Origin of the sequence: Borrelia persica No12 (genome assembly GCF_000500045.1) — a bacterium.
GTDB lineage: Bacteria > Spirochaetota > Spirochaetia > Borreliales > Borreliaceae > Borrelia > Borrelia persica.
The window spans coordinates 1-57,671 of the sequence record NZ_AYOT01000225.1 but is presented as its reverse complement, the minus strand read 5'-3'; the positions used below and the strand labels follow the sequence as shown (position 1 = coordinate 57,671).

Sequence of the window (57,671 nt, the reverse complement as noted above, 5' to 3'; positions counted from 1 at the left end):
ATAATTTCATTATAAATGCGTGAAACTTCTTCCCAATTTAATGCCTTAAAAAATGCATCAACATAGTCAGCTCTTCTATTTTGGTATTTAAGATAATAAGCATGTTCCCAAACATCAATACCTAAAATTGGCTTATAATCCTCCATTAAAGGACTGTCTTGATTAGGCTTTGATATTACCTGCAATTCTTTATTTGCATAAAGAACTAACCAAGCCCAACCACTTCCAAAAATACTAACAGCCAAATTTTTTAAGGCTACCTTAAGATTTTCAAGACTACCAAAAGTAGAAATTACATGTTCTTCAAAATTTTTCAAAATATTATCTTTATTTCCAGGTTTTAAAGTCCTAAAATATAAATTATGATTAACATATCCACCTGCATTATTTCTTACAATTTTTTGAAATTCAGCTGGAAATCGCTGAATATTTTTTAATATATTCTCAATATCATGAGAATAATTTATTTTTACTTGATCAAGCACAGAATTTAAATTTACTGTATAAGCATTATGATGTTTAGTATGATGAACTTCCATTGTCTTAGCATCAATATAAGGCTCTAAAGCATCATAAGTATAACCAAGTTCTGGTAATTTAAACATAACACACCCCCTTCTTTAATTTTTTCCATGACAATTTTTATATTTTTTTTCGCTACCACAATAACAAGGATCATTTCTTCCAATTTTAGGAGCACTTCTAACTATTTGAACTCTTGATGAATTATCACTACCTCTTTTCTCAGAAGCAATACCCATAAACTCTTTATGAGTAGCATGAACATCTTTAGGCTTTTTATTTTTATAATTACTAGAATCAACATCAACCTTAACCTGCAAAGTTCGTCTTAAAGTCTCAACCTTAATATCCTTAATAAGTTCACTAAAAATTGCAAAACCTTCTTCCTTATATTCAGTAATTGGATTTTTATTAGCATAAGATCTAAGATAAACCGACTCTCTTAAAGAATCAAGATTTGCAAGATGCTCTTGAAATTTAAAATCAATATTTTTCAAATACTCATACTTCAAAAATTCATTTAAAAGTTCAGACCCAATTAATTCTTCTTTTGAATCTAAACTAGCTCTAGCAACATCCATCAATTTATTCTTTAAATCAGCAATACTCATTTTATCAACAGAACCAACACTCTCCATCATATAAGCAAAAACTGAATTTATTTCATTTAGCACAGAACTTGTTACCACATCTCCTTTAACTTGATCAAATAAAAAATCAAGATATTCTCTTAAAGAGAGAAGAAGACGTTCTTTAACATTATTATCAGCAAGTATTGAATTCCTCTGAGAATAAATAAATTCCCTATGTTTTGTTATAACATCATCATACTCCAAAAGATGCTTTCTAATCTCAAAATTTCGATCTTCCACACGTCTTTGTGCATTAACTAAGGATTTAGTTAAAAGAGAATGTGCAATAGGCTCACCCGTAGCCATCCCAAGTTTTCCCATCAAAGATCTTAAGTTATCTCCTGCAAAAAGTCTCATCAAATCATCTTCAAGAGATACATAAAACCTTGATCTACCAGGATCTCCCTGCCTTCCCCCACGTCCTCTAAGTTGATTATCTATTCTTCTTGATTCATGACGCTCACTACCAATAACATAAAGTCCACCAAGAGACTTAACTTCTTCATAATCTTTAAGATAATGCTCTCTCTCACTCTGCATAGCCTTCTGAAAATCATCAAGACTCATTTCTGTACCAAATTTTTTACGAACTCTATGTTCAAGATTGCCTCCAAGCTTAATATCAGTACCACGACCAGCCATATTAGTTGCAATAGTAACAGAATATTTTGCTCCTGCTTCAGCAATAATTAATGCTTCACGAAAATGATTTTTTGCATTTAAAACTTCATGTTTAATGCCTCTATTTTTAAACATGTTCGATAAAATTTCAGATTTCTCAATAGAAACTGTTCCAACAAGAACAGGCTGTCCTCTTTTGTAGGCTTCATAAACCTCATCTGTAATTGCTTGAAACTTAAATTCTTCAGTATAATAGATAATATCATCTTCATCTATTCTTGCAACCAATTTATTAGTAGGAACTACTATAACATCAAGATTATATATTCTATGAAATTCTTTTGCCTCTGTATCTGCCGTACCAGTCATTCCAGAAATTTTCTTAAACATCCTAAACAAATTTTGAAATGTAATTGTTGCCATAGTCTTATTTTCACTTGCAACTCTAACACCTTCCTTAGCCTCAATAGCTTGATGTAATCCATCTGAATATCTGCGCCCTTTTAAAACACGACCCGTAAACTCATCAACAATTTCAACTCCAAGATCTCCAACAATATATTCTCTGTCCTTCAAAAAAAGTAAATGAGCTTTCAATGCTTGTGTCATATAATGAACATAATTAAAATTAGAATCAACATACATAGATCCTTGAATTATGCCCTTTGAAACTAAAATTTGTTCAAGATTATTTAAACCATTAACAGTAAAAGATACTCTCTTGCTCTTCTCATCAATTGTATAATCACCATCAAGATCATCTATTTCTAAAGGATAATCACCCGTTTTTGGATCTTTAGAACATTCTTTTAAAAGAGGAACAAGAGAATTAACCGTAAGGTAAGCACTAGTATCCCCTTCTGTTGAACCTGAAATAATTAAAGGTGTTCTAGCTTCATCAATTAAAATAGAATCAATCTCATCGATAATACAATAATTAAAATGTCGTAAAGATTTCTGAGACAAATCAAAGCACATATTATCTCTTAAATAATCAAATCCAAGCTCATTATTTGTAACATAGGTAATATCTTTGGCGTATTCTATCTTTCGCCTAGAAGAATCCATATTGGAAAGCACAACACCAACACTAACTCCCAAAAGCTCAAAAACGGGCTTCATCCAATTTGAGTCACGTTCTGCAAGATAATCATTAACTGTAACAATAATAACACCATCGCCCGTCAAACTATTAAGATAAGCAGCCTGCACAGAGGACAAAGTTTTACCTTCCCCTGTCTTCATTTCTATTATTTTGCCCTGATGGAGTGCAAGTCCAGCAATAAGTTGCACATCATAAGGTCTCTCTTTAAGTCGTCTTCTTGCAGCTTCCCTAGAGAGTGCAAACGCTCTCTCTAAAATATCTTCTAAAGTTTTACCATTCTTAAGTTCGTCTTTAAATTTCGCTGTTTCCTTTAAAAAATCCTCATCTAATAAAGATAGTGCCCAAGACTCAAGTTTATTAATATTCCTTAAAACAGGAAGATAATTCTTTAAATCTCTTTTACTCTTTGAACCAATAGTCGCTTCAAATATAGTTCTTAACATATTAGGTATCAATACTCCTAAAATAATTGACTTTCAACCATTTAAAATAATAACATCTAAAATATGAAAAAGTTGTATAAAATTCATTTAAGTATACTTTTCATGATTATATCATGTAACACTAAAACTTTAAACGAACTTGGAAAACAACAGTTTAAGATACCATTTGGGACATTGCCTGGAAAAATAACCCCACTTACAAACAAATTTACAAATTCAGCTTTTGACATTAAGACATATAACGGTCTTGTATATATTGTAGAGGCAAAAACAAACAAACTCATGATCTTTACCTCTTATGGAAAATTAATTCAAACTTACCAAAACAGCATATTTAAAACAAACGACAACCTTAAAATAAAAAAAGTAGATTTTGAAAATATTCAAGCTATTTATCCCTCAAAAGACTTTATTATAGTATCAGATAAAATAGACAATAAAAAATCTCAATTTGATGAGAAAGAAAATATAGCATACTCTACCCAAATATTCATTTTAAATAAAGACTCATCTGTAGCAATACTGGGACAAGAAGGACATAATGGAACACCATTCCCCGAAGTTTGTGACATCAATATTGATGATGGAAATAACATAGCAATAATAACCATATATAATGAAGGCTACATAATATATTCTTACAAGCAAGATCTCTCACCCCTGTATAAGATATATATAAATACAAACATATTACAAATACCAGAAGAAGAGAAAAAAAAATATAATATATCAATAGACAAAATATTTTTTGAAGTAAATAAAAAAATCATTTATGCAAAAACAACCCACTATGAAAACATTAGAACAAATGAAAATATTAACGATCTTGGAGTCAAAATCAAAAACCAATATTTTTATACAATGAGCTTAAATAAAAATAAAGAATTTGAAATAAAAAATAAAATTACATTACCTCAAAATTTATTAGACGATCAACAAGAAAGCTTTATAAATATCATTGGAATTCAAAAAGAAAAAATAATAGCATCTACTAATATGAAAAATTTGTCTAATACTTTAATATGGAAATTAGACAATAAGGGAAAAATAAAAGAACAAATGATACTCATTGAACCACCTAATCTTAAATTTCTTGCAGAAAGTCTATCTAAAGATGGAATACTTAGTATACTTTATGGAGAGAAAAACGGAGTTAGTGTTTATTGGTGGAACTTAAACACATTACTTAAATTATGAAATAATTTATAATCAATATTTATGAAAAATAATCATTGTAAATACATAATAGAAGACAAAAATAAAAAACTCCTTAAAAAAAAACTAATTCTTGGAATAATCTTTGTCCTTATACTAATTACTACTAAGGTTATAATAATTCCCAAATTACAAAATTTAGAAAACAAATATAAGCCTATAATTACAATAGAACATACAATCAAAAACAACAACCTATATCTTAAAATCAACATTCAAAACAATGACATAAAATATTTAGGTAAAGCCAATATAGAATTATATTTAGATAATAAACTTATTGAAAATAACATGATTTACATAGACAAGATTAATTATACATTATATACTAATGTTGCATATAAGAATGAAAGTTTACTAAATATCATGCTAATAACTCAAAGAGGATACAAGGCATATTTTAATAAAGGATTAAATCTTGGAGGATAAGAGATGTTACAAATATATTTTATATCTGTTTTACTTAATCTTTTAGGAGGAATAATACTAGCATTTCCAACTTTAAGAAACAAGCTTAAATGTTTAATGATCTTTGACGAATTTGTAAATATAATCAACAATAACAACGCTGTAAGAAGTATTTTGGGCACAATTTTTATAACAGCTAGCATATTTGAAATAATTATCCCTTATGATTTACCAATAATTGGCAATTTATTTCCTGCTATCACTTTATTTCTTATTGGTTTTATATTATTTTTAAATCAAAAAATGCCTATCACTCTCCAAAATAACAAAGAATACGGAAAATTTAAATCATTCATCGAAAACAATAAAACATTAATAGGAATACTGGCATTAATTATCGGAATAATTCATTTTTTGGCACCAAAGATTCCTTTTCTTTAAATCTAATAAGGTTTAATATGAAATGCTTCAATCATACAAATACTTTAAATAAGTAAATTCAAAAGCATAAGTATAAATTTTATAGGCATATAATATAATATACAAAATGACCAAACATAAAGAAATAATAATAAACCTCAAAAATCTAGAACATAATTTAATCACAATTAAAAGTTATGCTCATCAAAAAGAATTAGTTGCAACAATAAAAGCAGATGCTTACGGACATGGACTTATGCAAACATTTAAATTTTTAAAAGAAAAAGGAGTAAATTATTTTGGTCTCTTTGGAATAGATGATGCTTTAAAACTTAGAAAAATTGATAAAAACGCAAATATACTACTCTATATCAATAATACAAATAAAAATGCAATAAAAAAACTGGTAGAATTCGATATGATACCTTTTGTAGCTGACTCTCAATATCTATCACTGATAGAAGAAGAATGTAAGAGACAAAATAAAAAAACTAAAGTTCATTTAAAAGTTGATGTAGGAATGAACAGATATGGAATTAAAATAGAGAATGCTTTCAATCTAGCAACTAAAATCCAAAATTCAAAACTAGTAGAATTTGAAGGAATTTGTACACATTTGCCAACAACAGAAAACACAAAAATTACTCAAACACAAATCAAAAAATTTGACTATCTAATAAATAGACTTAAAAACAACAATATAAATCCAAAATTCATTCATGTCTCTAATTCAGAACACATAGCAAGCTATAAAATAAATGACAAATTCAACATGATAAGACCAGGCCTTATTTTATATGGATACCATCCAAATCCAAACAAACAAAACAATAATCTCAAACTTAAGCCTGTACTAAATTTGTATTCAAAAATCATATTCATCAAGAATATAAAAAAAGGAGACCAAGTGTCATACTCAGGACTATTTCAAGCAAAAGAAGATATGCAAATTGGACTCATACCAGTTGGATACTTTGATGGCATTCCACAAAATACATCTAAAAATTTCTACTGTATAATAAGAGATAAAAAATGTTTTATTAGAGGAAAAATATGTATGAACATTTCCATTATAGAAATACCTAAAAATCTAAAAATCAATATAGGAGAGAGAGTAGAAATAGTTTCTGAAAGATTAAGCCTAGATATACTTAGCAAAGAATCTGGAATAAGTACATATGAACTACTCTGTTCTATTGGAAAACACGAGAAAAAAAAATATTTATATTAAATTACCTAAAGAATCAAATTTTTGAAAATCAACTAAATTACCTTTACTATCATATACCCATTTACAAATTGAAATACCCCCAATATTATCTCGCAATCTTAAATCTGGCCCATGATTTGTTTTCTTTGAAATTTTACCAAATTTATTGTATTCATATTTATACATGCTAACACCATAAATATCATCTTGCAACTGACCTAGATTGCCAAAATTTTTCTGACTAATTAATCTATTCTGTTTATCATACTCATAAGCATATTCAAAAACAGCACTTCCATCTGCAACCAAGGTTCCATTTTTAGAATAATTACTCTTCAATATCATATTGCCATTAATATCATACGAAAACTTATACCTAAAAACACCCAAAATATCATTTATAGGATTATCAAAATCTCCATAATGTTCTTGGGATTCAAGAAGTCCATCTCCATTGTAAGCATATTTATAAATCATAACACCATTAGAATCACTGATCAAATTGAAATTTTTATCAAAAAAAAGTCTTTCTATTAAATACAATTTGTTATCATACTTATAACTATAAACTGCAATACCTTTAAAATCATCCATTATCTCATATTTTTCTTCATAATTAGCAGGAACGGCACTATTATAATTCTTATTTATTTTATTACTATAATTTATAACCCTCTTTTCATTATTTTGTATATAAAAAATGGTTTTCCTCATAGCATAACCATTTTGACCAACAGACAAATTATTATTAGCATCATAACTATATTCCCTATAAAAATAATCTTTTTCTTTGAAATTATAATCATATCTATATATTGCCACATTATTCTCATCAGGAGTTAAATTATTTTTAATATCATAATTTACAATTTCAATAAGCTTACCATTTGAATCATAACGATATGTCTTTACCGCAACGGAAAAAGGATTTGAAGATAAGGCAGATTCCTCATCTAAGTACTCTTCCTTTACAATATTATGCGTACTATCATAAGTCAATTTAAAACCATAAATCCCATTTTTAGCCTTTATATTATAGTTATTATCATCGTAATATAAAACTGTCTTTGTTTGATTAGAATTCTCATAAACAATCTTAGTATAATAAACATCATTTAAATCCTTAATTTGAAAACCAACCTCACTAAATCTATAAACATAAAAACTACTATCATCATTATAAACAAAATGATAATAAGCAACTCCATACTTATCCCTTATAATCTCATTAGATTTATTATAATTAAAAATACTCTTAGGCCTGCCATTTGACAAGTATTCTACCTGTTCAACGTAAACATTTTTTGAATTCTTAACAGCAAAACCTTTATTTAAAAACAATCTCCTTTCTATATCTTGAGAATGTTCTATTTTTACCTGATTTGCACCAAAAAAAGAAGGCATTAAAATGCTAAGCTTTCCAATATAATCAACAAATACAAGCTTGCTATCATCATATGTAAATTTATAACCACATTCCTCTTCAGCATCTTCCTTACTAATTTCATATTTTCCAATTATCTTATAATCAATATCATAATCAACAAATTTATAATAAATTTCTTTTGAAAAAAGGCTATAAACCACAAAAAACATTATCAAAAACATAACCATTCCTTGATAAATCAACTTTATTTTGATAAATTTATTATACAATAAACTAATAAAATGAGGAGTTAATATGGCAAAAATTTCCAAGAATGCTCAAAGAAGCGGATCTAAAGAATTGCTAAGCAGATGGGGTGGAAAAATTATCATGAAATCCAAATTTGAAAATGGAAAAATAAAACACTATGCAGAATGCCAAGCTTCAAAAAATACAGCAAGAAGACCTAAAGATTTATTTTAAATAATCATTTCTTATTCAATTTATCTTCAAATTTTAACCAAGCTTCATCTTGCTCACTTTTACTATAAATACGACCTGAAGGATGTCCTGTATTGGAAGTCCCTTTACCTTTTTTGGAATAGGAATTTCTGATCTGTTCTTTTCTCTCTTCTCTCTGTTTTCGTCTCTTACTTAGTTGCCTTTTTACTCTCTCGTTTGGATCAAAAAGACCTCCAACATGATTATTAATTATCACCTTTGAATTCAATCTAGACAAAGCTTCTTTATAACTTTGATATTTTCCCGTCAAAAACAACACAATCCTCCTTAACAAGGATAAATCTCTATAAGCAGAATCTAAAAGATTAGACAAGTTAATTTGATAAATCTTATAAAGTGGTAAGAGTGTGGTACTATTTTTAAAATATTTAGCAGCCTCATTTTTTATTACATCTTTAATCTGAACCTGAAGATTTTGCGTTTTAGAAACTCGTCTATAATGTGACACAATAAAATCAAGAAATGCAACTTTATTATTTAAGCAATAATCATTCAGATCATAATTGGTAATAAATTCAGACAATGTTTTCTCAAGACCCTCCTCAGTAAGAACAACAGAAGAATTTTTACCATTATTAAGCATTTTTGCAAAATCATTTCGCAATTTTTCTCCAATATCAATTACAATTTGAGCGAATTCTTTTAAAAACATAGAATAAGCACATGGCTTATATAAATACATACCATGTTTAATATTAAATATCCTTGGCAAAGAACCCTTAACATTGGATTCAAAAAAATATCCATTAGCTACAGTTAAAAAACTCTTAGCATCAGATAATTTAACAGCATGATCTTGAAGAATACTTTTAAAGTCTTCTATATTAATAAATCCTGGCTTAAATTCTATTGTCTTTTCAATTAATTTTAAAGTTTCATCAATCTTAATATTTTCTAAATTCTTAAGTTCTTCTAATTTTTTTTCATTAACAATATAAATATTTAATATCTCTAGAAAGACAAAATAATGTTTTGAAATATTAACACCTTTCTTACTTAAGATCTCCTCTTTATTTTCCAAAATTCCTAGAAGAAGATTATAAGCAACTCCAATACCATCTATACCCTCATCCAAAATTCGATCATACTCACTAAGCTTTAAATTTTTAGCTCTAATAAAAATGTCTTTAACTATTCTGTTAGAAGCAATTTTAAATAAAATTCTCTTCATAAACTCAACAAAATATAATGCTTGTCTTGAAGGAATTATCAAAAAATTGTACACAAATATCTTATTTAATGAAGAATATTCTTGGAAATATTTAAGATTGATCTCTTCGTTTGTAAGAATAACAAATTCTTTTTCAAAAGTTAACAAATTCTTATCTATATTTTTAATCGTAAGCAAAGTACTAAAAAGTTCTATTCCCAAATAATGCTTTAAGAACAAATCTTCGATAGCATAATAATAAAAATTACAACTATTTTCATCTGTTATTATTATTTTATCAGGTAACAATTCTCCATTAGATGTCACCTTATTAACAATGATTCCTCTCCTAACCTCATAAAGTTTGCGAAATAAAGACTCTAACTCTCCTTTAAGAGACCTTATCTTAACCGAATAATCTTCAACAAACTTAGCATAATCCATAACATTATTTTTACATTCCAAAATAATTCGCAAAATCATTTTTTGAGTATCTGAAGAAATTCCTATTTGAGAAATCAAAATATCCACTTCTTTATCATTTAGATAAAAAATTTCGGGTAACTTTTTCATTTTATACTTTTAATCTCCTCATATAAAAAACAATCAAAAGATAACTTATAATAACATATTGATAAATTTAATAAAATTAAGAAACATTAAATAAATACGCATTATATAAAACATACAAAAACAAAAATAGAATAGAAGGACCCCTATCAAAAACCCCTTTAAATTTAACGATCAATAACAAAATCAAAGTTACAACAAACATAATACCAAAATCAACAAGATAAATATCACTCATAAGTACTGGATTTATAAAACTACTACTAGATAAAATAAACCCAATATTAAATATGTTACTGCCAATAATATTACCAAGAGCAATATCTGATTCTTTTTTCATTATGGCAAAAAGAGAAACAACAATCTCTGGTATACTGGTTCCAAAAGCAACAAAAATAATTCCAATAACCTTTTCGCTAATATGAAAAATATTATGAGCAATGTATATTGAACTATCTATTAATAACTTCGAGCCTAAATATAAAAAATACATACTTAAAAACAACAATATAGAATTTAAAAATAAAAACTTAAATCCATAATCACAATCAAGACTGTCTACATCTTTTGTAATAGGATTATATTTTTTTTCTTCTCTATAAAATAAAAACAAATAAGATAAAAACACAAATAAAATTATCAATGAACTGATCCTATGATAAGATTTTTTAAAAAAAGCTAGAAAACCAAAATCAAAAGAAAGTAATAATAGAAGAAACATCAATACAAATAACACTATAAAAGAAAATTTCAGTCTATTAAAATCTGTTTTAATCTCTAAAAAACAACCTGTTAAAGAAAGTGCAAGCAATATGTTAATAATATTACTACCAATGATATTAGAAACAATAATTTCATTTTTTCCCTTAAGAGATGCTATCAAACTTGTAAAAAGTTCTGGAGCACTCGTTGATAGAGATACTATTACAACTCCTATTAAAAGGTTTGGCACTTTAAAATAGGCAGCAATATTAACAGAACTCTTTAAAAGACAGTTACCACCAAGATATAATAAAAATATGCCACATGTTACATAAAGAAAATGAATATATTCCAAATAAATCTCCTTACAAAAATGATATTAAGATAAACCTAAAAATTCGCTTAAATTATTTTTAACCATATAATAAATATTAGATGCATTCCATAAACTAAAACCATTTCCCAAAGATTCTTTAACACCTTTTAATTGATGAGAAAAATATTTTAAATAAATCTCCTCATTCACAAAACGTTCTGCACCAAGCAAAAAAGCTTGAACATAGGGCCTAATTATAACTTTACCTAAAGAAAACACAAAAGCCCTATTACTTCCTTCCTTATAAATTTTATAAGCCCTGGTAGTATAGTATAAATCATTCTTCAAAAAATCATTAGTATAATGAGAAGGATAAAACATGGGAGAAATAACATCAACATAATCTGATATCATAGAAATATTTTGACCAATACTATTAGCAATAAACCATCCATTATTCCCATAAATATCAATAGAAATAGGAATAGAAATTTCTTCTCTAGCCAAACTCAAAAAAGATTCAAGAGCATCAATTGCTCGCATTTTATATTTGTTAAATCTTGAGGTTATCAAAGACACAGGCCCATCTGTTGGAAACCTAATATAATCAAACTGAATCTCATCAACTCCAAGCAACTGAATTTCTTTTGCAATAGATAAATTATAATCCCACGTATTTTGCGAGAAAAGATCTACCCAATGCTCTTTCTGTACAAATTTAAAAGAACCACCATTCTTAACTTTTACAATATTTCCCCAAGGTCGATTGGTCTTTTTATTCCAAAGAGCATACTCACAATTATTATGTAAATAAAGTTTTGAATCTTTAAATACAACAACACGAGCAATAACATATATTCCAAATTCTTTTGCCTTCTTTAAAATATAAGGAACATCTATTAACTTTTTAACTGCCTTCATCTTATTGGGCAACTCTAATTGACTTGCATAAGTTAAAATACCACTATCATCTTTAAAATCAATAATAACAGCATTCATACCTAATCTCTTAATAAACTCAAATCTCTCATCAACAGCCACTTTATTTCTAAGAGTATAAGCCGTCAAATAAATGGCACCTCTATTAGAAGCAAGATTCATTCTATTTGCTTTTTGAAGATAATCATTCTCATAAACCGAAAATTGACTAGCAAAGCTCCACTTCCCATTAACATACAAATAAAAATGATTATCATAAGTTCCAACCAAAAGTTTTTCCATATTTTTATCAGATAAATCAATAATACGCACTATTTGTTTTTTAAATGGAAAATTTAATTTTTTAACAATTCCTGACATTGTATTAATTAAAATAATATCCCCATAAATTCCATAAGAACAATACAATTCATCTTCATTATTCAGTGAAAATTCTATTGAGCTAATCATATCATAATAACCAGCACCCAAATACGTCTTAGAAATCAAAGGATTTAGGCTTTTGAAATCCAAATTATTATTAATACTTATATAAAGTCCACTATTAGAAGTACCAACAGCAATACGCTTATATTCTCCTCGAGATAATGCACTTGATGTAATATAAGAATTTTTATTAAATTTTTCAGTATCACATAATTTTATAAAATCTTTAAAATAATTATGAGAAACATAAACAGAATCACTTGTTGTTACAAGAGAATTTGAAGAATAAAAATCCTCATAAAGAGAAGTTATTCTCTTAAGCACAGGATTCTTAAATGGATATATCCATCTAGTCTCTATTCCCTTAGGAGCAACTCTAAATATCGTATTATTATGCTTTTTATATAAAGAACCTTTATAAACAAAAAAGAAATTACCATTTTTTAAATACCACGACTCATTTAACGAATATAAACGGAAACACAAAAAAAAACAAGAAAACAGTAAATAAATTACATACAAAAACATTACGCATGAATTCAACCTCATATAAATAACATCCAACCTTCTTTTAAAACAGATTTAAAAACAAATATTATTTTAACAAATAATTAAAATTACTACCTAAATTCTTCCATAAAGTTTTGTAATATTACTAATTTTTTTGCTTAAATCGATGGTTAAATCAGAACTCAAAATCCTAAAATCGCTAACAATTGTCCCTGACATATTTATTTTAAGATCAATTACTTGCTCAAGATAATCTTCCATTGGAATTATTACATTATCTGCAACACTAGCCATTGCACCTCGTATCATATCCCAAACAACAGAATCCTCATTAGTATTAAGATAATCAAAAATATACTCTTTATGCTTATCATCAATAGAATTAACAAATTTACGAATAGTATCACTTTCATTAGTACTTGTATAGACAATACAATTTTTTACATAGTTATGTGGCAGACATAAATTTTTAGGATCAAAATCAAATGCAAACTGCATAACTATAGTTCCTGGAAAATTAAAATAATCTCTCAGCCTAAACACATCCCCACGAGCATTTACAAGGTCCCCAACCCAAATTTCCAAATCATCAATTTTATCTAAAACAGTTCCAAAAAAATCTTTACCGGGACATTTGACCCATTGTCCACTATTGCTATAAAGCAAAAATTCTTGAGCAGAAACTTCCCAAGTTGATACAAATCCTCTAAAATAATCAAATTTAATAATATCTACATATTTATGCATAAAATCAATACGATTAATCCACCATACATAATCATCCTTCCGTAAAGCCTTCCAATTATAAGCTGCATTGCCCCAAAGGTACTCTTGCCCAGATAAATGACCAGGAGGTACACCTGTTACCTTATCCTTACTTGCATCAAATTTCAATTTAAAATATTTTTGATGAGCCCAAACATCAGCAGAATCATAAGACATAAAAATAGGAATATCACTTATTATTTTAATACCAACACTATTAGCATACTTCTTTAAAGCCTGAAGTTGAGAAAAAAAGAAATATTGCAATACTTGTTGAATGTTGATCTCAAGACTAAGAGTTTCTCGAAATTTCATTAAAGCTTTAGTATCTCTTTTTAAGACCTCTCTACTAAATAAAAGATTAAAAGTTTGTGGCTCTTGAAATTTACAATAATATTCCTTAAAAGCAACAAAACTAGAAAAATCTAAAAGCCAATAAGCAGCAGATTTTTTAAATTTTTCAAACGTATACATCTCATCAATTGTTGCTCTACGCAAAAAATTCAAAGCAGCATTTCTTAAAACAACATTCTTGGCTTTTATCTTCTCATAATCAATACATCTATCTTCAAAACATCCAAAAGTATTTAAATCCATATCAATAAATCTATCAATGGCATTTAAATCAATATAACTTATATTACCAGCAAATGCAGAACAGCTTAAATAAGAAAACTCTTCACAATTAGAAAATGCATATGGTAATATTTGCCAATAACTTTGCGATGAGTCGACAAGAAAATCTATAAATTCATATGCCCCCCTCCCCAAATCGCCAATACCATACTTAGATGGCAAAGAACTAATACTTAGCAAAACTCCACTTTTTCTTTTCATTTTTTATACCTCAAAACAATTGACTATTTAATTAAAATCTTAAAACAACTATATACATACAATCATTATAACTAAAATATAAAACTCACAAAGCATTATTAAAAGATTTAACGAAATATTAAAAAAAAATACAATCCTATTATGATATAATTCGTTAGATGAATATTAAAATTATAATATTGCTATGCTTAATAAAAGTTATAACATTTGCATCTGAAATATTAGAATTTAAATATATTAAAGGAACTAAATTTAGAATAGAAACAACAGATCAGCAAGAAGTCTATCTTAATGGTATATTAAACTCAAAAACAAAAACCAATATTCAAGTATCAAGCGAAATAAAAGATGTAAAAAACAATTTTGCAGACATCAAATCTTATTTTAGAGTACTAAAAAGAGATGATGATAATGATGTTTACTTACTTAAAGAAGAAATTGAAGGAAATTTTAGCATAAACAAACAAGGTGAATACAAAATTAATCACAATCAAAAAAGACCTTCTGTTAGAGGTATTCCACAATTTCCAAAAAGACCAATAAAAGTAAATGAAACATGGACATATCCAGCAAAAGAATATATCCAAGCATCTGAAATTTCGAAAGGAATAAAAGACTTCATCACAAAATTTGATGTAAATTACACATATAAAGGTAAAGAAAAAATAGACGGCAAATATTATGACATCATTCATTCAAGCTACGAATCTAAATACAATGTAAAAAACATATTATTTTCTCAAAAAGTCAATCAAAAAATATACTTTGACTTAGAATTAGGGAACATATATAAATACCATGACACATATGAATTTCAAATGAAAAATGGTAAAAACAATATCAAAATGATTGGAAGCTCATCTGGAAAAACAATCTCTATTGAACTGCCAAATGACAATACAATAGAGAACGAGGTTAAAAAATATATTCAAAAAGAACAAATAGATTCTATTAAAATAGAAAAAAATCAAAATGGTATTAAATTAAGCTTAGACATTGAATTTCAACCTGATTCATTTCAAATCCTTAAAAAAGAACATCAAAAACTAAAGCACATAGCCAATTTACTCAAAAAATTCAAAGACAATAACATTCTAATAGAGGGACACACAGCAAAATTTGGAACAGAAGAAGAAATGCAAGAATTGTCTGAAAAAAGAGCTAGGGAAATTGGAAACTATTTATTAAAAATGAAAGTAAAAAACAAAAACCAAATATTTTTTAAAGGATGGGGTGCTAAAAAACCTAAGTATGTAAGCTCATCTCCTTTAGCATCAAAAAATCGAAGAGTAGAAATTACAATTCTAAACAATTAAACATTAAATTGATCGTCTGTTCTTTTTTTCCTTTTTAGTTTGACAAATTATACATAACACTGCATAAGGAATAGCCTCTAACCTTTCTTCTGCAATACTCTTATCACAAGCTAAACAATTACCATAAGTATTTTGAGAAATTCGATAAAGAGCCTGATTGATTAAATCAAGTTTCTTTTTTTCAACTGAACTTAAAGCCTCAAGATTATTGCCATCCATATTGTCAAATGCAATATCAACTATATCTTTTAGATGCATATCATTATTAATAATTTCTCTTTTACTATCTTCAACAGATTTTATAGAATTCAATATTTCTTTTTTTGATTCCAAAAGAAGAGTCCGCATCTTTTCAACAAATTCATGCTTAAAATTACTTTTCTGCATGATATTACCTCCCTATAATAAATTACAATTTTTAAAAAACTCCGTGTAATTATATAAACAATCCCATATAATGTAAACTAGTACATTAATTTTTAGTAAAAAATAATTGCAATGATATTCCTAATTGTGTACAATTTATTCTGTTACACAAAATAACAAGGAGGCATTTTGAATACAAAAGAAGAAGCTATTGAAACTGAAGGCATTGTTAAAGAATCTCTTCCCAATACAATGTTTAGAGTAGAACTTAAAAATGGACATTTAGTCTTAGCTCACCTGTCTGGCAAGATGAGAAAACATTTTATTAAAATAGTTCCTGGAGATAAAGTTAAAGTTGAGCTATCACCTTATGATCTGACAAAAGGAAGAATAGTATACAGAGAGAAATAATTTTTTATGTAAAAAACCTAAAACCAACAAATTCATCCTATTTTATATTAAATCATCCTTAACAGATGCAATAAAATTCTTATGAACCCATCCTTTAAGTCCATGACTTGTCTGAATCAGAATAAAGTCATCTTTCCTATCAAGAACATAAACACTTATATTTCCTTTTAAAAATCTCCAACTTCTAGAAAAATTATCAGGAACTTTATAAAGAGAAACTAAATCACCCCTAATAATGCCAATTTCAGCCTGTTGTTCAACATAAAAATAATATGTTTGAAACAATGTAAAACATGTCATAGATAAAAGCAAGAATAAAATAATTCTCTTTAAATTTTTAGCATAAAATTTATAAGAAGCAATTATAATTGAAATAGTGATTAAAACTAAACTAATGATAAAAAAAACATTGGAAAAAACAAAACTATTATTCCGAATATTATCATTAATTCCATTCTTAGTCTCAATAAAATCAACAACCTTGTAAAAACTATCATTACTTGGAGACGTAAAAAATGCCTTATAAGCCGAATAAATTGAATCAAAAGATCTCTCCATCTTACTTAAAATAAGAGCTCTATTTAACCAAAGTCCTGAATAATGTAAATTTTTCTTAATAATATTATCAATTTTATTAAGGGCTTCACCATAATTATTTGATCTATAATCATCTATTAAATCATTTATACTATCTTCTGATAGAGAACCATCATTGATAGCATTAAGACTAACAGCAAGAGTTAATATTAAAACAATTAACCCACAACCCGATGCAATAAAAAATTTCCTATGTCTAATAAACATAGCTAAAGAAAATAAAATTCCTGGCATGAGGATTAAATAATAAATGGGAACAAAAAATAAAAAAGTTTTATTTTTATGTTTTAAAATATCATGATATGATAGTAAATCAAAATCCGAAGATAACTCCTGATTAGAATCATTGTTATTTTTAAACTCTCCATAATATTCATACTTGAGTCGTTTACCACTGAGTCTATAAATTTTATCATCTTCAGGATCTAAATACGTAAAATCACCAATATTTACAAACAAATTACCCTTATTATCTGGCTTAATAGTATATACATTAGATATACTACCTCGATAACCATCTTTTGAAGGTTCAAAGTTATAATTTTTTTTATTATAAATCACTCTAGAATTATAAGTCTCAATTTCTGGAAAACGAATATGAGGAAGATTACCTTGCCCTGTAATTTTGATTAAAATAGCAAAGGTATCTTGATTGATAGAATTGGAATTGGGAAAATCATAATCAATTTTAAAAGTTCCAACAGCTAAAGATTTAACTTCATCAGGTATTGGTTTGATTTTTAACAAAATCTCAGGACTCATGCGCATAATATTTGCATCTATATTAAAAGAAACACTGGGAATAACAACAACTTTTGCCCCACTAAGAGGAGTTAAAATAAAATTATAAAGAGGAACATCCAAAATTTCTTTACTATTAAAAGTCTTATAATTAATGTTTTCAAATATAGGAGTTCTATCAATCATTGCATCTTTAACTGCATTAAAGAAACTGGCAATAGATTTAACATTATTATTTAAAAGCCAATTCGAACGCAAAACAAATCCAACACTTTGATATTCATAAATTTCTTTTTTATTAAAATCCCAGTATAACCCAACCGGCAAGCCTGAAGAGAGAAATTCATCTTTTCTTAAGATAGCCACTTCAAATTCTGAACTCAAGTAAATATCATCATGATAAATAACTTTTAATGAAGGAATTTTAACAAATCCTAATTTATCGAAAATATATTCAATCTTTATCTCTGTAACAACATTATTTCCATCTGGAACTCTAGATATTAAGGCAATCTTAGCATTATCACTTATATCCTTATTTATTTCAAACTTCAATGCTTTCTCATCAATATCCTGAGGCAAATTTAATCTAATAATATGAATAACCTTAGAATCTTTAAGAACCTTAGTAGATCTTAAATAATCAGTACCAGATAAAGCATAAACTTTAAAATTTATTAGAAATAAAACTACAAATATTACCAATCGTCTCGTGTTGACATAACTTGATCTTCTGCCTTCATTACCCATAAAACCCTCTCAAGATTTTCGATATACCTTAAAAAATTTTCATTATTCTCAATAAAACTTTGACTTTTATTAACATTCAAATTATCCAAATTCCCCGGTATAGTCCTTTTTTTAATTATTGCAAGTTCAAGATTATATTTAGCATTATAACTTGCAGGATTAATTTTTAAAGCTTCTTTAAATGCCATTTCTGCTTTTCGGTAAAGTCCCTGATTATAATATATTATCCCCTCATTATAACTTACATTAAAATTCAAGAAAAAATCACCATCTCTCCTTGCATACGAAAACATCCGAAGAGAGCTTTCATACTCTCCCAAAGAATAATACACAATCCCAAGATTATAATAACCCCATGCAGAACTCTTCTCATCATCTACAAGATTATAATAAGTAGAAATTGCACTCTGATAGTCACCTCTAATATATTTATAATTACCAATGGCCATAAGAGACATAGCTTTAATATTTGAACAAGATAAAAAAAACGTAAACACAAAACTTATCAATAAACAAATTAAAAAGTATCGTCCCATTTAATGACCTTAACAAATATATACAACATCATAAATAAAAAAGAAACAGCTAAAAAAAGCTTATATCTTAAAATGCCAATCAACACAATATTACTTGAACTCTTCTTTATTATACCATTCCTTATCTCATTAATAACATAATTAGCACCTTTCACATATAAATCATAATAAGAACCCTTAATAGAAGATGCTAAGAGATGTAAATTATCTTCATTAAGCACAAGATTTGCCGCACTACCATTTTGATCTCTCACACTCAAATTATTACCAAGAAAAGAAAATGGTTTCTTACTCCCAATTCCAACTACAAAGCTTGCAATATTACGTGCATCAATTAACTTAGAAAAAGTATAATAATTATTCTCACCCCATTCATCACCATCTGTTAAAACTATCAAAAAATTATAATAAGAATTGTCTTTGATCCCCTGTATAGCATTCAAAACACCATCACCTAAAAAACTACCAGACGAACTTATTAAATTAGGTTCAACATAATTTAACATCTTATATAAATTGGCCTTATCCTTAGAAAATGGCGATACTAATAAAGATCTGCCCTTAAAAACAGTAAGAGAATACTCAACATTCTCAAAATTATTTAAAATCAAACTAATAAAATTTTTAGCACTCTCAAGCCTATTAATAGATTTTCCCTCATCAAAGATTAACATGCTACGTGAAATATCACAGACAAAAGATATTCTTACATTTGTTCTCTCATCTTCAGTAGCTTTTTGTCCCCATGAGATATCCAAAATAGATACAATTAAAAAACCAAGACTTAAAACAAAAAAGAAAATCATCAGAATTTTCTTTATATAATAATTTTTAATATAAGAACTATTAAAATACATAATACTTAGGGCTTTAAAAAATGGAAGCGCTTTTCTAAAATTAGAGACATACACAAAAAAAACTAAAAATAAAACTATAAACAAGTAAAAAGCATAATAATTGCCTATACTCATAATACCTCTTTTAAGAAAATCTTAGAAAAAACAAAATAAAGAATTAATAAACAAAATACTACCAATAAAAACTCATTATAAACATCATCATTATCAACTGCTATTTTAACTTTTCTCTCTACATTTTCCTTTTTTGAAAAATCTTGAATTGCAAGTTTAAATGAAAAATCATCACCAACAGAATAAAAAAGTCCTCCTGTTTTATTTGAAATCTCAATAAGCATACTAGGATCGTATACTTCCTTTAAAACCCCCTGATAAAATTCACCAGATCTCAATTTAAAGCCAACATTAAGTTCTTCATTGCTACCAATGCCAACAGAATAAATTTTAACATTTAATCCTTGAGCAAGATTTATCACCTGATCTTTATAAACTTCATCTGAATTAACCACACCATCTGTTAAAACAATTACTGATTTTTTAGGAGCTTCAGAATGTTTTAAATGAGAAAGAGCAATAGAAATGCCAAGTCCCAAAGCAGATCCATTTCCAAGATCCATAATGTAAATATCATCTAACTTCTTAGAAAAAAAATCTCTATCAATTGTAAGTGGAACTATTAACGATGCTTCTTTTGCAAAAGCTACTAAACCAATATTGTCATTTTCTCGCTGATATACAAAATATTCAATCAATTCTTTTGCAAACTCAAGTCTATTTTTCATCAAAAATTCAATAGCTCCCATACTAGGAGATATATCTAATACAATAACAATATCAGCCCCACTACTAAGGTAAGTCATTTTCTTTTTTGAAATAGAAGGACCTGCTAAAGTTAAAATCATAACTGTTAATGCCAGATAAAAAAAAGTATAAGTAATAAAATACAAAAAATTTAATACATAATCTCTTAATTTTATAGAACCAAAATTTCCATAAATAGACATTGGGAATCTAATTTTTCCACCTCTACGCCTAAAAAAATGGCTAAAGTAAATTATTAATGGAAGTATTACAAGTAAAAATAAATACAAAGGTTCATTGAACGTTAACATTATCACCTCTATTAAATTCCTCAAAATTCAAAGCCGCCTTTCTTAAATCATCCAACACAAGAGATAAATTACTACCCGATAAATTAATTCCACTAAATTTACTAAAATCAGAAAGCCTAAGCATATTAACAAAAGTTGAACGAATTTCATGAGGAACATTAAGATTCTGTAAAATTTCAGAAATTTCAGTCGTAGTAATCGCATTAAAATCAAAACCCGTTTTTTTAGACAAATAAACTCTTAAAGATGAATTTAATAAATTATAAAAAACACTATGTTCTTCCCGATTTTTAACATAGTTAGATAAAATACCCAATTGTTTTTGAAATACTCTATAAGGTTTTTTCAAATTATGTCGCATTATTAAAAATGCTAATAATTGCTTTATAAGTTTCAAAAATTTAATAAAAAGAAAAGGGATTAATATAAAAGCCAAAATAAAAATAACAAAATACGTACTTGTACCAGGAAGAAACAGAACTCCTTCTATATCTTGGATCTTAAGAGAATCATCATCTGCAACTAATTTACTAGTATTGATTTTGATATTATTAAGAATTAATTTAAAAGTTTTATCATTTATAATGATATCTCCAATATAAATATGTGGCAGAGTATTACTTCCTATATAAAATGAAACAAAATATATTATTACCTCCCCGCTCTCAGGTCTGTACAAAATGGAACTAACCTCAACAAATTCATTTTTAATTGCTTCAAACTTAGTAGGAATAAATTTTTCATTATCACCAAGAATCAAAGAAAATTTAAACTCAACAGTATCTCCCACATAATAACGAGTAGGAATAAATATTTCATTTTTGATCTCATAGGCAAATAAATTAAAAGATAGAAACGAAATTAAAAGGAGAATTGTATTTTTCAAATACCATTCTCCTTTTTCAAAAGAACTTTCAATTTTCTAAAAACATCATCTTTTGTATCAATTTCTATAAAATTAATACCTCTTTTTATGCACTCTTTTCTCCATTTTATTTTATCTAATGTCCAATAATTTTTATAACTATTTAATATCCTCTTACTAAATCCAGAAACCAAAAAATCCTCACGTGTTTCAATATCTTCATAGGTCAAAACCCCATATTGAGGAAGATTTTCATCAAAAAAATCTGTAAGTCTTATCGCAATAATATTATGACGTTTACTAAGAACAGTTAAAGATTTAAAATAATCACTGGCTTTAAAATCTGAAATGATAATAATCAAAGACCTTTTTTTATAATACTCAGCCGTATTTTTAAACACATAGGTTAGATTACTGCCCCTATTCAATTGTCTATTAATTGTTTCATTTAAAATTAATCCTAAATGCGAATAGCCCTTTCTAGATGAAATAAATTTGTCTGTTTTACTAGAAAAAAAAGTCATACCTATTTTATCATTATTAAAAAATGCCATATGAGCAAAAATAGAAACTAATAAATCTTGAATCTCTTTTTTAGTAATCACACTTCCCAAATTCATGGAAAGAGAATTATCAACAAGCAAATGCAAATTCATGCCCTTATCTTCTCTAAAAACCTTTGAAAATATATTATCCGTTTTTGAGCTAACGTTCCAATCAATCAATTTAGCATCGTCTGTCTCTTCGTATGGCCTAAACTCATGAAATTCAAGACCAAGACCTTTAAAAATAGAACGATATCCGCCAAAATTAAATTCTAAGAGCATTTTCCTAGAAAAAAATTTTAAAGCTTTTATTTTAGTTTTAGTACTAGCACTCGACTCATTACTATATTGCATATCTAATTACATCCTAAGGAAGAGCTACTGCTGAGAGAAGTATCTTAATAATATCATCAGTATTCATCTCTTCAACTTCTGCCTCATAAGAAGGAGTAATTCTATGCCTTAACACATTATAAGCTACAGCCTTAACATCTTCAGGGAGAACAAACAATCGCCCCTCATAAAGAGCATTAACACGAGCACACTTAAGCAAACTAAGTGATGCTCTGGGAGATGCTCCAAATTCAATATACTTAGTAAATGGATAAGTTTTTTTGTCATTCTCACGAGAGGCCGCTATTAAGGTAACAATATAAAGCATTATTTTGTCATCCACCTTAACCTTACCAACTATTCGCTTAAGATCCGCTAAAGAATAAGCATTCATTATCTTTGCAACCTTAATATTCTCAAGTCCACCATCAACTGAAAATATTTTAAGAAGCTTAATTTCATCTTGAATAGATGGATATTTTACATTCACTTTCAACAAAAATCTGTCAAGTTGAGCTTCTGGCAAATTATAAGTTCCTTCTTGCTCAATTGGATTTTGTGTTGCAAGAACAAAAAACGGATCGGGCAACTTATGTGTCTCATCACCAAGAGTTACTTGACGTTCACTCATTGCCTCAAGAAGTGCCGATTGAACTTTTGCAGGAGCTCTGTTAATCTCATCTGCTAAGACAATATTGGAAAATATTGGTCCCTTTCTAACTTTAAAAGTTCCTGTGGTACTTTTATATATCATATTACCTGTCAGATCAGAAGGTAAAAGATCTGGAGTAAATTGTACTCTCTTAAATTCAAGATCAAGAACATCTGAAACTGTTTGAATAGTCAATGTTTTAGCAAGTCCCGGAACACCTTCAAGCAAAACATGACCTTCTGTCAAAATTCCCATCAAAATAGCATCTATCATTTCTCTTTGACCAAGAATTCGACTTGCAACTTCTCTTCTAAATTTATTTATTAAACCTAATGCATTCTCTACTTCAGAATCTATTTGAAAACTACTTTTCATACCACTCCTATCGTAATAAATTTTTTTACCAAAATAAAACATAAAGGATAAAATTTAAAAACATAATTACAAATAAATTAACATTTATAATTATAAAGTAAAAGAAAATACCTCTCCTTATCAGCACTAACTGCTGATGATTTTATTTCTACTTTATCAAATAAATTTTTAATATAATTAACTTCAAATTCAATCTTACTCAATTTTCCCTTATAAGCCATAATTAAACCATTCGCTTTTAAAATAGATTTTAAAATATTTGCATATTCCCTTATATCTCCAAAAGCCCTGATTGTAATAAACTCATATTTATTTTGTTCTTCAGCAATATCGCGCTCCAAAACTTCTACATTTTCTAAACCAAGTTCCAAACTAATCATTTTTAAAAAAGTAGCCTTTTTATTACTACGTTCAATAAGAATATATTTTCTACAATGATCAAAAATAGCCAAAACAATACCTGGAAATCCAGCTCCACTACCAACATCAAGTACTTGTTGCGGATTTTTATCTTTAACAATAGGCAATCCAGCCACAGAATCCAAGGCATGTAAAAGCAGCAAATCAAAGTTTCTAACATTATTTGACACCAAATTAAACCTACTACTAAATAACAAAATTTTCTCTAAATAAAATCTTAATTTATCAATATTTTTTGAAGTAAAATTCACTCCCAAATTTTTCAAAGCAAAATTAAAATCATTCATTATAAACCCAAATTAAGTACTACCCTATTTTTATTTTTAGGATTTGAAAAATATATAAGTAAAACTTGAATATCAGTATTTCTAATACCAGAAATTCTACTTGCTTGAGCAAGATTAGCTGGCTGAATTTTTACAAACTTTTCTCTAGCTTCTCTAGATAGACCATCAATCTCATAACTGAAATCAAGAGGCAATTTAATAAGCTCAAGATTATTCATTCTTCTAATTAAATCTTTCTGTCTATTAATGTACCCCTCATATTTAATATCTAATTCAACTTGTTCAAGAATCACTTTTGAAGCATTTAACTTAGGATCTATATTAATAAGATCGCTTAAATTAATATACGGATCTTTTACAATATGATAAAAATCTTTATTAACATGCTTTTTTAATTGCAAATTACTAGCTTCTTTTTCTTTAAGACGCCTATGTTTCAAAAGCTCTTTAATTTCTTCAACTTGCTTTTCCTTGAAAAAATATCTAGAATACTTTTCCTCACTAACCAGCCCAACCTCATATCCCCATTTAATCAATCTTTTATCACTAGTATCATGTCGTAAATTAAGTCTATGCTCAGCTCTTGAAGTAAACATTCTATAAGGCTCTTTAGTACCTTTAGTAACAAGATCATCAATCAAAACCCCAATATAAGAACTAGTCCTTGGCAATATCATTGGTTCTTTTTTTTGTAATTTAAGTGCCGCATTAATCCCAGCCATCAATCCTTGAGCTGCTGCTTCTTCATATCCAGACGACCCATTAGTTTGCCCTGCAACAAAAAGTCCCTCAACCCTTTTAGTCTCAAGACTTGCATATAATTCAATAGGATTAATATAATCATATTCAACAGCATATCCAGGTCTTGTAATGACTGCATCCTCAAGTCCATCAATACTATTAATTAATCTTTTTTGAACATCTTCAGGCAAAGACGAACTTAAACCATTAAGATACATCTCCTGAGTATTAATCCCTTCAGGTTCAATAAATATTTGATGTTTATCTTTATCTTTAAATTTCACAATTTTATCTTCAATAGAAGGACAATATCTTGGACCATTTCCAACAATTTCACCAGAATAAAGTGGAGAGAGATGCATATTTTCACTGATTATCTTATGAGTTTTTTGATTAGTATAAGTGATATAACAAGAGAGTTGAACTTTATCTATTTTGGTATTTGAAAAAGAAAAAGGAATAATATCAGAATCTCCAAATTGAATTTCTGTTTTTGCAAAATTAATACTTCTCCTATGAACCCTAGCAGGAGTACCCGTTTTAAGTCTACCCATTTCAAATCCAAGTTCAAGCAAAATTTTCTCAAGACCAAAAGCAGCTGGCTCAGAAATTCTTCCCATACAAGCCCTATATTCACCTATGAATATTTTACCTCTAAGAAAAGTGCCAGTTGTAAGAACCACAACACGAGATGTAAATTTATTACCCCTCTCTGTAACAACACCTTCAATTTTATTTCTCATCGAATTAAGCAAAAAATCACTAACAGTATCTTGAAAAAGCTCAAGATTATTTTGCATCTCTAATGTTTCTTTTGCCTTAACCTGATATACCAATTTATCAGCCTGAGCACGCGGTGCTTGCACAGCAGGTCCCTTACTTTTATTTAAGATGCGAAATTGGATCATACTAAAATCAATAAGACATCCCATTTCACCACCAAGAGCATCAATCTCCCGCACCATATTTCCCTTAGCAAGTCCACCAATAGCAGGATTACAAGAAAGTTTACCTATTGTATCCAAATTTTGAGTAATCAAAATTGTTTTAAAATTTAATCTTGCAAGAGCCAGAGATGCCTCAATACCAGCATGTCCTCCTCCAATCACAATAGCATCAAAATCCATATCTATTTTCCTAAACAAAAATTCTTAAACATATTATTAAGTACATCCTCACTAGTAACCTCACCCGTTATTTCCCCTAAAATATTAACCACCTCATAAGCATCAAATGCCAACATATCATAGCTTGTATTTTGTTCTATTTTATTTAACAACTCAATAATTAAAGTATATGACTTTCCTAAAAGCTCTGCCTGGCGACTTGATGATATAACAACATCACTATCATTACTATTAATATAATCAACACATATCAATGACCTTATCTTATCATAAAGGGAATCCATACCAAATAAAGTTTTAGTACTAATCTTTACTATATTTGATGAACTTATATCATTAGAATTCAAAAATTCAACTATATGACTATTTTGCTCCAAATCAACCTTATTTAAAATAAAAAGCACTCTAGAATCTTCCTTAAAAGCATCAATAAATTTTAAATCATCATCCGTTAATTCGGCACTTAAATCAATAACATAAAAAATTAAAGATGCTTCCTTAATTAAAGAATTACTCCTAACTATACCCAACTGCTCAACAAAATCACTAGTATCTCTAAGTCCTGCTGTATCAAATACATTAAATAAAATACCATCAAGTTCAAAGCTTGCTTGAATATAATCTCGTGTAGTACCAGCATAAGAAGACACTATAGCTCTATCTTCTTTTAACAATAAATTAAAAAGAGAAGATTTGCCAACATTAACAGAACCAGCCAAGACCAATGTAATACCATGTTCTAACTTTCTTGCAGTATCATAAGAATCAATCAGCTTTTTAAGTTCAGATTTACTTTTGGAAACAACTTCAACAGGAATAACAACTTCATTCTCATCTGTTTCATAATCAAGATAAACACTAATAGCTGAAAGAAAATTTAAAATATCCCTTTTAATTAAATCAATCTTATCAAATAAAGAACCTGAAAGTTTATTAACAGCAAGAGCATGAGTCTGTTTAGTCTTAGCAGATATCAATTCATTTATAGCCTCTGCTTTAGTCAAATCAAGTTTTCCTGCCAAAAAAGCACGAAGAGTAAACTCACCAGGATCAGCCATTCTAAATCCTACTTTTAAAAAAAAGTCTATAATTCTTCTTATACCAACAAGAGAACCATGAGCCATAACCTCTATTGAATCTTGACCTGTAAAACTTTTTGGAGCTCTATAGAGACAAACAACAACTTCGTCTAACTTTTCACAAGTTTCTTTATCTACAATATATCCATAATGAATAGTATGACCAGATGCCTCAAGCAATTTATTAGGATCTGAGAACATCTTGGAAAATCTCTCAATCGAAGAAACCCCACTACTACGAATTACACATAATGCACTACTAAAAAAAGGTGTAGCAAGTGCAACAATATCATCTTCTCTCTGAAAAAACCTGCTCATAGATTATCAAAATTATAACACAGCATAAATAGCAAAGCTCAAAAATAAAAGGAAAAATTTAAAAACACAAAATAATAAAAAAATAACAATATTCAATATCAATATCTTAAATTTGTAAATATTAAAAATTTCACTTATAATTTATTTTACAGAGATGAAAGCCAAATTAGAAGCTGAATTAAAAAATACACTAGAAGAAGAAACTTTGTTAATAGAAAATATATATGATATGTATCTAAATATAAAAAAATATCTTGATAAAAAAAATGAAATGATGTTTAAAGAATCAATAAATAAAACAAATATTTACTTGCAAGAATTTAAAGATATAGAACAAAAGAGAGATACAATTTGGAGAGAATTTACAAAAAATGAACAATTTGAATCAACTTACATGGCAATAGAAAAACTATGCCCAACTTATGCAAAAGAAATACATAACTACTTCCATAGATTAAGAATTGGAATACTTAATATTCAAAACTTAAATTACTTAATATCAAGTTATGTAGAGACATCCCTTGACATTCTGGACTTAATATTTAAAGATGCGCAAGAGAGTGTAGAGAATATAACTTATAAAAACCCTTATGGACCAAAAAACGGAACGCTAAATGAAGCATCTGTTTTAATAAACAAAAAACTTTAAATACGAAAGGAGTTTAAAATGGATTCAACATTTTCAGGAATAGAAATTGGGAAAAAAAGCTTATTTGCACACAAAGATGCTATGAACACAGTAGGACATAATTTAACTAATGCGGCAAAACCAGGATATTCAAGACAAAGAATTATAATGAAAACCGAAATGCCAATTTATGCTCCTCAATTAAACAGAACAAATAAAGCCGGTCAATTAGGACAAGGAATAATGGTTCAATCCATAGAAAGAATAAGAGACGAGTTGTTGGACATAAGAATAACTGAAGAATCACACCGCCTTGGATATTGGAACGTAAGAGACAAATTTATTTCTCTGATTGAAAATACATATAACGAACCAGAAGAACAATCAATTAGAAAAAGACTGAACGATTTTTGGGCAAGTTGGCAAGATCTATCTAAACAACCTCAAGGATCAGCAGAAAGAAATATCATAATAGAACGTGGACAATCTTTTGCAGAAGCCATAACAAACAGATTTCACTCTCTTAAACGAATATATACAATGGCAAATGACGAGATAAAAATTACTACCGAAGAGATCAATAATTATCTTAAAAACATAAGTGATCTCAATAAACAAATAGCGAAAGCAATTGCAATGAAAGATCACCCAAATGATTTAATGGATGAACGAGACTTCATAATTGACAAATTAAGCAAGTTAATCAGTATCTCCGTAGAAAATAAAAGCGATCCTAATGAATTTTTAATTCACCTAGAAGGAAAGCACCTAATTCAAGGCACAATAGCAAATGAATTTATATTAGAAGCAGCAAATGGCCCCATAAAAACAAAATGGGATGTTTTGTGGAATAATAAAGAAAATGCCAATATAAATACAGGAAAACTAGGAGCTCTTATCAATGTAAGAGATAATGAAATTAAAAATGAAATTAATGAGTTAGACAACATAACAATTAATATTGCAGAACTTGTAAACCAAATCCACATATCAGGATATGGACTTGATCAAAAAAATGGAAGAATCTTCTTTGAGCAAGAATATAAATTAACTGATGAGCGTGGACGATATGACAGTAATGGAGATGGTCAATTTGATTCTGTTCATATATTTAAAATAAATAGCACAAACGAAGTCTTTGCAAACGAAAAATTAGGATTTTCAGGAATACTCAGATTTCAAGCAATAAACAAAAATGATTTCATAGAAATACCATATAATGCAACAGATACTGTTCAAGATGTAATAAATAGAATAAACAATTCTGATGCACAAGTTACTGCAAGAATTAACGAAGAAGAAAAACTTGAAATCAAGGCAGTCAAAGAAGACGACAAAGATAATATCATCTTTAGAATTAAATATATCGAAGATTCTGGATTATTTTTAACAAATTATACGGGCATCTTAAATGCATCAGGAGGTGAAGGTGCCTATAACTATCAAGAAGTTAACACCACAGATCAACTAACAAATACAGCTAGATATTCACTATCTCCTCTCAAAAACCCATCAGCATGGATTAGAGTATCTAAAGTAATTGCAGAAGATTCCTCAAAAATTGCATCGGGTATCAAAACAGCAATAAACAATACTCCTATTGGTGACAACAAAGCAGCACTACGTATTGCATCTTTTGGAAATTCACAAATAATGGTGGGAAAAAACACAACACTCAATGATTATTTTGCAAATACAGCATCAAATATCGCAATAAAAGGACAAATAGCAGAAGTAACAAAAAATAGCCAAGAACAAATACTTAAAAATCTAACTGACTTGAGATTATCAATATCCGGCGTAAATAAAGACGAAGAATTATCAAACATGATAGAATTTCAACAATCATTTATTGCTGCAAGTAAATTCATCACTGTTTCTGCAGAATTAATAGACACAATCATAAACAAAATGGGGGTATAACACATGATTAACAGAGTAAGTCATCCTTTAACATATGATAATTTAAAATCATCTTCAACAGATAAAGAAGTAAAAATAACAAAACTTCTAGAAAGTTTATATCAAGGTGGCAAACGAATTACACACTTGAGAGATGATCCAACGGGTGTCACTCATGCAATAAGATTAGACAGCAACATATTTAAGCTCAATACCTATGCTCAGAATATCAACAATGCCAAAGGAAAATTAAGATATATAGAAGGATATTTGCAATCCCTAGCCAATATTTTAACTAGAGCAAAAGAAATAACTATTCAAGGATCAAATGGTACATACGGGGCTGATGACAAAAAAATAATAGCAAAAGAAATAAATGCAATACTTGAAGATGTTCTTGCAATAGCAAATGTAAAAGGAGCAGACGGGTATAGCATATTTGCAGGGACCAAAGTTGATGCTGAAGCATTTAAAATAACTAGAGCAAATAGAATCAACAAATTAACTCAAGATAGAGCAGAAACTCAAATAGTAAGAGTAGACTATAATGGAAATCAAGCAGAACAAACAACCGAAATCTGTGATGGAATTTATATCTCAACCAACTATCCTGGAAGTGAACTATTTTTTTCGCAAAACCAATATATAACATCGCAAAAAAATGTCAATGACTTTATTGTACAAGAAAACACAAAAATTTACATCGACAATGTTGAAATAAGATTAACAACAGGAGATACTGCCGCTGACATTATTGCTAAGATCAATGAATCATCTGCTCCTGTAGAAGCTTCTCTTGACAATATGTTAAATTCAATAACAATAAATACAACAACACCTCATCAAATATGGATCACAGAAGAAGAAGGATCAACAATCCTACAGGATCTTGGTATCCTTACTAAAAATAATGATTCCAAAGAACCTCCTTATAATATAGCAATCAATGCTGAGATTAGGAATAGAACAATCTTTGACAGTCTCATTGAACTGAGAGATAACTTGGCAGAAAATAGAGAAGAAATTACAGGAAGTAGAAGTTTAGCAGAAATTGATGAAAGTTTAAGTAAAATTTTCTCAACACTAGCTGATCTTGGAACTAAAGAAAACAGACTTGAGTTAAGTTATGCAAGACTCAACAAAGAAATAATAGATATGAAAGACGATATGGTAAAATACACCGATCTTGATGTCACAAAAGCAATCACAGAGCTTAACATGACAAGCTTAGCTTATCAAGTATCTTTAGGAGTTTCCGCAAGAATAATGCAAACAACGTTATTAGACTTCTTAAAATAAAATGAAAAACAAACTCAGTATCAAAGTTAAATTTCCTGAAGGAATATTGGGATTTGAGAATATTAAAGAATTTATAATTAAAGACTCTGAACATAAACCATTTTCTATAATGCAATCAACAAATGGAGAAATAAATTTTTTAGTAACATCACCATTTAACTTTTTAGAAAAATATATACCCAATATAGAAGACAAAGACTGGCTAGATATCCAAGCAAAAACCGAAGACGAAAAAATAATACTATGTATAATTAACATGCATGTAAATAATTATAAAGAAATAACTGCCAACCTCAAAGCTCCTATTATACTAAATAAAAAGAAACTAATTGGAAAACAAGCCATATCTACTCATGAAGAACATTATCTTAGATATAGAGTCTTTAAGGAATAAATATGCTAATACTATCAAGAAAAACAAACGAAAGCATCAAAATAGACTCTAATATCGAAATTTCAATATTAGAAATAAAAAAAGACAGTGTCAAAGTAGCCATCAAAGCTCCAGAAAACATTAAAATACTTAGATCTGAGATTTACGATATCATTAAAGAGGAAAATAAAAAATCAATATTACAAGATAAAAACAACATACATAAAATCAAAAAATTATTTGATTACTTCAGTAAATAAGAATTAATCTCAGCATCACTAAGTCTCACATAACAAGGTCCCGATAAAATATCATCACCATGCCTGCTCTCTAAATACTTCAATTTGCCAAGTTCAGTCAAAGCTGCACCAAAAGCATAAATATCATTAATACTTTTAAATTGACCTTTAAGTTTTTCATTAAGTTTTTCATAAATAAATTCAATGCCATTACCCACAACAACGAATTTAAAATCAAGTTTATCTAAATACTGAAATAACTCAGCTTCAGAAAAACAAATAATATTACCACATAATTTACAATCCCTATAATGTCCAATAAAATATCTACCTGCCGTAAAACTTAAAACCAACACATCCGACTTTACCTTAACTACTTTTACAAAAACATCAAAAGTAGGAACATTAACAAAAGGAATTTCAAGTCCTAAAGAGAGACCCTTAATAAAACTTAAACTAATTCTTAAACCTGTAAAAGAACCAGGACCAGAAGAATTAATAAGTAAATCAAGATCCAAAAGATTAATATTGTTATCTACTACAAAATCATTAAATAATTTTGGAATATTAAGAGCACGATTAACTTCATCTTTATTCTTAAAAAGAAAAAAAATCTCTTCATTAATTTTAAAATAAAACAATAAAGTTTTATATGAATATTCAATTGCAAAGGTATTCATTACTAAATTCTAAAATCCTACTATCATCTTTGATTTCAAATTTTATAAATTTCAATCTACTTTTTGGCAAAACATCAATAATCATCTCTGGCCACTCAATAGCTATGATAGATGACACATCTAACAAAAGTTCCATTCCACCAATAAGTTCAAACTCATCCAAAAGATTCAAACGATACAGATCAATATGATAAAATTTAAAATCTGTAAATTCATAGACATTAATAATATTATAAGTTGGACTTACAAAATGAGAAATACCAATACTTAAAGCCAAACCTTTCAAAAAAGTTGTCTTTCCTGCACCTATCTCACCACAAAGAGCAAAAATTTTGCCGATAGGCAAAGGATTGAAAAAAGACTTAGAGAAATTGATCATTTCATCTTCTGTTTTAAAAGATAATCTCAAGGAAGTTCGCCTTTTATATCAAGTTCAATGACATGTCTCTTGATTGAAACCATTAAACTTAAAACAGGATAATTTAAAGGCTCTAAAAAATCAATAGTAACATGTTTTTCACCCAAAGGTGTCATTTCTATTGCAAATTTCACCCGCTTAATTTCACTAGAACCCTTATATTCATAAAAAGCATCAGCAAAATACACACTTCTATAATATATATGACTATCTTGTTTTTTTATATTGTTAAGGGAAATAAATCTCACAACAACAGTCCTTTTAAAGAAATCCCGAGAAGCCAACATAGAAATATCTTACTTAGCGCTATTTTCCAAAATGGGATTTTCATTCTTAACTTTTAGTTTGCCTTAACAACTATCCATTAAAAAAATACTTAAATCCCCCAAATTTAATGAGATGTCGCAAAAAATAACTCTAATCCCTATAATTAAACTTCCCAGGAAATTTTTAATTTTTTATTTCATAAACAATCTTTTTAAAAATTTCAATATCTTCAATTGCTAAATTAGATAAAATCTTTCTATTAAGCTTAATATTAGATTTTCTTAAATTCTCAAGAAATCTTGAATAATTTATTCCCATACCCGTTAAAGCAGCAGAAATTCTTACAATCCATAAACTTCTTAAATCTCTTTTACGAGTCTTTCTATCTCTTGTAGCATACATCATACCCTTACGAAGAGTATCTTTAGCTTTTTTATAATTACTTTTTTTAGTACCCCAAAAGCCCTTTGTTTTCTTTAAAATTCGCTTTCGCCTTGCAAGGTGCACTATCCCGTTCTTCACTCTAGCCATATAATCTCCTCAAAACAACATTTAAGCATAAGGTAACAGGGTTTTAATCCTCTTAACTTCAACATTTGAAACCAAACCTGACTTACCTAATTTTCGCCTTCTCTTAGCAGACTTTTTTGTCAAAATATGCCTTAAATTTTGCTTCTTATATTTTACCTTACCCTTTGAAGTAAAAGCATATCTTTTCCTTGCACTTTTGCATGTCTTCATTTTTGACATTTATGTTACATCTCCTTATCACTTATTTCCTAGATTTAGGTGCAACGATTAAAAACATTGTCTTACCTTCCATCTTAGCTGGTGACTCTAAAATATAATTAGAATCACCTACGCGTTCAAGAATACTCTCTAAAATCCCATATCCTAAATGAGTATGAGCAAGTTCACGTCCTCTAAACCTTATAGTAACTTTTACCTTGTTTCCTTCTTTCAGGAATCCTAAAATATTTCTATACTTAAAATCAAGATCATGAGTATCTATTTTAGGCTGCATTCTGACTTCTTTAAGTTTAATCATTTTTTGATTTTTTCTTTGCTCTTTTTGACGTTTTTCCTGATGAAACTTATATTTTCCATAATCAATTATTTTACAAACAGGAGGCAATGCATTCGGCGAAACCTCAACCAAATCAAGCTCAACATCCTTAGCACATTTAATAGCATCTTCAATTGACATAACAGATTGAGTACCATCATCAAAAACAACTCTAACTTCACGAGCCTTAATTTTATGATTAATTCTCAATTCTTTATCATTCGATCTCGACCTATCCCTATCCTTACCGGAATTTCTATTTATCATCTAAAAATACGTACTCCTCAAACAATATTAATCAATAACTAATTTTAATATACCTTACTTAAAAAGTAAATTCGAACACAGATATCTTAAATACAATAACAAAAGAATTACCACAAAATTTAAAAAATACAAATTCAATTGATTAATGAATAATTTAAAAGTAAAATTTACTTGTCATGAACATATTTTTACTAGTAAGTTTACCTTTAACTTTGAAAATATATATGCAAATAAGACATCCTCAATTAAAGCTAATCAAACAAAACTATGCTTATGCAATGTCAATATTGCTTGCAATAACTATTTTTTCTTTACTATATTTAACAGAAGAATTCATACTATATAAAAACCTGCTAATCAATTATCAAACAAAATTTAGCTTAATGTATTCAATCTTCATTAAAGAACAAATGTATTACTATATCTTCCCATTGTTGATATTCACATTATTTTTCACATTAAATCCAAGTTCATTACTTAAAAACAATCCAATATTTTTAATATATTTTGCTTTTGGGATTATTTTTGCCAAAAATATCTCTCTAATTATAGCAAGCAATAAAGTTTTTAGTACATACGAATATATTCAAATACCACTGATACATATGTTAGAACTAATATTGACAGCAATTATATGCGAAAATGGAATGAGGTTACACATAACACAAAACATAAATGGATATCAAGCAATTTTCGTTCCTATCTTAATCTTAGAAATAATTATCACGCTTTTAAAAGCATGCATTTTAATTAACGAACAAATATACTCTCTAATTATATTAATAATATTATTAGGAATCACAATCTTAAGTAAAAAAACTATTGGAATTTTAAAATAATGTCACATACAATAAAAATTCTCATTGCAATAATTTTACTTTTATATCTTGGTTGTAAAAAAGATAAAATTACAGACAAAAGTTTTAGCTATGTCATAATTTTTTCAAATGCAACAGAATATTTTTTTAAAATAAAAAATACTCCATTTATACAAGAAGATACACTATTTATAAATGAAAAAGATATTGAAACTATCAAAACAAAACTAAACGACGTCAACAAGATTCTACTAACACATAAATCAAATAATGAAATACTAAATACAGAACAAATTAAAAAAAAAGTTTTTTATCTATCAAAAATTAAGTTTTCATTAAAAAAAGCAATTGATTTTATTTTTAATGATCCTTCAATTGATTTAACAACCTCATTGATAATGAAAGATAACACAATAAATCAAGAAGATTCTAAATATTTAGACAAAATTACACAAGATCACAATATAAACATTACCATTATAAATGAAAAGAACATTTCTCATCTAAAAAACTTACTCACACCAAAAATAAAAAAAGTAATCATATTTTCAATGAGAAACAATCACATTTTTTTAAAAAAATTATCAGAATCACCATTATTTAAAAAAATAGAATTCATATTTATTGGAAATATAAAACAAGATCTCAAAGAAATTAATGCACAATATATAATCAGCATTAATGAACTCAACTTAATTGAAATAATACAAAATATCAATGATAATTTCCAATATAAACTCAATATTTATAAAATAAATAAATAAACTTAATTACAAATTAACTAAAAATCAATGTAGACAATAATTACGAATTTAACAATAAAAGATCCATTAATAATAAAAGAAAATCATTCTTAAATCAAATCTTTAAATAAATCTTTAAAATTATTATAAAATGCAGATATGACATTACCTGTATCAAAATTTTTAATCTTAGCAATTTCAAGACACGTATATCCCAAAAAAAACGGAGTATTGATCTTACCTCTTAAAGGAACCGGTGCCAAAAACGGACTGTCTGTTTCAATTAAAATATCTTGAATATTTAATTTTTTTAAAACCGTCTTTAATAGATCGGAATTTTTGAAAGTTAAATTACCTGCAAAAGATATCTTAAATCCAAGATCAATAAATTTTTTAGCATGCTCATAAGTACCAGAATAACAGTGCAATATTCCTCTATGCATAAAATTAAATGACTTAACAATATTATAAATATCGTCATAAGCTTCTCTGACATGTAAAATAACAGGTTTTCGATATTTATTAGCCAAATCCAACTGAACTCCTAAAATCTCAATCTGTTCATCTTTATTACTTGCCTTGAAATAATCAAGCCCAATTTCTCCAACAGCAATAACATTTTCTGTTGTTAAAATCTTTTCAATCAATTCAAAATCACCACTTAAAGCTTTATTTAAAGGATGAATTCCAACTGTTAGTGCAATATTAGAATAAGTACTTAAAAGTTGTTTTCTTTCATAAAAATCACTAGGATGAAGTCCAACATCAATAAAATAAGAAAATCCATTTTTAAAACATTCACTAATAACATAATGAATATCTATAGACTTTTTCCTAAGTTCATTAAAGTGAACATGAGTATCTATTAGTTTTTCTAAAAAGATAGCTCTATTAAAATCAAATTTCATGCATCCATCTTCTTTTTAAGATTAGTAATATAGTCAATAATAGTAACATTCTTCATTCCAAGTTGCAAGAAACTTGATAAAATATCTATAGCGTCTTCAACCTGTCCTAAAGCCTCATAACACTCAGCAGCATTGACATACAATATCGAATTTTTAGGATTTGTTTTTATCAAATTCTTAATAGCCGTCAATGCTTCTTCATATTGCCCCTGTTCTTTTTGAAGTAATGCAAGACCAAGTATGGCAAACATATCAAAGTCAACATCAAGGGCTTTTTTATAATAAATTTGTGCATTTTCATAATCTTTCAAATATCGATACGTATCCCCCACTCTTGTTAAAACTAAATTATTCTTTGGATCTTTATCTATTATTGTAAGCCAATATTTCAAAGCCTCAGCATACTCTTTACTTCCTCTATAACAATCGGCAAGTCCAAAAATAGCATAAAAATTATTTGGAGAGGTGTCCAAAGCTCTTTTAAAAAAATAAATTCCCTTACCAAATTCCTTCAATTTTCTATAACAATTTCCAATTGAAGTTAAAACACGAACATCTATCTTAACTTGATTTATTTCATACATCTTAAGCCAATATTTTAAAGCTTCTTTATATTCCTTAAAATCATAATACAAATGTCCAATCCCAACAAGTGCATAATCATTATCAGGTACAAGCTCCAATACTCTTAAATATGATTGTCTTGATTTTTGAAAATTTTTTAATTTTCGATAAGAAGACGCAACCCTTGTAAGAACCGTAATGTTCTCAGGATCATATTTTAAATATTCTTCCCATATCTCTGTAGCCTTCTTATAATCTCCCAAGCTTCTATAACAATCTCCCAACCCAAAAAGAGCATAATTATTATTCGAATGCTTGGAAAGACATCTTTGATAATAAATTATAGCTTTATCGAAATTACGCTTTTTTCTTTCAATATCTCCAAGTCCAACAAGAGCATAATTATTATCATTATCCTTTTGTAAGATATCATCAAACAATGATTCTGCTTCAAAAAGTCGCTCTTCTTTGATTAACTGATAACCCCTTTTGGACTTTTCAGTAACATCAAGCAGCTCTTTATCAGAATTTTGCGAGATATCCTCAAAATCACCTAAAAGTTTATTGTCTAACATAAATAACCCCTTCTTAACTGGTTTATTAAAGACATAACATTTATCCATATATACCACTATTAAAAAAACATATAACTTATTTAATATATAAACATATCAAGACATTAATAAAATAAATCTTTAACATCCAATTTCAATAAACATATTATATAAAAAATTAAAAAAATATACTTAATTTTTTCCAGTTAAACTTATTTATTTAAACTGTATCTAAAGAACCTATTAGATAAAATTTATAAACAACTATACCAAAAAAATTAAAAATTAGGATAAAATATTTACTACCGGATTAGGAGAAATAAAATGTTTTTAGAAAAACTAAATCCAATTGAAAGCAAAATAAAAACACTTGAAGAGAAATTACACGACACAAATTTAATTAAAAATCAAAAAGAATATTCAAAAATCATAAAAGAATATAACTATTTAGAAAAAATCAAAGAAAAAAAAGATGAATACGAAAACGTGCTAAATCAAATTAACGAAAATCAAAAAATTTTATCCGAAGAAGACAATTTAGAAATGAAAGATTTAATTAAGCAAGAACTAGCTCACTTAAATTCAAAAAAAGATGAAGTTGAAAATATAATAAAAATATTACTACTCCATCAAGATGAAGATGATGATAAGAATGTTATCATTGAAATAAGAGCTGGAACAGGAGGAGAAGAAGCTGCTCTTTTTGCACAAAATCTCTATGGAATGTATACAAAATATTCTGAAAAGAAAAAATGGAAAACAGAACTCATTAATTTTAATGAAACAGAACTTGGTGGATTTAAAGAAGTAAGTTTTGAAATAAAAGGCAAAGACGTACTTAAAAATCTAAAACATGAAAGCGGCGTACATAGAGTTCAAAGAGTGCCTATAACAGAATCTAATGGCAAACTTCAAACTTCAGCAGCAACCGTTGCTGTATTACCTGAAGTTGAAGAAACCGATATCGAAATCAATGACAAAGATTTAAGAATAGATGTCTACAGATCTTCTGGTGCTGGAGGGCAACATGTAAATACAACAGATTCTGCTGTTAGAATTACACATTTACCTACGGGAATTGTAGTACAATGTCAAAATGAAAGAAGTCAGCATAAAAATAAGGATCAGGCTATGAAAATTTTAAGAGCAAGACTCTATAAATTTGAAAATTTAAAGAAACACGAACAACGTTCAAATGACAGAAAACAACAAGTAGGTTCGGGTGACAGATCTGAAAGAATTAGAACTTACAATTTTCCACAAAATAGAGTAACAGATCATCGGGCAAATATTAGTCTCTACAAACTAGAAGAAATTATGCAAGGAGAACTTGACTCACTGCTAAACACATTGGCACTCAAACTTCAAGAACAATCACTAAAAAACAAACAACTATAATTTTACTTTAATGACAATACAAGAAGCAATAAAACATTCAAAGCAATATAATTTAAACACCATTGAAATTTTATTACTACTCGAAAAAATTTTAAAGATTAGAAAAGAATTAATACTTGCAAAAATAAATCACAATTTAACAAAACAAGAAGAAGATAAATTATTCTCTCAAATAAACAAAATAAAATCAGGAACACCCATAAATTATATAATTGGCACAAAAGAATTCATGGGACTCAAATTCTATGTAAATAAAAATGTATTAATTCCTAGGGCAGATACAGAATGTTTAGTAGAAGAAGCCTTGATTCAAATTAAAGAATACAACTTAAGTAAAATCCTAGATTTATGTTGTGGAAGCGGATGCATCGGATTAACAATTGCATATTACCTTAAACAAAAAGTAACACTAGCAGATATTTCAGATAAAGCCTTAAAAGTATCACTTAAAAACACACAAAGACTAAATTTAACAAAATATATAGAAATACAATATTCAAATCTGTTAAAATACATAAATAAAAAGTTCGAGATAATAATAACTAATCCTCCTTATCTAAATAAAGACGAACTTAGAAAAAAAGAAAAATTAACAAAAGAACCAAGAATAGCTCTTTTAGGATTTGGAAAGGATGGACTTGAGATTTCAAAGAAGATAATAAAACAGGCAAAAGACAAGCTAACCAAAAATGGACTCTTAATATTAGAAATGGCTCCGTGGCAAACAAAATCTCTAAAAAAGTTTGCAATCCAAGAAGGTTTTAAACATTTAAAAACTATATACGATATTGAAAATAGAGAAAGGGCATTGCTTTTAAGGATCAAGAGATGATACAAGTCTACGAAATTGCATATTTACTTAAAATAAATGACATTGATAAATTAAAAAATGTTTTTAAAAAAACTGTCGATAGTACTTATCAAGACGATATTCAAAAAAAATTAATATTTAAAGCTCTTGAAATATCAGAACAATTACACTACGGACAATATAGAGAGAGTAAAGAACCATACGTAATTCACCCAATCATGGTTGCACTATTTCTCATAAAATTTCAGCTAGATTTTAAAACAATAATAGCTGGCCTATTACATGATGTTCTTGAAGACACAAGTGTTAAAAAGGAAGAAATAATTAAAGAATTTGATCAAGAAGTTTTTAGTCTAATTGATGGGGTAACTAAAATTCATGATTTGCACAATAAAACAAGAGCAATCAAAGAAGCAAATACCATTTCAAAAATGTTTTTTGCAATGACCCATGATATCAGAATAATAATAATCAAACTTGCAGACAAATTACACAACATGGCAACTCTTTCTCACTTGCCAAAAAATAGAAGGGAAAGAATTGCAAGAGATTGTCTTGCCACTTACGTGCCAATTGCAGAAAGACTTGGTATTTCTTCCCTTAAAATATACCTTGAAGATCTATCATTAAAATATCTTTATCCAAAAGAATATAAAGAAATAAAGAATTTTTTATCTGCAACAAAGATAGAAAGAGAAAAAAAATTATACAAAGGGAAATTAATAATAGAAAAAGAGCTTAAAAAAATTGGAATTGATGTCACAATCACAGTACGATCAAAACACTTTTACTCAATATTTAGAAAAATGAAAACAAGAAATAACAATATTTCCCAAATCTTTGATACTTTGGGAATAAGAATAATTTGCAAAAAACAAAAAGAATGTTACGAAATACTAGAAATCGTACATAAAGTTTGGAAACCAATACCTGGAAGACTTAAGGACTATATAGCAATTCCTAAGGAAAATAAATACCAATCTTTACATACAACTGTCAGAATACCTGAAGACAATCAATTAATTGAAATACAAATTAGAACAGAAGAAATGGATAGAATCGCCAAATATGGAGTTGCCGCTCACTGGCTTTATAAAGAACAAGTTGAATTAAAAGCTGATGACATATCATTTATTAATCGAATTAAAAAATGGCAACAAGAATCAGCAAATAAAAATCAATACTCAATACATGATATACACAAGGAGCTTCTAAATACATTCATATATGTATATACACCAGAAGGAGAAATAGTGGAACTTCCATTTGGTTCAAACTCAATTGACTTTGCATATGCAATACACACAGATATTGGGGATCAAGCACTTTATGCAAAAATCAATGGCAAAATTAGTGCATTAACCAAACCACTAAAAAATGAACAAATAGTTGAAATATTTACATCTGAGGAGGCAAAACCCGATGCAATTTGGCTCAATAGTGTTAGAACAAAAAAAGCACGTTCAAAAATTAGATCTTGGCTTAATAAAAATGACAATACAATATTTGTAGATAATAATATAATTGCATATCTTATAGGAGCAAACAAAGAACAAAAAAGACTATTTAGTTTATTTAAATCTCTAACAAAATCCAAAATCAAAAGTATTACAATAGCTTCTGACTGCAACCCATTAACAGGTGAAGATATTATAGGCATAATACAAAAAGATACAATAGTAGTTCACAAAGAACATTGTAGGGAAATTACATATCAGAAAAAAAACCATCTTGTAGAAGTAGAATGGGAAGCAACACCAACAAGAAAAGTTTATCATATCATAATATTTTTTAAAAATTTAAAAGACCTGTTTAATTACCTGGATAATCTTTTTACAACATTTGATGTTAGACTAATAAGTGAAAAAATAGAAGATTGCGGAAACGGACATGGAATAATAAATATTATCATATCATCAAACTATAAAAACGTATCAATGATTTTCAATTCACTTAAAGAAAATCCTAACGTACTTCAAATAATGCAAGTGGAAGAAGACATAAAAAATTATGACAATTAAGATATTTTTCTTAATTTTAATACACATATTCACTTCACATAAAACAATAAAAGCAGATAAAGGTGAACCATATAACGAACAAATAATAAAGCACATTACAGAAATCAATATGCTAAACAAATCCTTAGATAAAATAGAAAGAATAAAAAACACATATAATTATATAAAACAATACTTTATAGAAAATCAAATTCAATACAAAGAACACTCCCTCCAAGAAATTGGATTTATTGGATACTCACATAAAACAATTCATACAAAAATAAAAGGAATAGAACAAACTCTCTATAACATCATTATACCAATAGAAACCCAACAAAATTTAAAAAATAACTTAGCAATTGCAATTGCCATCACATTAATAAATAACTTCAAAAACAAAAACATTAAAAACGGCATAAACATCTATTTTATAGAAGATGATTCACACAAACAAATATCAAAAATAAACAGCAGACTACTATCCAATAATAGTATCCTTGAAAAGAATACAAACACAATTTATTTAATGTTAAATGAAGATAAAGAAAGTAACATAATAGAATTTAAAAATCAATCAAATATAATAATTTCAAAAACAAGTTTAGGTTTCTTAAAAAGTTTTATAAAAACATTTGAAAACAACAAAGTAAATTTTAACATATCAAAAATAACCGACAAAAATATTAATGAAATATATAATCTATACATAAAAGAAGAAATTCCAATTTTAATCATAAGTAACAATAAAAATTCACTTTTAAAATATATCAAGAAAAACAACATTCATGACATTTATAAATCAATAGAAGAGGCAATTACAACTGAAAACAACCTTCAAAAGGAAGACATACTACACTATATTATTATAAACACTTTACTTAAAAAATGGATAATCAATGAAAGTACACTTATCATAATCATATATGCCATTTATAATCTTATTATATTAATATGCATTATAAGGTTTAAAAAAACCAGCATCATACTTAGAAAGACAAAAAAAAATTACCATAAAATCATAAAACTATTTTATATATTATTCTTAAGCACCTATATTTCCATTATATTTACAAATAAAATATTATTCACATATGAATATTTAACAGATTATAATACTATAAATCCAATATATTTAATAAATTTCTTTCTAACATTATTTAATTTCAATTTAATATCTTACTTTACATACAATTACAAAATACATCTAAGTATTAGAGAACTTAAATATGTAGCAATATCAATTTCCATCATTGAGCTTGTTACAGTGTTATATATCAAAATAGAATTTATTTTAATTACTATTATAAAAAACATACTAATACTAATCATTCCTGACAAGATAAAAATCTTAAAGAAACTCATAATAATATTTATTTGGTTAATAAACCTTATGTTAATAACATCAATACAAACAACTTTAATGATATCAAAACCCATTGAACTAAGCTATTTCATATCAATATCGCTCTTCTCAGCAATACTTGTCAATATTGTAGAACATTTACACAATAAAACCACAATAATAAAACAGGAGTTTCAAAAATCAGAAAAGATCGAATTTATAATTCTTCTCTTAATAATTGCAATCATCATAATATCACACGACATAGACAAAATTTCAACAATAAAAATATCCCAAACAATAAGATTTCCAGAACAAACTAATGAAATCAATGTCAAATGCCTACAAGACAACAGAAATACAATTCAAATCTCAACACAAAATTTCAATTTAAAGTTAGATAAAAATCAAACACATATACAAAAGAAAAGCAAAATACAAGAAAAATTAATAAACTTATCTTTTGACAAAATAGACGCAGCAGAGAGAGGTATTTATAAAATCAAGATTACCACAAACAAAATGGCAAAACAAATACATTTATACCTAGAACATGCATCAAAACTTATCGTATATCAAAGTAACACACCATACAAAATAGTATCTAACAATATAATATTCACGGTAAACAATATAAAAAGCAATATAATAAACATAACTTTCACGCTTAAGTCCAGTGAAGACATCAGATATAATGCTTTTGCCTACTTTGATGTCAATGAAAAGCATGTAAAAATATACGATCAGCAAACTCAAAAAGAAATAAAAAACATTAATATAGATTACTCATACACAATCAAACATTCTGGAACATTCCCAAAATCTGCAAAACAAGAACTAAACCCCTTCTTCAAGCTCCAAGATGATAAAGAAATCGAAAAGTTAAAAAACTTAAAATCAACTAAGCTTCTAACCTCTTAAAATCAATCCTCTCTTTACGCTTTTCATAACTCTGAAATGCCAAAGATACTAATTTATCAATCAAAGCCTCATAATTAAGACCATCATACTCACACATCTTAGAAAACATAGAAATATCTGTAAATCCTGGAATTGTATTGACTTCATTAACATAAATTGAGTTGGTATCTTTTGCTATCAAAAAATCAATCCTTGCCATCCCTCTAAGTTCCAAATATTTATAAGTCAAAAATGCATATTCTTTAATATCCAATAAATATTTCGTATCAAGATGAGCCGGAATATTAAAAATAATTGAATTTCCAGGCATAGTAGAATATTTAGCATCATAATCATAAAATACAAAATCCTGCACAACAATTTCACCAGGTGTAAATATTTTAATTTGCTCATTTCCAACAACAGCACATTCAATTTCTCTCACCTTCATAAACTTTTCTACAACAACTGTCAGATCATATGCAAAAGCTTCTTCAATACATTTCTCAATCTGAGTAGAATTATATGCAACACTAATTCCAATTGAAGAGCCTAATCCAGCAGGTTTTACAATTACAGGATAATTTAAATTATTCTTTATATCCTCTTCAATTCCCTCTTTGTTTAAAATGTAATCATTTTTTCTAAAACCAATAAAAGGTACTAAAGGTATATTAAAACTTTTAAGCAAAAGCTTACAAAAATATTTATTCATAGAAATAGCACTTCCTAAAATACCGGAACCAACACAAGGAATATCCATCATTTTTACAAATCCCTGAATAGCACCATCTTCACCCGTTCTGCCATGAATAATAGGAAACACAACATCAATCTCAATAGCTTTATTATTCACAAATATTCCACAACCAGGAATTAAACTAATAATAGCAGCACTGTCTCTTTGAATTAATTCAGCACTACTGGGAACAGAATCCAATAAATACCAAATTCCAGTATCCCTATCAATAAAACTTGAAAAAATATTATACCTATCAAGTCTCATACAAGCTGAATAAATCCCATAAGCAGATCTAAGAGAAATTTCATGTTCAAAAGAAACTCCTCCAAATATTAACATAAGATTTTTCTTCATAAAACTAACCTCTATCCTTAGAATTTAAAACAATATCTTTAATGACCGCTTGTTCATCCCAAAAGATATTTTTATCCTTATATATTATTGAATTTTCATGACCCTTCCCAAGAGTAACAACCAAATCACCACTACACGCAATATTTATTGCTTTTTCAATTGCACATCTTCTATTAGAAATAAAAAATAAATCTTCATTTAATGTCTTTGTTACAATCCCCTCCGCAATATCTCTAATTATTTGCATACTATCCTCACCTCTTGGATCTTCATCACAAAGTATTATCACATCCGAATATTCATCTGCAATCTCTCCCTGCAACTTTCTCTTAAGAACATCTCTCTCACCAGCAGAACCAAAAACAGAAATCAAGCGCCTCTTTGCAAGCCTTCTAAATATAGGAAACATCTTAAGAAAAGCCCCTGGTGTATGCGCATAATCAATAATTAAAGAAAACTCCTGCCCAAAGTCAATACTTTGCATTCTTCCACAAAGACTCTTAATATTTAAAAGATTACTTACAATCTTTGAAATATCAACATTCATAAATTGACTAATAACAATCAAAGCTGCCATAACATTCTCAACATTAAAACTGCCCGTAAGATTTACTCTAGCATCATATTTAATATTATTATGATAAAACTCAAACTCAGTAAAACCCATTTGTTCATTAATCTTACTTACAAAAAAATCAGCTTCTGAATTTTTCAAACTATACGTATAAGCTCTTCTAATAGAACTTAAAAATGCAGAAAAATGATTATCATCCATATTAACAATACCAAAACCGCCATTATAATCCGCAGAAGAAAAAAGATTAAGCTTAGCATTCAAATAATTTTGCATGGTACCATGAAATTCAAGATGTTCATGGCTAATATTAGTCAAAACAGCAACAGAATATGCAATATCAAGAAGCCTTGATGTCCTACAATCAAGACCATGAGAAGTTGATTCAATAATAGCATATTCAACATCATTCTCTACCATTTTACTTAAAACTAAATGAATTTCTGTCGATTCTGGTGTAGATTGTCTATAGGGATTTTTTGCTAAAACGCCACTTCCATCTTCAAAGAACACTGTTGAAATAAATCCAACCTTAATACCCATAGACTTTAATAAAGTATAAATATAAAAACAAACAGAACTCTTACCATCAGTACCTGTAACACCAATAATTTTAAGTTTTTTTGAAGGCTCATCATAAAAAACATGAGCAAAATTTGACATAAATCTTTTTATATTGCAAGGATCAATTCTAATATAAGTTACATTGGGATCATAAAAATCAATATCATCAGTATGAACGATAACATTACTACCTCTTCGAATTGCTGACGAAATGAATTCCTGACCATCAAAATGCAGTCCTGGAAGAGCAAAAAAAACAAAATGAGATAAAACACATCTTGAATCATACGCAAGTCCACATATTTCCACTTCACAAGACCCTATAATCTTTTGTATTAGACTTTGATTTAGTTTAGATAAAACATTATTAAGTACTTTTTTATTCATACTCATAAAGTTTACAAAAATAAAACTTATTTTTACATAAAAATTTCAAAAGATAATACTTAAAAAAATTAAATATTAATTAAACTATAAAAGTTCCAAAACACTGTTTACAATTCAAATATTTTTTAATAAACTAACTAATGTTTCATATGGCGCTGTACCCAAGTGGCTAAGGGAAAAGTCTGCAAAACTTTGATTCGCCGGTTCGAATCCGGTCGGCGCCTTGTAAAGAAGGCTAAAACAAAGGTTAACGTATTTTTTTGATAAAGACAAACAAAACTAAAGAAAATGATTTCAAGATAAATTAAAATAATAATTATGTTAGAATTAATCATTATATTCATACTTGTAATACTATCGGCAATTTTTTCAGCATCAGAGACAGCATATACATCATTAAGCCTCATTCAACTTCAAGATATAAAGAAAAAAGGAAAATTAGGAACAGTAGTATACAACTTATCACAAAACCCATCAAAACTCGTCACAACAATTTTAATTGGAAATAATATTGCCAATATAACAGCAAGTACTCTTACAACAAAATTTGTTCTTGATAAATATGGAAACAATTCTCTTGCATTATCAACTGGAATTATAACAATAATAGTACTCATATGCTCAGAAATATTTCCTAAACAGATTGCAATCTTAAATAATGAAAGTATAGTCTTATCTACCTCTATTTTAATTAAAGCATTAACAATAATATTTACACCAGCAATATATATAATTAATGGAATGGTTAAAATTTTATTAAGCCTATGCAAAATAAAAACAAGTCAAAAAATGACTAAAGACAGTATAAGAAATATGTTGTCTCTAGCCGAGAAATTAGGAATTTTAGAAAACGACGACAGAATATTTATGCAAAAAATGTTAAACATAGGAGAAGTTAGGGCTTCTGAAGTTATGACACATAGAACAGAAGTATTCTCACTATCAAGCACATCTAAACTAAAAGACAAAATTAAACTGATTAAAAAAGAAGGATATTCCAGAATACCCGTATATAAAGGTCAAAATAGAGAACAAATAATAGGAATTTTAATAACTAAAGATTTAATTGAAATAAGCAAAAAAAAACTTGAAAAAAGTATTATTAAATTTATAAAACCCGCAGTTTTTGTACAACAAAACAAAAGAATAAAAGAAATACTAGACATCATGAGACAGAAACAAAAAATAATGGCAATTGTTATTGATGAGTACGGAGGATTTTCTGGAATACTTACAGTAGAAGACATAATAGAAAAAATATTTGGTGCAATATTTGATGAATACGATTTTGAAGAGGAAAAACAACTTATTACCAAAAAAGAAGACAATGTTTACTTAATATCAGGAGAGACAACATTTGATGAAATTGAAGAAACAGTGGGAATAAAAATTCAACATAAAGATTATATAAATACAATAGGAGGATATATCATGGACTTACTTGATAAAATACCCACAAAAGGAGAACAAGTTAATACAGAACATGGAGAATACTTAATAGAAGAAATTCAAAATCATAAAATTAAAAAAATAACATTTAAAAAACTTCGAAAGGAATAAATAATTGAAAAATAATTTTTCATTACATAAAATTCAAAATAAACATAAAATACACATTACAAAAAATATTCAGGAATTAATAATAAAACACATATTTTAAAATTAAATAATAAAAAAAGGAGGAAAAAAATGTTAAACAATATCTTAAAATTTTTTAACACAACATATGAATATACAATAATTTTAATTATATTAGTAATAATATCAATAATCACCATTTCAAATGTTTTTGTTGTTGGGCCATCTGATGAAGCAGTTATTCTTCGTCTTGGCAAATTAAATAGAATACTTGAACCAGGTATACATATTAAAATTCCATTAATTGAAGAAAAATTAATTGTACCAGTAAAGATCGTACAAGAAGTTAAATTTGGTTTTAATACAAACAACAATATGAAAATCAATGCAGATGAAGATGAGGGAATAATTATTACTGGTGATTTAAATATAATTAAGGTCGAATGGCTAGTGCAATATAAAATCAGTGATCCATATTCTTTTATGTTCAAAGTAGAAGATCCAGGACAAACCATAATAGACATTGCAAAAGCATCAATGAACAGGCTAATTGGAGACAACACTATTTTTGAAATAATTAACGACAATAGAGTTGGTGTTACAGAAGGAGTAAGAGATTCTATGAATGAAATTATTAAAACATACAATTTAGGCATTGATATTATACAGGTACAAATAAGAAATGCCATGCCACCAAAAGGAAAAGTTTATGAAGCATTTGAAGATGTTAATATAGCCATTCAAGATAAAAATAAATTTATAAATGAAGGAAAAAAAGAATTTAATCAAATAATTCCAAAAATTAAAGGTGAAGCACTCAAACTCATAGAAGAAGCTAAAGGATATAAAGAGAGTAGAATAAATACTGCATTGGCCGATACTGCTTTATTTAATGCAATTCTAAATGCATACACACAAGACCCAGAAATTACAAGAGAGAGAATATATCACGAAGCAATGAAGGAAATCCTTGAAAACAAAGACAATATTGAAATCATTGATAAAAACTTAAACAATTTCCTTCCATTTAAGGAGGTTAAGTAAAATGAAATATATACTAAAATTTTTACTTTATTTTGCCAAAATTCTAGCTTTTACATTAATATTTGGATTAATATTATTAGCCATAACACAACCAATCTACATTTTAAAAGAAAATGAAATATCAATAACTACAAGACTTGGTAAAATTGAAAGAACAGAAGATACAGCTGGACTTAAATATAAAATCCCACTTATTGAAAATGTACACATTTTCCCTAAATACATACTTAGATGGGATGGAGAACCGCAAAGAATTCCAACAGGAGGAGAAGAAAAACAATTAATCTGGATAGATACAACTGCCAGATGGAAAATTGTAGACATTAATAAATTTTATACAGCAATCAAAACAATGCTTAGAGCTTCTACCATAATAAATGCAGCTATTGAGCCTGCAGTAAGAGGTGTCATTGCAAAATACCCTTTACTTGAAATTATCAGAAGTTCAAATGACCCTATTCAACGTCTATCTGATGGCATTTTAACACCACAAAACACTACAAATAATACAACATATAAAATTACAAAAGGCCGCAAAATAATTGAAAATGAAATAATTGAAGTAGCCAATCAAAATACAAAAGATATTGGCATTGAAATTGTAGATGTACTTATTCGAAAAATTGGCTATGATCCAAGTTTAATTGATTCAGTACATAACAGAATGATTTCAGAAAGACAACAAGTCGCAGAAGAACAAAGAAGTATAGGAATTGCTGAAAAAACAGAAATTCTTGGTAGTATTGAAAAAGAAAAACTTAAATTATTAAGCGAAGCAAAAGCCGAATCAGCCAAAATTAAAGCTGAAGGGGATAGTGAAGCTGCAAAAATTTATGCAAATGCATATGGACAAAATGCTGAATTTTATAAATTTTGGCAAGCACTAGAGAGCTATAAAATAACTCTTAAAGATAAACGAAAAATATTCTCAACAGACATGGATTTTTTCAAATATTTACATAATAAAAAATAAGCATAAATTTTATTTAAAACAAAATATTAAATGAATAAATAAGCTAAAAAAATTAAATAAAATGGGTACACACTGCAATATGAAGGCCCATTTTATTTATTAACCTTTAGTTTTTATTCATAAAAATAAAGGTTAATAATACCTGTCATCTATTGTTAATAACAAACATATAAAGATTAAGAAAATAGAACGATACTTTATTTTATTGACAAAAAACTTTGTTTATGAAAGAATTATGTCTGTTAATAAAAATTATAATGTCAAAATTAAAGCCACTGTAGCTCAGTTGGTAGAGCAGAGGACTGAAAATCCTTGTGTCAGGAGTTCGATTCTCCTCGGTGGCAATGTTAACATTGTATAAGATATTCTAAATAAAAGGAGCAAGAACAGACTTGAAGTTCGGTCACTATAAGGCGCTACATAAAAGTTATGTTAACAAATATCATATTATCCAAGTTAATAAATAATAGGACAAACCCTTATCTCATAAATGCAATCGTATTATACTGTGGCAATGTTTGAAGCTTTAAGAGGATTCCAATGATTCTCAAAGAAATAAAAGAAGTAAAAGATTTAACAGAAAAAGATATAATTTTTTCAAATATTGGTAACTTAACTAAATTAAGCACAAAGGTAAATGACAAAATAATAACATTATTAAACAAAGGAAATGTTTCACATATTCCAGTTATAAATAATTACGAAAATATTTCACATGAAAAATTAATCAGTACAATTAATGAAGAACTCTTAGAGAATAAAATAAATTCTTTAAAAGAAGAGTTAATTGAAGCATTAAAAGATATATATAAGCCATTCTCAGAAAAAGACAAAATATTCACAATTTCAGGAAGAAAAACAATAATCAATTTAAATACACTAATGGAAAGAGAACCTGATTCTATTTATGCCAAAGAAATCATCGAAGGTAGCTTTAAGATCTTACCAAGACATAAAATAATATCCATTCAAAAAATATTATCAGAAATATATGATTATTTTGACTTCCAAAAGATAATAGATAAAGACAATCTCCATAATACAATAATAAAAAAATTATATTTATACTCAGTTAGAAGAGACTATGAATTTTTTAGGGGACAAGTACAAACGGAAGGTGATTCTATACTAATGCATGCAGTCGATACAACAATTTACTTTTTATTAACTATTGCACAGTTAAATAAAGAACGAGCGGCAAAAGATGCACCGAGATCAACATCAAAATTTTTTATTGACAAATCACATTACACAGAATTCACAGAATTTTTCTACGATAATGATATAATACTACAAGCTGCATTTGGAGTATTATTACATCCAATCGGACTTATGCATGTCACAATATTACAAAAATTAAGAGATAAAATCAGTCTTAAAAATAAAAATATAGAAGATGAATATATTCCTAAAACAGAATTATTAGAGAAAAGCATTAATGTATCTAAAAATTTATTTAGAATGAGAGAGGACATTTCTGCTATTACAAAAATGATAATTAATGGACAAAAAAATTACCTTAATAGCAAAAATCACGCAGAAACAAAAAAAAAATTCACACATGAACTCATTAGAATTTTTTGCATAATAGATACTTATGATGAGATGATTAACCCAACAATAATCAAAGAACCCGTTAATCCATTAGAAGCCATTGAATTTTTAATTCAAAACAGCGAACAATATTATTGGGATAAAGACAAACCAGAAGAATATTTAAGAAATAAAAAATTTGACATAAAGATGCTAAAAAATTTTCTAAAAATACTTGCACCATTTGATTATGGAGCAATAGTAAATGTATACACAAAGGATTGCGATGAACCCATATTCAAAGCCGTTGTTCTTAAATATACAACAGGTATTTTACCTATCCTATCCATAATAAAACAAAAAGACAAATCATATAAAATTGGAGATATACTACTAAACCTCGAATCTAGAGAAATAATAATAAAAGGACAAAATGGAGAGATTAAAAAAAGTCCATTTAAAAATACTGATAAATTTGAATTAAAGCACAATATTGAAGAACTTAAAAGTCATCAATTTCAATTCTTAGACTCCATTCCAGAATAACAGTTTATACATCAATATTAACTTTAAAAAAATCAAGTTTTGAGCCTCCATATTTTCTAGAATCATACTTTGAAAGTCTTAAAATATTATTATCCAAATTTTCCCTAGTAGGATAATGAATAATAATTTTTGCGTTTTTATTTAGACTTTTATTTTTTGATATTATTTCAAGTAAATTTTCTTTAAAAGGATAGTTAAAGGGAGGATCAAGATAAATCAAATCATAAAAAAGATCACTCCTTGCAAGAAATAACTCAGCTTTCGTAAAAAAAAATCTGTAAGGTTCACTGACAATATCAAAATTTTTAATCAAAACATTTTTAGAGAATTTATTATAATCAACAAGATGTACAAGACTAGCTCCCCTGCTTAAAGCCTCAAGAGACATGATTCCAGTACCAGTAAATACGTCAAGAAACTTAACTCCTAAAATCTGATTAAACAAAATAGAAAAAAATGCTTCTCTAACAACAGCCATCACAGGCCGTACATCACCTACCTTAGGACAAGCAACTTTTAATCCCTTATACTTACCTGCACTCACATGCATAGAAACAAATTTTAAATCATTTTTCAAAAATATTAAATATATATAATCTAAATTTTGATATAATTTTATCTAAGAGAGATAAAATATGAAAGGCATTATATTAGCAGCAGGATATGGTACAAGGTTTTTACCAATAACAAAAACAATTCCAAAAGAAATGTTACCAATTTTAAACAAGCCATCAATTGATTATATTATTGAAGAATTTATCAATTCTGGAATTAAAGAAATACTCATAATAACCTCAAGAAGAAAAAAAGTTTTGGATAATTATTTTGATAGAGAAATTGAACTTGAATATGAGTTTACCAAAAAATGTCAAAAAAATTTGCTAGAACAAATTAAAATTAAAGATATCAATATCTGCTTTATAAGACAAAATGAAATGATGGGAACAGGACATGCTTTGCTTTGTGCAAAACCCTGGGTAGGCAATAAAAGCGTAATAGTTGCATACCCCGATGATTTACACATTGGATCTCCTCCTCTAACAAAACAATTAATAGAATTGCATAAAAAAACTGGAAAAAATATATTATCTGTTATTGAAAACCCTAAAAATATCAATAGATATGGAGTAATAGAATTAAACAAAGACAATATTCATGTAAAAGACATAGTAGAAAAGCCACAAATTGGACAAGAACCAAGTAATAAAGCATCCATCGGAAGATTTTTATATACCCATGAATTTTTTCAATTTCTAGAAGAAGGTTTTCAATTTCATCAAAAAGGAGAATATCATCATATTTATGCTTTAAAAAAACTAATGAATGAAAATAAAGTATTATACAAAAAAATTGAAGGAGAGAGACTTGATATAGGCGATATTGAGGGTTATTTAGAAGCAATCATAAAGATTGCAAAACACGATGACAAATTACTACAGATAATCAAAAATACATTAAGGAATTAAATGAAAATAACAACAAAATATCACAAATTTTATGATGCTCTTAACACACTAAAAAAATACATAAACACAAATGTAGAAGAAAAAATTTTAAAATATAGTATCCTATCAAAACTTTACAAACTTAATGAGCAAGAAATGATAAATCTCATCCAAATAAGTCAAGACTATGAACTAAAAAAAAATACATTAAATATCACACTAGAAGAATATTATTATGAAGAAGTAGAAGACAACAATATAAAAAATTGGATACTAGAAATCATTAAAGAAAAAAATTTACTTCAAATAGAAAAAGAAACTAATCTTCTCAGCAAAAGACCTGGAATAACATATAAAATAAATTCAAGTAACTTTTTAAAAATAATTGAAATACAGAATAATAAGCAATACACGCAAGAAAAAAAAGAATTATATAAACAAATAATATTAAATTTTTCTAATAACTTAAAAATAGAAAATTTAGAACCAACAATAGATATACTAATAGCAGTTAAATACAGAAACAAAGAAAAGATCAAACACATACTTAAAGATAATCTATCATTCCAAAGGCTATTTAAATCAAGCTTAAACCAAAAACAAAACAGAGTAACGAAACTCAAAAAACTGCTTATTCTAACTTACTGGCCAGTAGGATGCCTATCTAAGTCACTTTTTAATAAAATTTTAACAAAAAATTATAGATATATAATAGATGAAGTTTTAACTTTAAAATACGATGAAATTTTAAAATATTTAAAAACAATTAAAACATTTAGTCTTAATGAAATTTTTTATAAAGGCTCAAATAAAAATTCCAATTTCAATTATTTTTTCAGTGAATTTACAAGATATACTCCAAAAGATTTTCAAAACACATTAAAAACGTATTTACTTTCACTTGAAAAAACTGCAATAAAACAATATCTAGAATGGTTTTTTAAAGATAAAGTACCAAATGAATGGGAAGACTTCATTTTTGCAATTGAATATATTGACACTCATAAATTGCTAAATCTTAATGCAAACATAGAAGACATTATCACAGCAAAATTTAAAGCAGAAGAATTTTTTGTATCATTTGAAAGAATGAATTTCAATCCATATGAAAGCTCAAAAATATTTCAAAATAAAGACATGCGAAGGATATTTCTTTTTAAAATAATAAATTACATCAAAGAAAATACAACAAAAGTAGATACATATGGATGGATTTCATTTTACATATATGCAGATAAAGACGATAAAACACAAACATCAAAAGATATAAAACAATTTTTTAAAAGTAAAAATTTCGAAATTCAAAATCAAATATTTGTATATTTCCTATCTTTTTATCCCAATATTGATAAAAAACATTTTGAATTTATATCAGAAATAATGATACATCTTGATTCAAATCAAATCACAATTCCTCAAGAAATAACCCATATGCAAAAAACAGGTCTACATCAATTCAATTACTGTAAATCGTATATTTTTATCAAATCACTAATTTCAAGAACAAGAGTATTTAAAATATTAAATAAAAATATTAAATTAAAATTATTATTTCAACTAACAGAAGTGCAAACAGAAATAGCACTACTCCCAGCCATATACTACATTATTTGCTATTATAAACCAGATGCACTAAAAGAAGAGAAAACAATATTACCTCAACAAAAAGAAGAAATAACAAACTTCATTACATTTTTAACTCAAGAACAAAAGAAATTTGATTTTAAGACACCATAAAATATAGAAATATTTACTAGAAAGTAATAAAATAATACTTATAGAAGATATGAAAAAATGTTTATTATTGCTTAAAAATTTGATTGTCTTGCTTGTTTTATTATTAAATGCAAGTTTAGCATACTCCCAAAGATTAGTTAAACTTGGACAGGAAGAAATAAAAAACAAAAATTATCCACAAGCAATAAAAATTCTCAGCGAAGCTATCCAAAAACATCCAAAAGAACAAGAAGGATACTATTTTTTAGCAATAGCTTATAGAGAAAACAATCAACTAACAGAAGCAGAAGGTGCTCTACTTGATGGAATCGCAATAGGGGGAAATATTGATTACAAATTATATTTTGAATTGGGAAACATAATGTTTAAACGAGGTAAAGGCTATTATAATCTAGCAATAAGGTATTATTCCAGTGCTATTAAAAACATGCCCAACTATGATAAGGCACTCCTCAATAGAGCAAACTCTTATGTTGAACAAGGAAAAATTAATTTCAAAGACAAAGATTATAAAAACGCATGGGATTCATACACTATGGCAATCCATGATTACTCTCAGTTCATCACACTAAGATACGAAAGCGAAAAAAAGAATGCTATTCTACACATGATCGATCTCTTAAGAAATAAAAAATCCGATCTTGAAAAACTTGATAAAACTTTAAAAAACAGAAGTGAAGAATACATTGCCACAGAACAACAAAAAGATCAAGAAAATACACAACAAATTCCAAATGCTCAAAACCAAACAAACGCTCTAAATTTAGCACACGCTCAAAATCTAGCAAACGCTGCACAACAACAGAAAAATGAGCAAGCACAACAAAAACCTGTCCAACAGACACAAAATAATCAATATCCTCAATCTAATCAGCAACTTCAACATAAACAACATCCTAAAAATCTA

General features: G+C 27.5%; 52 protein-coding genes, 2 tRNA genes and 1 pseudogene (1 of these 55 running past the window's edge). 26 read left to right on the top strand and 29 right to left on the bottom strand.

The genetic code is table 11. The features are described from left to right. Positions 1-605, bottom strand: partial view of a superoxide dismutase gene (locus tag U881_RS0109050; RefSeq protein ID WP_024654104.1) — the 5' portion only. 7 nt of this gene lie to the left of the window's left edge; the window shows 605 of its 612 coding nt (coding positions 1-605); its start codon is at positions 603-605; its stop codon lies off the left edge, out of view. 15 nt (positions 606-620) lie between these two features. After that, the gene (gene secA, locus U881_RS0109045; RefSeq protein ID WP_024654103.1) at positions 621-3,323 is read right to left on the bottom strand and encodes a preprotein translocase subunit SecA; all 2,703 of its coding nucleotides are present in this window, start codon (positions 3,321-3,323) and stop codon (positions 621-623) included. 63 nt (positions 3,324-3,386) lie between these two features. Between secA and U881_RS0109040 the strand changes: the two genes are divergently transcribed. The 4 genes from U881_RS0109040 (at position 3,387) to alr (ending at position 6,597) form a co-directional block, all read left to right on the top strand. Beyond that, positions 3,387-4,520, top strand: coding sequence for an LIC_12708 family protein (locus U881_RS0109040; protein ID WP_024654102.1), 1,134 nt, complete (start codon positions 3,387-3,389; stop codon positions 4,518-4,520). Positions 4,521-4,541: 21 nt separating this feature from the next. Continuing rightward, positions 4,542-4,967 (top strand): hypothetical protein, encoded by a 426-nt coding sequence (locus tag U881_RS0109035; RefSeq protein ID WP_024654101.1) that lies wholly within the window; start codon positions 4,542-4,544, stop codon positions 4,965-4,967. Positions 4,968-4,970: 3 nt separating this feature from the next. Further along, positions 4,971-5,387, top strand: coding sequence for a hypothetical protein (locus U881_RS0109030; RefSeq protein ID WP_024654100.1), 417 nt, complete (start codon positions 4,971-4,973; stop codon positions 5,385-5,387). A 106-nt stretch (positions 5,388-5,493) separates the two neighbouring features. Then, positions 5,494-6,597, top strand: a complete 1,104-nt coding sequence (gene alr, locus U881_RS0109025) for an alanine racemase (RefSeq protein ID WP_024654099.1) — start codon at positions 5,494-5,496, stop codon at positions 6,595-6,597. Here the strand turns inward: alr and U881_RS0109020 are convergent. Continuing rightward, positions 6,589-8,184, bottom strand: a complete 1,596-nt coding sequence (locus U881_RS0109020; RefSeq protein ID WP_024654098.1) for a hypothetical protein — start codon at positions 8,182-8,184, stop codon at positions 6,589-6,591. The genes alr and U881_RS0109020 overlap by 9 nt on opposite strands. A gap of 73 nt (positions 8,185-8,257) precedes the next feature. Between U881_RS0109020 and U881_RS12380 the strand changes: the two genes are divergently transcribed. Continuing rightward, complete coding sequence (locus tag U881_RS12380) at positions 8,258-8,425, top strand: hypothetical protein (RefSeq protein WP_152520723.1); 168 nt, start codon at positions 8,258-8,260, stop codon at positions 8,423-8,425. 4 nt (positions 8,426-8,429) lie between these two features. On the opposite strand, the gene U881_RS0109010 is transcribed toward U881_RS12380, so the two are convergent. The 4 genes from U881_RS0109010 to malQ all read right to left on the bottom strand — a co-directional run bounded on the left by U881_RS0109010 (position 8,430) and on the right by malQ (position 14,679). Continuing rightward, positions 8,430-10,187: a hypothetical protein gene (locus U881_RS0109010; protein ID WP_024654097.1), complete on the bottom strand. Its 1,758-nt coding sequence runs from the start codon at positions 10,185-10,187 to the stop codon at positions 8,430-8,432. 76 nt (positions 10,188-10,263) lie between these two features. Continuing rightward, positions 10,264-11,241, bottom strand: coding sequence for a calcium/sodium antiporter (locus U881_RS11220; RefSeq protein ID WP_038364216.1), 978 nt, complete (start codon positions 11,239-11,241; stop codon positions 10,264-10,266). A 24-nt stretch (positions 11,242-11,265) separates the two neighbouring features. Continuing rightward, positions 11,266-13,116: a putative glycoside hydrolase gene (locus U881_RS0109000; RefSeq protein WP_038364213.1), complete on the bottom strand. Its 1,851-nt coding sequence runs from the start codon at positions 13,114-13,116 to the stop codon at positions 11,266-11,268. 75 nt (positions 13,117-13,191) lie between these two features. After that, positions 13,192-14,679 carry a 4-alpha-glucanotransferase gene (gene malQ / locus U881_RS0108995; protein WP_024654095.1) on the bottom strand — a complete coding sequence of 496 codons (1,488 nt, stop codon included), beginning with the start codon at positions 14,677-14,679 and terminating at the stop codon, positions 13,192-13,194. 158 nt (positions 14,680-14,837) lie between these two features. Between malQ and U881_RS0108990 the strand changes: the two genes are divergently transcribed. Then, a complete protein-coding gene (locus tag U881_RS0108990) occupies positions 14,838-15,995 on the top strand; it encodes an OmpA family protein (protein WP_024654094.1) in 1,158 nt (385 codons plus the stop codon). A gap of 3 nt (positions 15,996-15,998) precedes the next feature. Here U881_RS0108990 and U881_RS0108985 read toward each other — a convergent pair whose 3' ends face one another. Further along, positions 15,999-16,382: a TraR/DksA family transcriptional regulator gene (locus tag U881_RS0108985; protein ID WP_024654093.1), complete on the bottom strand. Its 384-nt coding sequence runs from the start codon at positions 16,380-16,382 to the stop codon at positions 15,999-16,001. Between the two features lie 168 nt (positions 16,383-16,550). On the opposite strand from U881_RS0108985, the gene infA reads away from it, so the two are divergent. Continuing rightward, positions 16,551-16,772, top strand: coding sequence for a translation initiation factor IF-1 (infA, locus tag U881_RS0108980; RefSeq protein WP_012537936.1), 222 nt, complete (start codon positions 16,551-16,553; stop codon positions 16,770-16,772). A gap of 42 nt (positions 16,773-16,814) precedes the next feature. Here the strand turns inward: infA and U881_RS0108975 are convergent, their stop codons facing one another. The 10 genes from U881_RS0108975 to mnmE form a co-directional block, all read right to left on the bottom strand. Continuing rightward, positions 16,815-18,860 carry an SH3 domain-containing protein gene (locus tag U881_RS0108975; RefSeq protein ID WP_084538470.1) on the bottom strand — a complete coding sequence of 682 codons (2,046 nt, stop codon included), beginning with the start codon at positions 18,858-18,860 and terminating at the stop codon, positions 16,815-16,817. Continuing rightward, positions 18,809-19,396 carry a tetratricopeptide repeat protein gene (locus U881_RS0108970; RefSeq protein WP_024654091.1) on the bottom strand — a complete coding sequence of 196 codons (588 nt, stop codon included), beginning with the start codon at positions 19,394-19,396 and terminating at the stop codon, positions 18,809-18,811. Before U881_RS0108970 ends, U881_RS0108975 begins: the two co-directional genes overlap by 52 nt. Next, positions 19,378-20,367, bottom strand: a complete 990-nt coding sequence (locus U881_RS0108965) for a vWA domain-containing protein (protein ID WP_024654090.1) — start codon at positions 20,365-20,367, stop codon at positions 19,378-19,380. Before U881_RS0108965 ends, U881_RS0108970 begins: the two co-directional genes overlap by 19 nt. After that, entirely contained in the window at positions 20,364-21,365 is a 1,002-nt protein-coding gene (locus U881_RS0108960) for a vWA domain-containing protein (protein ID WP_024654089.1), read from the bottom strand. The genes U881_RS0108965 and U881_RS0108960 overlap by 4 nt, the downstream gene beginning before the upstream one ends. Next, positions 21,349-22,251 carry a hypothetical protein gene (locus tag U881_RS0108955; protein WP_024654088.1) on the bottom strand — a complete coding sequence of 301 codons (903 nt, stop codon included), beginning with the start codon at positions 22,249-22,251 and terminating at the stop codon, positions 21,349-21,351. Before U881_RS0108955 ends, U881_RS0108960 begins: the two co-directional genes overlap by 17 nt. Continuing rightward, positions 22,248-23,129, bottom strand: coding sequence for a DUF58 domain-containing protein (locus U881_RS0108950; RefSeq protein ID WP_024654087.1), 882 nt, complete (start codon positions 23,127-23,129; stop codon positions 22,248-22,250). The genes U881_RS0108955 and U881_RS0108950 overlap by 4 nt, the downstream gene beginning before the upstream one ends. Before the next feature lie 13 nt (positions 23,130-23,142). Next, positions 23,143-24,135: an AAA family ATPase gene (locus tag U881_RS0108945; RefSeq protein WP_024654086.1), complete on the bottom strand. Its 993-nt coding sequence runs from the start codon at positions 24,133-24,135 to the stop codon at positions 23,143-23,145. A 77-nt stretch (positions 24,136-24,212) separates the two neighbouring features. Then, on the bottom strand, positions 24,213-24,845 hold the full coding sequence (gene rsmG / locus U881_RS0108940; RefSeq protein WP_024654085.1) for a 16S rRNA (guanine(527)-N(7))-methyltransferase RsmG: 633 nt from the start codon (positions 24,843-24,845) through the stop codon (positions 24,213-24,215). Further along, positions 24,842-26,710, bottom strand: a complete 1,869-nt coding sequence (gene mnmG, locus U881_RS0108935; protein WP_024654084.1) for a tRNA uridine-5-carboxymethylaminomethyl(34) synthesis enzyme MnmG — start codon at positions 26,708-26,710, stop codon at positions 24,842-24,844. The genes rsmG and mnmG overlap by 4 nt, the downstream gene beginning before the upstream one ends. Before the next feature lie 2 nt (positions 26,711-26,712). Continuing rightward, on the bottom strand, positions 26,713-28,107 hold the full coding sequence (gene mnmE, locus U881_RS0108930; RefSeq protein ID WP_024654083.1) for a tRNA uridine-5-carboxymethylaminomethyl(34) synthesis GTPase MnmE: 1,395 nt from the start codon (positions 28,105-28,107) through the stop codon (positions 26,713-26,715). Between the two features lie 154 nt (positions 28,108-28,261). Between mnmE and U881_RS0108925 the strand changes: the two genes are divergently transcribed. From U881_RS0108925 to csrA, 5 genes are read left to right on the top strand one after another with little or no spacing between them, the layout of a single operon-like run. Beyond that, positions 28,262-28,756, top strand: coding sequence for a hypothetical protein (locus tag U881_RS0108925; protein WP_024654082.1), 495 nt, complete (start codon positions 28,262-28,264; stop codon positions 28,754-28,756). Between the two features lie 18 nt (positions 28,757-28,774). Then, positions 28,775-30,658, top strand: a complete 1,884-nt coding sequence (flgK, locus tag U881_RS0108920) for a flagellar hook-associated protein FlgK (protein ID WP_024654081.1) — start codon at positions 28,775-28,777, stop codon at positions 30,656-30,658. Positions 30,659-30,661: 3 nt separating this feature from the next. Beyond that, the gene (locus U881_RS0108915; RefSeq protein WP_024654080.1) at positions 30,662-31,936 is read left to right on the top strand and encodes a flagellar hook-associated protein 3; all 1,275 of its coding nucleotides are present in this window, start codon (positions 30,662-30,664) and stop codon (positions 31,934-31,936) included. A 1-nt stretch (position 31,937) separates the two neighbouring features. Then, positions 31,938-32,330, top strand: coding sequence for a flagellar assembly protein FliW (fliW, locus tag U881_RS0108910; protein ID WP_024654079.1), 393 nt, complete (start codon positions 31,938-31,940; stop codon positions 32,328-32,330). 2 nt (positions 32,331-32,332) lie between these two features. Further along, positions 32,333-32,569: a carbon storage regulator CsrA gene (gene csrA / locus U881_RS0108905; protein WP_024654078.1), complete on the top strand. Its 237-nt coding sequence runs from the start codon at positions 32,333-32,335 to the stop codon at positions 32,567-32,569. On the opposite strand, the gene tsaB is transcribed toward csrA, so the two are convergent. From tsaB to infC, 6 genes are all read right to left on the bottom strand, one after another. Continuing rightward, a complete protein-coding gene (tsaB, locus tag U881_RS0108900; RefSeq protein ID WP_024654077.1) occupies positions 32,554-33,228 on the bottom strand; it encodes a tRNA (adenosine(37)-N6)-threonylcarbamoyltransferase complex dimerization subunit type 1 TsaB in 675 nt (224 codons plus the stop codon). The two genes, csrA and tsaB, sit on opposite strands and share 16 nt — an antisense overlap. Further along, positions 33,209-33,637 (bottom strand): tRNA (adenosine(37)-N6)-threonylcarbamoyltransferase complex ATPase subunit type 1 TsaE, encoded by a 429-nt coding sequence (gene tsaE / locus U881_RS0108895; RefSeq protein WP_024654076.1) that lies wholly within the window; start codon positions 33,635-33,637, stop codon positions 33,209-33,211. The genes tsaB and tsaE overlap by 20 nt, the downstream gene beginning before the upstream one ends. Next, the gene (locus U881_RS0108890; RefSeq protein ID WP_024654075.1) at positions 33,634-33,894 is read right to left on the bottom strand and encodes a hypothetical protein; all 261 of its coding nucleotides are present in this window, start codon (positions 33,892-33,894) and stop codon (positions 33,634-33,636) included. Before U881_RS0108890 ends, tsaE begins: the two co-directional genes overlap by 4 nt. 202 nt (positions 33,895-34,096) lie before the next feature. After that, entirely contained in the window at positions 34,097-34,444 is a 348-nt protein-coding gene (rplT, locus tag U881_RS0108885; RefSeq protein ID WP_024654074.1) for a 50S ribosomal protein L20, read from the bottom strand. A 21-nt stretch (positions 34,445-34,465) separates the two neighbouring features. Beyond that, positions 34,466-34,663, bottom strand: coding sequence for a 50S ribosomal protein L35 (gene rpmI, locus U881_RS0108880; RefSeq protein ID WP_024654073.1), 198 nt, complete (start codon positions 34,661-34,663; stop codon positions 34,466-34,468). A gap of 22 nt (positions 34,664-34,685) precedes the next feature. After that, the gene (gene infC / locus U881_RS0108875) at positions 34,686-35,246 is read right to left on the bottom strand and encodes a translation initiation factor IF-3 (RefSeq protein ID WP_024654072.1); all 561 of its coding nucleotides are present in this window, start codon (positions 35,244-35,246) and stop codon (positions 34,686-34,688) included. Between the two features lie 838 nt (positions 35,247-36,084). On the opposite strand from infC, the gene U881_RS0108865 reads away from it, so the two are divergent. After that, the gene (locus U881_RS0108865; RefSeq protein ID WP_024654071.1) at positions 36,085-36,828 is read left to right on the top strand and encodes a hypothetical protein; all 744 of its coding nucleotides are present in this window, start codon (positions 36,085-36,087) and stop codon (positions 36,826-36,828) included. 89 nt (positions 36,829-36,917) lie between these two features. Here the strand turns inward: U881_RS0108865 and U881_RS0108860 are convergent, their stop codons facing one another. Beyond that, the gene (locus tag U881_RS0108860) at positions 36,918-37,715 is read right to left on the bottom strand and encodes a TatD family hydrolase (RefSeq protein WP_024654070.1); all 798 of its coding nucleotides are present in this window, start codon (positions 37,713-37,715) and stop codon (positions 36,918-36,920) included. Continuing rightward, complete coding sequence (locus tag U881_RS0108855) at positions 37,712-38,854, bottom strand: tetratricopeptide repeat protein (protein WP_024654069.1); 1,143 nt, start codon at positions 38,852-38,854, stop codon at positions 37,712-37,714. The genes U881_RS0108860 and U881_RS0108855 overlap by 4 nt, the downstream gene beginning before the upstream one ends. A gap of 303 nt (positions 38,855-39,157) precedes the next feature. On the opposite strand from U881_RS0108855, the gene prfA reads away from it, so the two are divergent. The 4 genes and pseudogenes from prfA to U881_RS0108835 all read left to right on the top strand — a co-directional run bounded on the left by prfA (position 39,158) and on the right by U881_RS0108835 (position 45,308). Further along, on the top strand, positions 39,158-40,231 hold the full coding sequence (prfA, locus tag U881_RS0108850) for a peptide chain release factor 1 (RefSeq protein WP_024654068.1): 1,074 nt from the start codon (positions 39,158-39,160) through the stop codon (positions 40,229-40,231). Positions 40,232-40,241: 10 nt separating this feature from the next. Continuing rightward, a pseudogene (gene prmC / locus U881_RS0108845) lies at positions 40,242-41,094 on the top strand (peptide chain release factor N(5)-glutamine methyltransferase). Next, entirely contained in the window at positions 41,060-43,063 is a 2,004-nt protein-coding gene (locus U881_RS0108840; protein ID WP_024654066.1) for a RelA/SpoT family protein, read from the top strand. Before prmC ends, U881_RS0108840 begins: the two are co-directional and overlap by 35 nt. Then, complete coding sequence (locus U881_RS0108835; RefSeq protein WP_024654065.1) at positions 43,053-45,308, top strand: ligand-binding sensor domain-containing protein; 2,256 nt, start codon at positions 43,053-43,055, stop codon at positions 45,306-45,308. Before U881_RS0108840 ends, U881_RS0108835 begins: the two co-directional genes overlap by 11 nt. On the opposite strand, the gene U881_RS0108830 is transcribed toward U881_RS0108835, so the two are convergent. Both U881_RS0108830 and U881_RS0108825 read right to left on the bottom strand, forming a co-directional pair. Next, positions 45,289-46,383, bottom strand: a complete 1,095-nt coding sequence (locus tag U881_RS0108830) for a D-alanine--D-alanine ligase (RefSeq protein WP_024654064.1) — start codon at positions 46,381-46,383, stop codon at positions 45,289-45,291. The two genes, U881_RS0108835 and U881_RS0108830, sit on opposite strands and share 20 nt — an antisense overlap. A 4-nt stretch (positions 46,384-46,387) precedes the next feature. Further along, positions 46,388-47,908 (bottom strand): UDP-N-acetylmuramoyl-L-alanyl-D-glutamate--2,6-diaminopimelate ligase, encoded by a 1,521-nt coding sequence (locus tag U881_RS0108825; protein ID WP_024654063.1) that lies wholly within the window; start codon positions 47,906-47,908, stop codon positions 46,388-46,390. A 151-nt stretch (positions 47,909-48,059) separates the two neighbouring features. Here U881_RS0108825 and U881_RS0108820 point away from each other — a divergent pair. From U881_RS0108820 to U881_RS0108795, 6 genes are all read left to right on the top strand, one after another. Continuing rightward, positions 48,060-48,132, top strand: a tRNA-Cys gene (locus U881_RS0108820). Between the two features lie 94 nt (positions 48,133-48,226). After that, the gene (locus tag U881_RS0108815) at positions 48,227-49,468 is read left to right on the top strand and encodes a hemolysin family protein (protein ID WP_024654062.1); all 1,242 of its coding nucleotides are present in this window, start codon (positions 48,227-48,229) and stop codon (positions 49,466-49,468) included. Between the two features lie 129 nt (positions 49,469-49,597). After that, a complete protein-coding gene (gene hflK, locus U881_RS0108810; protein ID WP_024654061.1) occupies positions 49,598-50,530 on the top strand; it encodes an FtsH protease activity modulator HflK in 933 nt (310 codons plus the stop codon). A 1-nt stretch (position 50,531) separates the two neighbouring features. After that, positions 50,532-51,503, top strand: coding sequence for a protease modulator HflC (gene hflC, locus U881_RS0108805; RefSeq protein WP_024654060.1), 972 nt, complete (start codon positions 50,532-50,534; stop codon positions 51,501-51,503). A 271-nt stretch (positions 51,504-51,774) separates the two neighbouring features. Next, a tRNA-Phe gene (locus U881_RS0108800) sits at positions 51,775-51,847 on the top strand. Between the two features lie 196 nt (positions 51,848-52,043). Continuing rightward, positions 52,044-53,582, top strand: coding sequence for a hypothetical protein (locus U881_RS0108795; RefSeq protein ID WP_024654059.1), 1,539 nt, complete (start codon positions 52,044-52,046; stop codon positions 53,580-53,582). Between the two features lie 4 nt (positions 53,583-53,586). On the opposite strand, the gene rsmD is transcribed toward U881_RS0108795, so the two are convergent. After that, positions 53,587-54,132, bottom strand: coding sequence for a 16S rRNA (guanine(966)-N(2))-methyltransferase RsmD (gene rsmD, locus U881_RS0108790; RefSeq protein WP_024654058.1), 546 nt, complete (start codon positions 54,130-54,132; stop codon positions 53,587-53,589). Between the two features lie 85 nt (positions 54,133-54,217). Between rsmD and U881_RS0108785 the strand changes: the two genes are divergently transcribed. The 3 genes from U881_RS0108785 to U881_RS11215 all read left to right on the top strand — a co-directional run. Next, the gene (locus U881_RS0108785) at positions 54,218-55,048 is read left to right on the top strand and encodes a sugar phosphate nucleotidyltransferase (protein ID WP_024654057.1); all 831 of its coding nucleotides are present in this window, start codon (positions 54,218-54,220) and stop codon (positions 55,046-55,048) included. Next, a complete protein-coding gene (locus U881_RS0108780; protein WP_024654056.1) occupies positions 55,049-56,764 on the top strand; it encodes a BB_0208 family protein in 1,716 nt (571 codons plus the stop codon). It abuts the gene before it with no gap. Positions 56,765-56,813: 49 nt separating this feature from the next. Next, positions 56,814-57,671, top strand: an 858-nt coding sequence (locus U881_RS11215) for a tetratricopeptide repeat protein (protein ID WP_024654055.1), incomplete at its 3' end; no start/stop codon positions are given.

Excerpts from the sequence above, each read along its gene's own strand:
- secA (WP_024654103.1), bottom strand. The coding sequence starts at position 3,323 with ATGTTAAGAACTATATTTGAAGCGACTATTGGTTCAAAGAGTAAAAGA.
- U881_RS0109040 (WP_024654102.1), top strand. The coding sequence starts at position 3,387 with ATGAAAAAGTTGTATAAAATTCATTTAAGTATACTTTTCATGATTATA.
- U881_RS0109035 (WP_024654101.1), top strand. The coding sequence starts at position 4,542 with ATGAAAAATAATCATTGTAAATACATAATAGAAGACAAAAATAAAAAA.
- U881_RS0109030 (WP_024654100.1), top strand. The coding sequence starts at position 4,971 with ATGTTACAAATATATTTTATATCTGTTTTACTTAATCTTTTAGGAGGA.
- alr (WP_024654099.1), top strand. The coding sequence starts at position 5,494 with ATGACCAAACATAAAGAAATAATAATAAACCTCAAAAATCTAGAACAT.
- U881_RS0109020 (WP_024654098.1), bottom strand. The coding sequence starts at position 8,184 with ATGTTTTTGATAATGTTTTTTGTGGTTTATAGCCTTTTTTCAAAAGAA.
- U881_RS12380 (WP_152520723.1), top strand. The coding sequence starts at position 8,258 with ATGGCAAAAATTTCCAAGAATGCTCAAAGAAGCGGATCTAAAGAATTG.
- U881_RS0109010 (WP_024654097.1), bottom strand. The coding sequence starts at position 10,187 with ATGAAAAAGTTACCCGAAATTTTTTATCTAAATGATAAAGAAGTGGAT.
- U881_RS0109000 (WP_038364213.1), bottom strand. The coding sequence starts at position 13,116 with ATGAGGTTGAATTCATGCGTAATGTTTTTGTATGTAATTTATTTACTG.
- malQ (WP_024654095.1), bottom strand. The coding sequence starts at position 14,679 with ATGAAAAGAAAAAGTGGAGTTTTGCTAAGTATTAGTTCTTTGCCATCT.
- U881_RS0108990 (WP_024654094.1), top strand. The coding sequence starts at position 14,838 with ATGAATATTAAAATTATAATATTGCTATGCTTAATAAAAGTTATAACA.
- U881_RS0108985 (WP_024654093.1), bottom strand. The coding sequence starts at position 16,382 with ATGCAGAAAAGTAATTTTAAGCATGAATTTGTTGAAAAGATGCGGACT.
- U881_RS0108975 (WP_084538470.1), bottom strand. The coding sequence starts at position 18,860 with ATGGGTAATGAAGGCAGAAGATCAAGTTATGTCAACACGAGACGATTG.
- U881_RS0108970 (WP_024654091.1), bottom strand. The coding sequence starts at position 19,396 with ATGGGACGATACTTTTTAATTTGTTTATTGATAAGTTTTGTGTTTACG.
- U881_RS0108965 (WP_024654090.1), bottom strand. The coding sequence starts at position 20,367 with ATGAGTATAGGCAATTATTATGCTTTTTACTTGTTTATAGTTTTATTT.
- U881_RS0108960 (WP_024654089.1), bottom strand. The coding sequence starts at position 21,365 with ATGTTAACGTTCAATGAACCTTTGTATTTATTTTTACTTGTAATACTT.
- U881_RS0108950 (WP_024654087.1), bottom strand. The coding sequence starts at position 23,129 with ATGCAATATAGTAATGAGTCGAGTGCTAGTACTAAAACTAAAATAAAA.
- U881_RS0108945 (WP_024654086.1), bottom strand. The coding sequence starts at position 24,135 with ATGAAAAGTAGTTTTCAAATAGATTCTGAAGTAGAGAATGCATTAGGT.
- mnmG (WP_024654084.1), bottom strand. The coding sequence starts at position 26,710 with ATGGATTTTGATGCTATTGTGATTGGAGGAGGACATGCTGGTATTGAG.
- mnmE (WP_024654083.1), bottom strand. The coding sequence starts at position 28,107 with ATGAGCAGGTTTTTTCAGAGAGAAGATGATATTGTTGCACTTGCTACA.
- U881_RS0108925 (WP_024654082.1), top strand. The coding sequence starts at position 28,262 with ATGAAAGCCAAATTAGAAGCTGAATTAAAAAATACACTAGAAGAAGAA.
- flgK (WP_024654081.1), top strand. The coding sequence starts at position 28,775 with ATGGATTCAACATTTTCAGGAATAGAAATTGGGAAAAAAAGCTTATTT.
- U881_RS0108915 (WP_024654080.1), top strand. The coding sequence starts at position 30,662 with ATGATTAACAGAGTAAGTCATCCTTTAACATATGATAATTTAAAATCA.
- fliW (WP_024654079.1), top strand. The coding sequence starts at position 31,938 with ATGAAAAACAAACTCAGTATCAAAGTTAAATTTCCTGAAGGAATATTG.
- csrA (WP_024654078.1), top strand. The coding sequence starts at position 32,333 with ATGCTAATACTATCAAGAAAAACAAACGAAAGCATCAAAATAGACTCT.
- tsaB (WP_024654077.1), bottom strand. The coding sequence starts at position 33,228 with ATGAATACCTTTGCAATTGAATATTCATATAAAACTTTATTGTTTTAT.
- rplT (WP_024654074.1), bottom strand. The coding sequence starts at position 34,444 with ATGGCTAGAGTGAAGAACGGGATAGTGCACCTTGCAAGGCGAAAGCGA.
- rpmI (WP_024654073.1), bottom strand. The coding sequence starts at position 34,663 with ATGTCAAAAATGAAGACATGCAAAAGTGCAAGGAAAAGATATGCTTTT.
- infC (WP_024654072.1), bottom strand. The coding sequence starts at position 35,246 with ATGATAAATAGAAATTCCGGTAAGGATAGGGATAGGTCGAGATCGAAT.
- U881_RS0108865 (WP_024654071.1), top strand. The coding sequence starts at position 36,085 with ATGTCACATACAATAAAAATTCTCATTGCAATAATTTTACTTTTATAT.
- U881_RS0108860 (WP_024654070.1), bottom strand. The coding sequence starts at position 37,715 with ATGAAATTTGATTTTAATAGAGCTATCTTTTTAGAAAAACTAATAGAT.
- U881_RS0108855 (WP_024654069.1), bottom strand. The coding sequence starts at position 38,854 with ATGTTAGACAATAAACTTTTAGGTGATTTTGAGGATATCTCGCAAAAT.
- prfA (WP_024654068.1), top strand. The coding sequence starts at position 39,158 with ATGTTTTTAGAAAAACTAAATCCAATTGAAAGCAAAATAAAAACACTT.
- U881_RS0108840 (WP_024654066.1), top strand. The coding sequence starts at position 41,060 with ATGATACAAGTCTACGAAATTGCATATTTACTTAAAATAAATGACATT.
- U881_RS0108835 (WP_024654065.1), top strand. The coding sequence starts at position 43,053 with ATGACAATTAAGATATTTTTCTTAATTTTAATACACATATTCACTTCA.
- U881_RS0108830 (WP_024654064.1), bottom strand. The coding sequence starts at position 46,383 with ATGAAGAAAAATCTTATGTTAATATTTGGAGGAGTTTCTTTTGAACAT.
- U881_RS0108825 (WP_024654063.1), bottom strand. The coding sequence starts at position 47,908 with ATGAATAAAAAAGTACTTAATAATGTTTTATCTAAACTAAATCAAAGT.
- U881_RS0108815 (WP_024654062.1), top strand. The coding sequence starts at position 48,227 with ATGTTAGAATTAATCATTATATTCATACTTGTAATACTATCGGCAATT.
- hflK (WP_024654061.1), top strand. The coding sequence starts at position 49,598 with ATGTTAAACAATATCTTAAAATTTTTTAACACAACATATGAATATACA.
- hflC (WP_024654060.1), top strand. The coding sequence starts at position 50,532 with ATGAAATATATACTAAAATTTTTACTTTATTTTGCCAAAATTCTAGCT.
- U881_RS0108795 (WP_024654059.1), top strand. The coding sequence starts at position 52,044 with ATGATTCTCAAAGAAATAAAAGAAGTAAAAGATTTAACAGAAAAAGAT.
- rsmD (WP_024654058.1), bottom strand. The coding sequence starts at position 54,132 with ATGCATGTGAGTGCAGGTAAGTATAAGGGATTAAAAGTTGCTTGTCCT.
- U881_RS0108785 (WP_024654057.1), top strand. The coding sequence starts at position 54,218 with ATGAAAGGCATTATATTAGCAGCAGGATATGGTACAAGGTTTTTACCA.
- U881_RS0108780 (WP_024654056.1), top strand. The coding sequence starts at position 55,049 with ATGAAAATAACAACAAAATATCACAAATTTTATGATGCTCTTAACACA.